The sequence below is a fragment of the Shewanella sp. SR44-4 genome, assembly GCF_014163715.1.
In the GTDB taxonomy this organism is placed as follows: domain Bacteria; phylum Pseudomonadota; class Gammaproteobacteria; order Enterobacterales; family Shewanellaceae; genus Shewanella.
The window spans coordinates 1-57,671 of record NZ_JACJDU010000023.1 but is presented as its reverse complement, the minus strand read 5'-3'; the positions used below and the strand labels follow the sequence as shown (position 1 = coordinate 57,671).

Sequence of the window (57,671 nt, the reverse complement as noted above, 5' to 3'; positions counted from 1 at the left end):
ACAGTAATCAGATCTTTGAATTCTTCAGCAGTGGTTTCGCCTTTAATCCCTTCATAATTTAAATATGTATTCGCTTGCATTATTAATGCTCCTTTTGCGTGGATGTCATCCATTAATGGACAGTTTTATAAGTTCAATAATCAAACTTAATATTTCAATTTATTAAAAATGCACTTACCAACAAATAATACTCAACTGCATTATCCATTTAAATATAGTGAGTCCTCATAATTAAGCCAACGGATTATATCAAAGGTTTTTCGATAATCAACTAATCGTTTATATAAATAAAAAAATACAACCAAGACTAATAATTTATACATTAATAATAACTACACAACATTACAAAGGGTATATACTTTATTATATACCCCTCAAATATGATGTTATAAATAATCAAACTAATACTTACTAATTAGTTATTAATGTCACGGTTTTTATATTCATTTAAATTTTATAAATAAACTCGTCGTTTACTACGTTTACTTTTACATTGGTTGTTTTCTTATTGTTAGCCATATTGTGTAATATTTTGATCGAAAGATCAGGCAACATCGTATTTTGTAAAATATTATGTACATTGCGAGCACCTGAACCAGCATCCTGACACATAGACACAATTTGGCTCACGACATCATCACTGTAAGTGAACTTAGCTTGATAATGCTCAGCTAAACGATTAGCAACTCGCTGTAATTGCAATTTAGTGATTTCATTGAGCATAGGTTGTGTCAGTGGAATATAAGGAATGACATTCAAACGGCCTAAAAATGCCGGTTTGAAATAACTCAATAAATCATCTTGAAGTGCTTTACGTAAACCTTTAATTGATGGGGCAATTTGTTCATCTTCAAATAAGCCCATCGTGGTTTCTGTACCAGCATTTGAGGTCATAATGATAATAGTATTTTTGAAATCTATATCGCGCCCCTCACCATCTTTAATGGTGCCTTTATCAAAAACTTGATAAAAAATATCTTGAACGCCTGGATGTGCCTTTTCCATTTCATCCAGCAAAATAACACTATAAGGTTTACGGCGAACGGCTTCAGTCAGCACTCCACCTTCACCATAGCCAACATAACCTGGAGGTGAACCTAAAAGTAATGACACTTTATGTTCTTCTTTAAATTCGGACATGTTGATGACTGTCACATTGTCTTCACTGCCATAAACTTGCTCAGCCAATGTTAATGCCGTTTCTGTTTTACCTACACCGCTAGGGCCCGTCAGTAAAAACACACCAATGGGACGTTTTTCATCACCCAGCTGTGCACGGGATGTTTGCACTGTTTTGGCGATTAAATCCAAGGCATGATCTTGGCCGATAACGCGCTTGGCCATGGTGTCATTTAAGTTCAAAATTGTTTTTATTTCATCATCCTGCATTTTACCTGCCGGAATGCCAGTCCAATCAGAAATGACTTCAGCAATCAATTGTTCATCAACTTGCCAATGCACCATAGGCTGTTTATTGGCTGACAATATTGCCTTAAACGCCGTTAACTCCGCTAACAAAGGTGCGGTATCTGTTTCTGATGCTTGAATCTGGCCAACTAATTCAGCAATTTTTTGAACGGTAACTAATTCGTCCTGCCATTGTGTTGTCAAAGGAGCGAGTTCTTTTGAAAGCAATTTATGTTTTTTTGTTAACTCTGTAATCGACTTTTTATGATCTGAACCGGTTTTTTGCTCACGAGTAAGAATGCTAATTTGTGTGTCTAGTTGCTGAATTTGTCGTTGTAAGGATTCAACCATTCCAGGGGTAGAAGCTTGACTCATAGCGACACGCGCGCATGCAGTATCTAATAAACTTACCGCTTTATCTGGCAGTTGTCGGCCAGTAATATATCGATGAGATAAGTTAACTGCAGCACATAAAGCTTGGTCGGAAACAAGAATTTTATGATGCCCTTCCATTACAGGTAACAAGCCCCGCATCATTGCAATGGCTTGTTCAGGAGAAGGCTCTTCAATTTTAACCACTTGAAAACGACGAGTTAATGCGGCATCTTTTTCAAAGAACTTTTTATATTCTGCCCATGTTGTTGCCGCAATGGTACGTAACTCACCACGCGCTAATGCAGGTTTTAATAAATTTGCCGCGTCATTTTGTCCAGCTTGTCCGCCGCTGCCAATCATGGTGTGAGCTTCATCTATAAATAAAATAATAGGTTTAACAGACTGTTTTACTTCTTTAATTAAAGCTTTTAACCGATTCTCAAATTCCCCTTTCACTCCGGCTCCAGCTTGTAGTAAGGCTAAATCCAGTACGTGAATACGAACATTTTGTAATGCAGTCGGAACTTCTTTCTGGGCAATTTTAAGCGCTAAACCTTCCACAACAGCGGTTTTACCAACACCGGCTTCACCCGTTAAAATAGGATTATTTTGACGGCGACGGGTTAAAATGTCGATCATCTGCCTAATTTCATTATCACGTCCAAGAATAGGATCTATTTTCCCCAGTTCAGCTTGCTCGGTTAAATTTTGGGTAAATTGGTCTAGATTTGGCGTTTTGCTCGGCGCTGATTGCATCGCCTGAGTTTCTTCAATATCGCTACTTGACACTTTATGCTCGGTAGATTGACGAGCAAGCTGAGGCCATGCATGTTTTAGCTGTGCTGGATCTATTTTAAGAAGCTGTTTTGCAGAGCGCGAAACCAAAGAGTTTAATGAATCGTCAGTCAGTAAGGTAAAAATCAGATAGGCAGTTCTTATCTCACTATCGTTGAATTCAATACTGGTATTTAACCAAGTTTGACGAAGCAAACTCACTATATGTGGAGACAAACTTGGCGCTGCACTGTTGCCTGTTTTAAACTTTTCTAATCCCTGACGGATATCACTAATCAGCTGATCTTTTTGTACTGAAAAACTGGCCATGATGATGTCTAAATCACCTGAACCATTTTCTAGCAACGCTAATAACCAATGCTCAATCTCAACGCTGAATTGGCTGCGGCTATGGCATACGCTGGCAGCGGTTTCTAAAGATTGTCGACATACTGGGTTAAGTTTTCCTACCAATTTACTTAAAGTCATCGCTGACATATTCATAGTCCTTTATTAATTAAATCATTAAGCTTTTTATTTGTTGTCCATTCTCTGCACGGCTCATTAGGCCACAACCTAACCCTAGTCCGATTGCGGACTTTGATAATTGAGCTGTAGGTGCATCTTGTTGTTTTATTTCTAGAAATATTTTGTATTTCACTGACTGGCCTAAATAGTTAGAAACCAGTTTTTTAAGTGATTGATAACTGGCTGTTCCAGGCATAAAAGCGTTAACCGATGCACCTTCCTTCGGCTTTATATGAATACTGACACTAGAATTAATATCCCATACCCGGCTGCCTATGCTGGCATCAACACCTAAACGGGCGTATTGCCCTTCTGGCATACTTCGACTCGCCATTCGGGTTTGCTCTGTTTTCGCTAAGGACTGCCAACGCCCTTGAAAAGATAAAATATGTACATTACAGCCAGTAAAATCATTTAACATTCTTCGTAATGACTCTGCACTCGGCGTTTTAGTGTGACAAAAACCTGCGTAATAACGGTTTAATGATTTGTTACCACTAAGCAAACTCAATACATGGGTAAAGCTGTCGGTAACGCCTGTTTCTGGTGATTGATAATTTGCCGAAAAACGATACTTTTCCCATGAACGATAGAATAGTGAGATAAGCCGATGGTTAAATAAATCATAAAAGTCACGCATCCCATTATCTTTAAGTCGCAAGCGCTCTAGTAGCAACTCGGTATAATGTGAAGGCAATACACCACTAGGTCCGGTTAATCCCATAAATGATATATGCATATCGGCGGCAACTTTATCAGTTTGACTTGTCGATGTAGACGCTACGTTGCTGATTGCTTGTCCTGGAAAACCAAGATGTTGATCAGACTTAAAACGTAACAACTCTTGGCTTGGAATGGCGTCATAACCCACCTTATAACCTTGCTCTCGCCCTTGAGATAATTGTTGTTGAAACTGATAAACGGCTTGATAAAAGTCATATTCAGATGGCGTATCGATTATCGCCTGCAACTGATTATTCATTACTTGCTGGGTCATAGCAGCGGCCTTTGTCCAGCTCGTGCTGGCCAGGTATAGGCTATCGAATTATGATCTTTAAAGCGCATACTCAAGCGGGTAAAACTATTGATTGCAGCAAATTGCGCAAAGAAGTGATCTAAAATAGTGCAAAAGAAAAACACGCCACTGCCAGAATAATGATCTTTAATGAAGGTAATTTCAATATGACTGCCGCTGCAAAAGCTAATCCGGCCATGCTGGTTAACCCTGGCTGTGTCTGGGCTCACTTCAACAGAATGAATATTCTCTATTAAATTCTTATTTTCTGGCGAACACTTAAAATCGTATAACTTAAGGGTTTCTTTTAAGTTAGACAGTGCATCTTTGCCACTAAAACTATCAATGGATAAATGGGTGACTAACTGCCATCGCGAAGCATCACTCAGCGATGCACGCACCGGTAGCGTAGGCGCAAGCAAACATTTCACGTGCTTAATAATGTCGGCACGCTCTGGTACGAACATTTTGGGCTCATTAGTACCAAACGGAAGATGCGCCGGTAAATTGCGGTTGCTGCATTGAGCGGTGATACTTAATATCCAAGCGCCGTAGTCTTCTTCTGACTTAAATCCTTTAAAATTATGGTCGACTAACGATAAAAACGATTCAGTGCCTAATTCAGCATAACCACCAGACCAACTAGCAGACTCACGCCTAACATGCCAAAATAAATTATTGTGACCTAAATATTGCGGATGTGATTCGCCATAAAATGGGGTGACTTCTACCTTATTGTCCTTCGGGTCATAAGCAATAACATCTTCAATACTGATGATTTCAGTCACTTCAGAGTCAGAATAACGGGCAGCCAATTTATATTCATACTGAGACGCATCAATGCTTACCGGTTCTAATTTTTGTTCAAACAAATTAATCACCGGCGTACAACCTAACAGAAAATGATTGGCACTAACTTGCTTCTCTAAATCCTGAGAGCCTTCCTTTAAATAAATATAAAGTGAAAACTTATTGTCGATCCCTTGCCAGCTGCCGTCTAAATCATCGATGTCAAAAAACAAGAATTTTTCTGGAAAAATAAAATTTTCCAATAATAATCGATAACCAGAACTGGTACGTTGACTGTAAGGTATCACTTGTTGTTCATCTTCAAAGCCAACCGCTTTTAAATGTCTTTTTGTTAAAAACTTACACACAGTTTGCTGCTCATTTACTAAAGCAAAACCTAGACTGTGTTCAAATAACAATTGATAAAGTTGAAACGTTTGATGATCTTGTCCATTCAAGAAAAAGCGTAATTTATCAACACCAAGACTTGGCATGCTAATTTCGTCAAATTCACAGGCGATATCAAGCTTAATAATAGCCTTAGCACGTTCTGGCCATTGTGGTTCTGGGGCATTAAACGGTGCATTTTGAAACTGGGCTTTCTGCACTTCAATTGGCCATAATTTCATGTCATATGACGTTTGAAAATGGCAGGTTTTCATCCCCTCCACCTGAGTGTCTACCTGAGTTGATCTGGGTAATAACACACCAGTCGTCGACAAGTTTTCAGTGGTGACTTTGATAACTGACATAGACGGTATTGGCGCTTGGTAATCGGGATATAACTGGCCTAATAACGCCTCGGTTAATTCAGGAAAACTATCATCAAGTTTTTGCCTAATTTGTGCTGTTAGCAAAGAGAATGCTTCAATTAATCGTGAAACATGAGGGTCTTCAACGTGTTCATCACTTAAGCGTAAACGCCCGGCAACTTTAGGATATTGCTCAGCAAATTCCGCTCCCATATGACGAATGAAAGCAAGCTCACGATTGTAATATTCCAATAATTCCTGATTCACAGAATTCCCTCATTAACTATCATCGCCAAGTGGACTGGCTCAACTTCAGAGTCAAACGAAATATATTCAGGCTCAGGTTCTGCATACAACAATGCATTGATTTTTAATCTTAAAACCCGGTCTAATGGTTGTTCATTATCGACTGTTTCAACCATCACTTCTAAAAATCTCGGTTCGAATCGTTTTATGGTATCGGCAACTTGTTTACATAAAAGCTGACGCCCGTCTAAGCTCGCGACTGGCATAGAAGAAAAGTCACGCAAACCATAATTCATCAAAGAATTATCAAGCTCAGTTAAATGTTCCGGCCACGTTTGCCACTGCAATTTAGCATTGAGTAGGTTTTCTAAATCGCGCCGAACATTAGACCTTAACTGACGTAGATTTAGACCACGATGGCTGTCTTTGACATCTTGCTCGTTTGGCGCATCATCAATCAATCTATCTAGAATTGACGCCATTATCGGTTGTTGGTTTTTGCTCAACACAGGGCCTACTGCAACACTGGAGTGGTAACTTTAGTAATTTGATTTAATGCAATAGCATTATCATCGACAAACCACATTTTTAAGCCCTTGCCAGCAACAACATTAGTTGCGATTTCATGCCAATCGGTTTCTCGTCCCAATTTTTGCGCATCAGTTTCACTGCCACCATAAATCATTGGAATATGCGCTTCTCCACTCGGTCCATTTTTAATGGCTAGATCAACCCGGCGCCAAACCATTTCCAGTAATGAGGTCACAGGTTTAAAGTTGATATAGTCAATTTCAGATAACTGCGCTAAATAGAAATTACCGTCAGTACCAAAAATTTCTATAAAACCACCTAAAGTGTCATCTAAATCACGAATTTCTTGATGAGTGATATCATTTAACACTAAGTTAACTTCGGGACGCAGAGTTTCAAGGCTGCTCGCACACTGAGTCACATCATCTTGAGCATCAACCATTGCTAAGCGTAATTTCATTAATGCTTCAACATGTGCATCGGACTCAGCAAAAAGTTGCGGCACTGCTTTGCCTGCCATAAAATCTTGTCGGGCTTGTTCAGCACGGATCAACTGACGTAAATTTGCTGCGCCAATTAAAAAGTCGGGATGCTTTTGCACTAAAAAGTTTAATTGTTTGTCTGCACGTTCAAGCTCACCATTAATACACAACAACTCAACATGTTGACCTTTTAAGTCAATATTCATCGGGTCGTCTTTTAACTGTGCCTCAACTAACTGAATTGCATCTTGTAGTTGGCCGCTCTGCAGCATTTGTTGAATTTGTTTCATTTGATACCTTTATCTTAATTTCTTGATGTCAGTTCAGTGACCAATTTAATACTGGACACCATCTGATCTAATTGAAAATGTGGTTGTAACTGAATAATCGAATAGAAATGCCCAGGCTTGCCGCGAATTTCTTTTACCTGTACTTGGGCACTTCGCAGTGGGTATTTACTTCTTACATCATCTGAAGACACATCTGAAGCGGTAGTGTATTTATGCAGCCACAGCTGTAGCTCTCGCTGGCAAGCCTCTGCAGAATGAAGTGAGCCTATTTTTTCACGACCTAATACTTTGATGTAATGAGCAAAACGTGAAACACACAAAATGTACTGCAACATCGATGATAACTTTGCATTAATACTGTCTTCCAACAGTTCATATTTAGGTGGTTTCTGAACAGAAGCATTACTGTAAAAAACTAAATGCTCACAACCTAATACCGGAGATAAAGGAATAAAACCTTGGTCAGAAATAGATTTTTCCGCCCTATCACTGATTAATAAGTCCACCGATGGCTTCATGCGTTTCCGATACAAATCAGGCTCATATTGACTCACAGCAAGATCGCAAACTAATCCTTTCTTACGAGCCCCAGGCTCTAGCCCACGGATATGACCAAACCAGCCAGATTCACTAAATGCACGAATTAATACCCCACCGAATGCATAAGCAGCATTGCCCCATAAATGATCTTTTTTAGGGTTTTTAATCGATTCTTTAAACTTAAATCCTTCGCTACGAGTACCATCAATGAGATAAGGAGAACGCATGAGAATATTAGGCATTGTTAACCCAATGAAGCGAGAATCGTCCATTTTACGTAACGAATTCCACTTAATGTACTCGTGTTGTTCAAAAATTTGGGCTATATTCATATGAGCAGATAAATCGGAAAAATCATCAGCACCGAACAATGAAGGACTGGCCGAGGTAATAAAGGGCGCAAAAGCGGCCGCGGCAGTGCGGGAGATTTCTTTTAAAATATCAATATCATTAGTAGATACACCTGGACGGCTTTTATGAGTGATTTGATAATCACCAATTAATGTGCCGAAGGGTTCGCCACCAGACATGTCGTATTCATTGTTATAAATCAGTTTAAAAAAATCGCTTTGATCAAACTCAATAGCCCGATTAATGTCTTTAGACAGGGTTGTCCAACAACAATCGAGCATTTTTACTTTCACTTTCTGGTCTTTATCATGTAAATCTTGCTGTTGAACAAGATAAAGTACTCCGCGCCAGCTGGCTTCTAACGCCTGAAATGCATCATGATGAATAATAGCGTTAAGCTGTTGTTCTAATTGTCTATCAATGCGATCAATGGCTTTAAGAAGGAAAGGTAAAACAGATGTTTTATCGAATTGCTCAAGCGAATGGCTTGAGTTTTCAAGCCACAGCAATAACGACCTAGTCGAGTCCGACTCTCGCAAGAACCGTTCGACTAGGTGTTTATTTTTTAGTGCCTGTGTCGTCGAAGATACTGGTTTGTTAACACCAGTATCTTCTTTGAAAATTTCACTTGTTACAAATGAAATGGTTTCATGCGGCATCGTTTGTTTCTATCCTTGAAAACAAATGAGGGTCACTGCATTAGCGCGTGATTATCCTACTTTAGGGATCTTCGCGACTAAACGTAAAGAGGCTGTAAGCTCTTCCATTTGTAACCAAGGACGTAACCATGCAACTGCATTGTATGAACCAGGTTGACCAGGGATCTCTTTAACTTCAACTTTTGCGTCTGCTAATGGGTACTTGGCGCGTATCTCTTGCCCACCACCTTCTGAAGCATTAACAAACGATAAAATCCAGCGATTTAACCAAGACTCGACATCTTCAGCTTCCATAAAGCTACCAATTTTGTCTCGAGCCATCACTTTAAGATAATGCGCAAAACGTGATGTTGCCATTAGGTAAGGTAAACGTGCAGAAATGGCCGCATTCGCGGTAGCATCATGGTTAGACATTATTTTAGGTTTTTGGCAAGATTGAGAACCAAAGAACACGGCATAATCAGTATGCTTATAATGACATAGTGGTAAGAAACCCAACTTACTTAATTCAGCTTCGCGGCGATCGGTAATGCCTATCTCTGTTGGACATTTTAAATCTGGATCACCGTCATCACTGGTAAATACATGAGCAGGTAATCCTTCAACCTTACCACCACCCTCGGCGCCACGGATTGCGGTACAGAAACCATATTTGCTAAATGCTTGTCCCATATTAGTTGCCATAACATACGCGGCATTCATCCAGCAATAGTCATCATGATCAGCGACTTTAGCACGGCCACTTTCTAAATCTAATTCGAATTCTTCATAGCAAAACTCTTCAACAGGTTTTGTTGCTTCACCATATGGAAGACGGGCAAGCACTCGTGGCATGGTTAATGTGACAAAACGAGAGTCATCACTGTCACGGAAAGAGCGCCATTGAGTGTATTCTAAAGATTCAAATACTTTTTCAAGATCGCGTGGTTTACTGAGTTCAGTCCACTCATCAAAACCAAATAAAGAAGAACCAGCAGCAGAAACAAATGGGCAGAAGCCAGCGGCTGCAACATTAGATATCAATGATAATGTTTCAACGTCTTCAGGATGATTACTAAACTCATAATCGCCGACTAAACAACCATAAGGCTCTCCGCCCGGGGTGCCAAATTCTGCTTCATAGATTTTTTTGAACATTTGACTCTGATCAAACTCAACTGCTTTACTCAAATCTTTGTGAAGTTCTTTTTTAGACAAACTCATGACACGAATTTTAAGCGTTTCATTTGTTTCAGAATTTTTCACTGTATGATGCAATCCACGCCAACTGCCTTCCAGTTTTTGCAGTTCTTCATTGTGCATGATGGCAGCTAATTGCTTAGAGATAATGTCGTCTAATCGAGTAATCGCCTTGTTAAAAGTCACTGTGAGGTTTTTATCCCACTGTACAGTGCCTTTCAAGGCTTCTTCCGTTAACGAACGAATAAGCTCTTCAGCACGCGAAGAATCGGTTTGCTTGGTTGCAAAAATTGCTTGCTCTAAAATAGAAACACTTTGTGCTTGTTCTTCAGATACAGCATCTAATGACGCGGCTTCCATGCTCATTATTCCGCTCCTTTGAGGTTAAGTTCACCAGCTAATTTATCTAGGCTAGTAGTGTTATTTAACACTTCTTCTAAGATATTTTCGAGATTCTCAGAACGATCAACTTTGGTCATCAAATCACGGAGTTTGTTACGAGTTTCCATTAATTTTTTTAATGGTTCAACCTGATTAACAATGGCAGCAGGCTCAAAGTCTTCGATGCTGCTAAATTGTAATGCAACCTTCATTTCAGTATCGTCACCGGCAAGCGTGTTAGGCACTGAAATGTTTAATTGGGGACTCATACGTTTTAATACATCATTGAAATTTTCACGATCGATTTGCACAAAACGGCGGTCTTTCAATGGTTTTAAATCTGCGGTGTTGTGTCCAGTAAAATCACCTGTAACACCGATAACAAAAGGCAGTTCTTTTTTTACAACTGTACCTTCAGTTTCGACATCATAGGTAATATGGACACGAGGTTTTCTTACTCGCTTTAATTTATCATGTACACTCATATGAACTCCTTTCAATAATATGTTGAGTAATCAACTACAGATTAATCTTCCGTTTTTATTCCAGATAACTTGAAGAAACCATTCCTTGCTTCACCATCTTGGATTAATTCTTGTAACAACTCAGGCAAACTGAGATCACTCCAACGTATAACTTGTTCAATGGCATAAGACATAGGCGAATGTGGTTCGGTACGTCTAAAAAAGTCCGCTATCGTTTCAAGATTATTAATGGCTTGTGCTCTCGAGTTAAGCTGCCCATCAACACCTGATGACGTTGTGCTGTGGTCATTAGGGTCGCTGTGTTGCTCTTTTTCGTTATGTTGTTCTTGTTCAAGGTTTGCTTTGTTTTTTGCAATAATGGGAGCCGTGATAGCGCTGATTTGTAGCGCACATGCTTCTAATGCCTTGCGAATGTAACTGGTAGGCTGTGGCTCACCGCTCATGGCAGCATCCATGGCAGCAGATAGTTTGCTAAAAGCAGCGATGGCATCTTGAACATCACGGTCTAATTCAATAAAGAAACTGTCAGAGGTTTCTCTTATGCTATGTTCGACATCTTCAAGTGACACTGAACCTGAATCAAAACGTTTTTCTTGTTTGTCTTTATCTAAACGACTGGTGTCTAAAGCTTGCTCATATTGCCAAGTAGAATAAATGACGCCACCATCAGTGATCGGAATCGTTCTGATTGGATGAATTAAAGAACCTTCGCTTTCGATACCGTTTAAACCAATAAGCGGCGCAATGCGCTCTGCCAAATCATTTGGTTCAGGTGTTGGGTAAATAGTGTCCCAATAGCGCTCAACGAGCTCTGTAGCTAGAGTGAAACCAAAACAAAGTCCTTTAAAACCATATAACCTGCAAGCTGCCTCTATAAACCAAGCTACATATTCAATATCTTTTGATTGTTGTTTTAAGATACCCGGAACTTGTTCGAAAATCGGTCGCCATTCAGCTGCAACGGACAATACATCTTCTTCGTCAGTTAGTGCTTTACGCTCTCTAGAACGTGCAATATTTCGCACATCTTTAAGTAGATAATAAGTTGATGTCGGACTTATATCTTCACGAGGATCAACTCCTGACTCCGCATCAATGGTAATGGGAAGAATTAATTCATCAATTGTTAAATTCTTTAGCTTACTCAATCTAATTCAATCCCTGAATAAAAACGATTAATTTATAATAATAAAAGTATAGAACTTCAAAAACAATACTTATTGCCCTTTAATAGAAGCAAAATACAATATAATGCCAATAACTAATTACAATGGATAATCACAAAAAAAACAAACACACCCCATGTGATTACACCCAATATAATTACATTTTAAATAATGTTACAGCACATCTAAATACAACATTTATAATTAATGGCTATCGACAATTAAACTCATCAAACAAAAACACTTATATGAGTTTAATTCATCAAAACATTAACCAAATATTGGAATTGTTTTATCACTATCATCAATGATATTTATTTTTTTAGGTGTATTTTTAACAAGAATGCAGGTGACATTATCTCGTGCATTCCTGACTAAAGAGGCATGGAGTAGTGCCATACCGGAATCAATGATGTTGCCAGACTTTATTGTTCGTTCAATTTCAACATCATTTAATTCTTTATTTAAACCATCGCTACAAAGTAAAAAGACATCACCCTCTTTCATAATATCGGTGCGATAATCTATGTCTAATTGTGAGTCAACACCGACAGCCCGAGTGATTACATTCGCTAATGGATGAGATTCAGCCTCTTCAGGTAGAAGTAACCCTTCATCAATCATGTCATTAACTTGACTGTGGTCTTTAGTGACTTGCTTCATTTGTTGATCTCGTAACAAGTAAATTCGACTATCGCCTACCCATAACAAGTGATAGTTATCTTGGTATAACCACAAAACAACGACAGTACTGCCAGCCACCTTCCCATCAAATTCATGCTCACTCATTTGTTGCAAAAAACGATTGCTCGCAATAAGCGACTGTTTTAAAACATCTAATGTAATAGTCTCTGGTTGTAAATGTTCAACGGCCTGCTGGATGCCATCAATCACTAATTGACTTGCGACATCTCCTGCTGCATGTCCACCCATACCATCTGCAACCACCCAAATACCTAAATGTGGTAATTCAAGATATGCATCCTCGTTGATTGCTCTTACGGTGCCTCGATGAGTTAATGCATGACTTAAGTGCATGATGTTTGTTCCTTAATGAGCTCTGCAGTATTCCAACCACGCTGTTGCCATTGGCCATTTAACATAGAAATAAATTGACTGATCTGTGGTAAACCTTCAGTAATAATCGTGCATGGTTCAACATCGTCAGAGCCCTCTGTCCACCAAATGCTGTAACGATCAAAGCGTTTTCTGTATTGCTGGTCCAGTAATAAAAGTACATCAGGAGAATTGTCGCCTTGAAATACCCACGCTTTCTTGTTGCGATCCAACGATTCGCTCTCGAGTAGCTTGTCGTTATTGGCGGCAACCGTTAAAGTCTCTTTTGTAATGGCATCGAACCATTTACTAAGAACAGTATCATCTTCAAGCACTTGTAATATATTCTGTTCAAAAACCTCAACCCACTGATTGTCTTTCCAACCTCTTAAAGCCGATTGATTATGTAATCCGGCTAATGTGAATGGATAATGGCGACCAACATGGTCAACACTTGGTATGACGGTCCCGACAACAGCTTGGTCGCAACACACACCGGCAGATAACGAAAAATGCCATATGGGACTCGTCAGATAATAATCCAACCAATTGTGTTCGGTTTGTTCTTTACTCACCGCAATAACAGCTTGTAACCAGTCATTCCAATTTTTAAGAAAATCAACATTTAAGTTCTGCTGAATAAAATCCCCTTTTGAGGGGACTTTGCCACAGTAACCTACTGATGTTAAAGATTCGCAGGACATCTAAACTTCTCCATATTTGCCATCCAAAATGGATTGTTAACACTGTTTGCGGTCAATTTCAGTACAGCATTGTAGCCTTTGAGATTGATGAGTAACTTGCCATCTTTTTTAGTTTGTGGACGCTTTTTACTTAATTCATCTAATAATTTGAAGAATGACCATTCACCTTCATATTTCTTATTGATAGAGCGCCCGCCGTTAGGAGGTGAAAATGCAATTCGTGTTTCGTTATTTGCCCCAGGGCCAGGCCAGGTAAATAACTCTTTGCGAGTAGGACCGTGTCGATACTTCAGCTGTTGGCTATCTATTTCGAATAAAAACATACTCACACTTCTATCTAATAATTCCGGTTCTAATGAAAAGTTAACAATAGGCTGCTTAGATCCCGGTTCGAAAAATGCTTCTTTAATAATTTCTGCGCGTTGATACATTTCTAAAATGTCATTACGAATGCCGATATTACGCTTAAAACGCCAAGGTTTTTTGCTGGTATCGACATGTGAAGCGAGGTATTGATCCCAAAATTTATCTAAGGTGCCGCCATAACCAAAAAACTTACTGAAGTCTTTTAGTCTGACATCTTCTGACGATTTTCGGTCAAATGGGTAACGCCCTGCGATCGCTCGATTGAATTCAGCCAACACTTGCGAACGCCAAATACCATTGAAACGCTGACTTTGATTGGATTTAGCAAACGAGCGAGTACGATAAGCCACTTCACTTAACCAATTTTTTACTGGATAAGGTAGATCCATCAATTGCTCAGATAAACTAGAACCTAGTTGAGCAAAGCTTTCTTCTGTGGCTTGATTAACAACGTTACCTTGTCCTTCTGACTGCATTGATAATTTATTGTAGTTTCGATTAAGAGCCCGCAACGTCGTTTGAATTTTATCAATGTCAGCAGGATTTATTTTGAGCAATTCTGCAAAAGCAAATTCCACATCTTTGCCCGGCAAATCAATATCTAACTCTATTGCTGTATCGGGTAACAGCCTATTTAATCGTGCTTTTTTAGACCGAAATGCAACATCAGAAATATTACCGGCCACTTCCGCCGCGGCCTTTAAATTATTTGAATCGGCAGGAAGCTTAGTTAAATTCACATTTTTCTGCACTGCGGTAATAATGGTTTTGATCGGTTGATCTGGGCTCGCAAGCGCTGCAGTAACACTCTCAGCTTCCTCACGTGTTGAATATGGTTTGATAGCAAGGTCGCTTAAGAAATCTTCCCAATAGAAAATATAATCACGAATGTATCTGTTTTCTAACTCTTGGGTAATCTGCGCTTTCGCTTGTTCGTCTAAATCAACTAACTCATCACCATAAACCCAACTGTCTGCGGTTAGGTTTTTTATTATCTTATTCTTTTCTATACTAAAAATGCCATGAAAACCATTAAAAGTATAAAGACCAGGAATACCTTGATTAAATTGGCGACCACTGATGAACACCAGACCATCTAAACTGTCTACACTCAGAATATCAACCAGTTTAAAATCTGGGATACTGCTGTTTGAAAAATCACTTTTTAAACGCTGATATGCGCGCTCAACCAGAGGTAACATGGTCAAATTAATCCGGGCACTATCCACTGTCATACTGTCATATTGATGACCTCTAATCCCTAAAGACAGTAATGTATCTATATGCTTATTTAACTCCTTTCTAACCTCACTATTGACATCACCAACCAGATTTCTATCGATATAAGCCGAGAACCAGACTTGCACATCACTTTTGTCAAAATGCTCGGGAAAATACAACATTAAGTATGTTTTCAATGTCTCGTAGAGGTAGTTAAGGTGCCCACCATTAGCGTCCATTTCTGCACTTAGCACACCTTGTAGGTAAGGCATTAAATGTGTTTCTAAAGCACGGTGATAAGCCGCTGTAGCAGGTTGTTTAAGCTTATCTCCTTGATACAAACCAAAGGTATATGCATCCTCAGGCTTGTCAGTACCAAAACCAACAGGGAGATCACGAATTAATGTTAAGCCTTTGGTTAATGTAATGACATCAGACTTAGCATTTAACCCACCACTGGTAACCGTTTTATATGCTGTGACACCTTGATAGGTATCATCAATCAATTGTCTATTCCAATCATAACTTTGCCACCAAACATAACTCGCAAACAAAGTGACACCTGCAGCAATGCCTACTGATATTTTTCGTAAAAGTTTATTATGGTTTGTATGCTTGCGATTGGTCGATGCTAAATTTTTCTCTGGAAAAATAACATCTTCTAATAGGCGTTTAATAAAGTAGCTGCGTTGCTTATTGGCGGCGAAGGTTTTAGTTTTACTCTTAATGCCACTGGATAAGTGACTAGAAAGATGATCAATTGGCGTACCTTCTTGAGTTGCGCTGGTTAAATAAACACCACGCAATAGCGGTGCTTCTTCGTATGCATTAGGCGCGAAGATCTCTTTCAGAAAATCATCGGCTGAGCTCTGTAATAATCGGAGTTGCTTTGGAAACTCATAAATGGCCGCACGACGCTCTAGGTCGCGTTCGTTTTTTAGGCGGCTATTTAATCTTGCATTTAAATTTAATAATAAATCATGAAATTCTTTATTAAATGAACTGACAATATCAGTGTCTTCTGTATCTGCATTGAGCGGGAAGGTAATACCCCAAATTTGTTCACAATCTTCTTTGGTTAAATCATCAAAAAATTCATTAAACCCGGCAACTAAATCTGATTTCGAAAATAAAACATATACCGGAAAAGTCATACCCAGTTGATTTTGCAGTTCTTGTAAACGCTGCTTAATTGCGCGTGCATGTAAATTTCTCTCTGTCTTGGTTTGGTTTAACAAATCAGACATGCCCATGCTGATTATCACCCCATTAATAGGACGAACTGGGCGGTATTTTTTCAATAAACCCAGAAAACCTTGCCATGCCCGAGAGTCTTGTTTTACATGACTATCTTGAGTGGTATAACGACCCGCCGTATCAATTAATACTGCCTTATTGGTAAACCACCAATCACAATGTCTTGTTCCTCCAACGCCTTCAATCATATCTACGCCCATTTTTTCTTTTAATGGGTATTCAAGACCAGAATGTTGAATCGCTGTGGTTTTTCCACTTCCAGGTGGACCAATCATGATGTACCAAGGTAATTCGTAAATACTTTTATTTTTAGTTAACTTGGTATTTTTAAGAATATCTAACGCTTGGGTCATTTTATTTTGTAAAACAGTGATTTCACTTTTTGCTAAGTCATCACTGGCCACAGAGCTACCCTCTTCACCGTTAATTAAGCTATCAACCATTTTCTCGCTTTGTTTTTTATTCTTGAGTTGTCGAGAAAAGTGAATGGCACCAAAAATAATAACAATAACCAGTAGTAAGATAATCCGTGTGGCTGCTGATGCTAACGGTTCATACCCCGCTATAGCCACTAAAGGGCCACCAAACCAAATAAGTAAAGCCAAACATAAAAAACCTATTATGGTAATTGTCCATTTAGACTTAAGTGTGTCGACAATTCCTTTGCCAATTGATTTTAAAGACATTGATGCGATTCCTTTGTGTCACACTAAAACAATAAGTCGATTTCGATTCGACGATTTAACGCGCGGTTCTGTTCACTGTCGTTCACCACACGGGGCTCAGACTCACCACGACCTTCGGGCCACAAGCGGCCACTTAGCGATGCGTTATTAGCGAGAACGTTCGCAATCGACGTTGCTCTTGCTAATGAAAGATGCCAATTTGATGGGTATTTAGACGTAAAGATTGGCTCATCATCGGTATGACCGGTGATCAATATTTTGCCATTTGTGCTCTCTAGCGTCAGAGCAATTTTAGCTAAAATAGCTTCAAAATCTGAACGAGGTTGAGTGTTACCAGAAGCAAACAGTTCAGTCGCCCCAATGCGGATCCTCACACGATCACTTAATTGTTCTACTTCAAGTAAATTTTTGCCAATTTCGGTTTGCAATAGTTGTTGCAGTAATAATGCTTCATCACGACTAATTTGTTGTTGCGCATCAATGGTTTTCTCCCAAGGCACAATCGAGGTCAATTCTTTATAAGCCTCTGATGAGTAATTGTTGATGCTATAACTAAAACCCATATAGATAAATAAAATAACCACCCCAAATAATGCCCCGATAACCCATAAAGGAAATGGCTGCTGGAAGGTTAGATTAGGGACAATATTCTGTCGCCATCCTGGTGATAATTCTCGATGAAAATCGCCTTTGCAAGATTGAATGGCTAAATACGTTTTTTCACGTAATGCTTCTAGTTTTTGATCGCCTTGAGGCTCAACTCTCATTTTGCCAACAAAACCAAGAGTTAAACATAAATACATCAACTCAAGTAAATTACACTTTTCAGAAGGATGACGAAGTGAGGCGTCAAGCAAGGTATAGAAATATTCGCCACCCAAGGTTTCATTGTGAAAAGTAGAAAGTAAACTGTCAGACGCCCAATAGCTTTGCTCTCCCCAAGGCGTATTGAGGACCACCTCATCTATAAAGCAACACAAGCAATATCGAGCAGACTTAATGTCATCTGACGCTAAATTTGCATTACGTAATTGTTGCTCATAATTCTTGATGAGTTCGACACAATGCACCCGTAGAGTATTGACATCATCATGCTCGGTACTATTTCGTAACTGAGTACAAATAGATAAAAGCGTACCCGCAAAATCAACGATTGGGTTTTGCGATAAGCTTAGTTGCGATCGGTTGTCGCGATTATCGGCACGATGATCTTGAATCAAGGTTTTCTGACTATCATCATCGACCTTTGTTTTATTGCCAGCCATACCCGACCCTTTCCCTGGGCGAGGTTTAACGATGGTTTTATCGTTCACAAAATTATCCTTAATGTTTTGGCGTTAAATACTCACGGCCCAAAGTTCAATTTGTAACTCTGGATATGCTCCAGAAATATGCATTGCAACACCGCCACTTGATTTAAGCTTTATCCAATGGCTATTATTTTTATCTAATTGAAAATAGTGATAACCCGCATGGTATGGCACCTGTCTTGGCGCGACTGGGAGGTTGGATATTCCAATACCGGGTAATTGGTTATTAACCAGTTCACGAATGGTTTCAACTGACCCTATTTTAATTTGTGAAGGTAGGCGTTGACGAAGCTCATCATGCGGAACATTTGCTTTAACAGCGAGAATGAATTCAGCATTATCAAGCATACTTTTGTCTGCAATCGTCGAGAAATACACACCAAATTTAGTCTTCTCTAGGATCAGCTCTGTGGCACTTTGTTCCAATACACTACTTAAGCCATGATTAACAATTACCATAGTGTTACTAAACACATAGGTTAAATTATCATGTTGATAGACAGGAAATTTTGGCGGTCGCTTGTTGGGACTACTGAACGTTGAAAGCTCACCAGAAAAACTAATGAGTGTGCGAAATAGCAATTCTGGATGAATATGACTAACAACCCCATAATGTTCAAAAATAGGTTGATACTTATTCAAAAGTTGTAACATTAAAAAGTCTGCTATCGAACTGGAAGTCCCTTGGGATTGACTTAAGCGACCCGCAATGGCTTCTGCACGCTGATTAATCATGCCAGTGACTTCAGTTGTCATATTCATTAAGGTTTTAATGTGTTCAATGCCAATACATGCCGGAATAAACTTTTTATCTAATCGAATCACGCCCTCTTCAGACACATCAATAACCCGAGCGATCGCAATTGAGACATAGCCTGAGCGATCTTCAGTTTGTAACTTTAACCGACAATCTAATTTGGCAACTTGCAGCACTTCCATAGCATCAGAGCCAACACTTGTGTCAACAATGTTGTGATCTTCATAGCTGTAGCGAGTAATTTGATTTTGTTCAGAAGATGAAATATTCATCCCATTGCTTTTCGCAACGGGAAGAACAAGATAAACAAGCTGATCCAATGTACCTGCTGGGACAGTAATAGCCGTTGGTAACGGACTCTGCTCAGGAAGACAAGCCAAGGTGTTATCAGGAAAAACACAATCGATGCGGTCTAATCCAAATTGCCCCAGTGGAAGTAGGCCATAATTGACTTCATAGCTCACAACCCCCCAAGCAAGTGGATTGTTATTCTTGGCAGTTCGCGCTTGTTGATGTTGCAAAAAACGTTCTTGCTGCTGCATATGTTGTGGACGAAGAAACATGCCCTCTGTCCATGCTATTGGGCTAAAATCGCTCATAATTTCCCTATTTATTCACAACAATTATTTTTCAGAGTTATACACAGCTATTTTTTCGATGTTGATAACGACATCATCATAACCAGTAGGATCGACAGTGACGACTGAACGCCAACGAGATGAATCAATATCTCTGTATGCGACAATAACACCAACAAATCGGGTGTTTTGTCCCAGTGTCATGGCATATTCACGCGTTTCTGATGGCTGTAATTCCAACTCATCTTTACGAATAAGATCTGGACCAAGTACACTTTCAGCTGACTCATCAAGGGTAAAAAAATCTTGAGTATCAAAGATAGTTCTTGATGATAATTCAAATATTTTCACCACCACTGGTGATGGCCGATCGTTAATGTCAGGATTGATGTCTGCGCTGGCATTAAAGGTAAGATCTGTCGATGGCGGGACGACAGCATTAATCGTTTTACAGCCAGAATTAAGTAATAAAAAGCTCACTAATACAATTTGATATAGACCTAACTTCAATTTCATTTATTAGCCCTTAATAATTTATAATGTTTTAATTTTATTGTCGTATGCTTTAACAAAATCATCTGATAATGCGGCAGCACTGTCTTGCATAAATTCTGTTTTTAAATTGGAATGTAAGCTTTTATATACTTTCCATTGGCGCATCTGTTTCTGTCCCGGCACTAACATGTCTGTAAGCGACTGGTTTTGGCTTTTGGCTTCAATAAATTCAGGATCTAATTGATTTAGCAATCCACGGATAGCGCCTAATGTGCCTGCAGTTAACGCAGTATCATGCTTTCGACCGTCATTAAAAGCTTCGGTAATCGCTTGTTGAGATGACAAGAAACTCGCACTTTTCCTTAAAAATAAATTTTGAAATACATCATCAATATTGGCCGAAAATTTCAATGGATTATTTTCACGCTGCTGGAATGTTGTTTGATTGATTCTAAACTCAGTTTTCAGCTTTGAACGTTGACGTAGTGATTCCATCAGGCCAGTCAACATAAACTGCATACTTTGGCCCAGTTCAAACATCAACTCTTCAGTTAGCACATTGACATAATCTTGTTCATTGACTCCCATACCCTGAAAAAACGCTTTGCTTAATGCAGATGAAGGGCTTACCTGTGTACTAACGGGTACTTTGGTATTTGGTGCCTCGGGGGCCACTTTTTTCACCTCCGCTTTTACCGTTTCAGGCACTTTTATAGGGTTAACTGAAGCTTTAGCAACCAGAAGCTCGGGCTCTTGTGGAACAACAGATCGGATATCAGTTTTTGCGTGAGCTTGAGAATGTTGTCCAAAAATATCTTTATCCCATTCTTCTGGAATGGCTACTGGTGGTTGAAAATGGTCTTGTAAATCAGCATTCATCTGCGAGAGACCTGCTGATTGTTGTCGAGATTGGTTCAGTAACATAGCAGAATCAAATCCTGCTAAATCAGATTCAAACCCAGTATCAAGCATTGATGAGGAAGAAGCTGGAATGAGTTTATTTTGCTGCAAAGTAGCAACATGTGGGGCGTCATGTATCTCTTGTTGAGGTTGACTATTAGAGGCCACATGTAACATTTGTAACTTCGCACTGATCTCATAATCACCAAAAGTAAACAGATCATCGTGTTCAATTTTATGCTCACGATTGGTGCCTAACGCTTCGACTGCGCGATTGACATATAATCCGTTGGTTGATAAATCCTCAATGAAAAAATCATCACTGCGCTTGGTGATCCGAGCATGAGTACCAGAAACCACTTTTTCTGGATCAGGCATATGCCAATCACATACATCAGAGCGCCCTAACGTTAAGGTTTCTGTGACATCTTTTGTTATGACCTGCTCAGGGGATAACCTGTGATAACTCACAATCTCTAGCAATAATTCCATTTCTATTACATCTTCCTTCATCAACTTGTTGACTAGCCATCATACCCATTGCGTTATAAGCGTTGAACACCATTTAGACGTTCATACATTTCATTCCCTCTGGCAAATAACTCTCTGGCTGTTTTCAGATATTGCTTATCAAGATACACATTTGCTTGGCGTAAAAAAGAGGCGGCTAAACGTTTATCAAGCGTTAGCAGGGGCTCAAAATCATCGGGTAAATTCGTGGCGAGCCCCCTAACTTCTTTATCAAACTCGTGTAGATCTTTTGGGTTATCAATTGCATCTAACCTCACGGTTAATTGATTAAATGTATCTCGATAATAAACTTCAGCAGCTTCGTATGGATAAACGACCGTTTTACCTTTTGCCGTTAAATCGTGATAGTCATTTAAGCCTTTAACAGCCACTTTCAATTCGGCGCCATATGTAATTAATGACTTAGCCTGCGGATAGTTTGAAAATATATTTTCGCCAGTTGTAATGAGTGCACTAATTTGATTAATATCATGTTTCTTTAAGGCGTTATCAAATGAGCTTGCATAGAGGGCATATTCTTCATTAGACGCGGTATAAACATATCCAGGCTCGACAAATGTTAACCCTTCAACAATGGCTTGAATATTATTACTTCCCTGTTCATTGTAACGGGCTTGAGATAATAACAGGCTCAATCGTTCAGACAGTGCATCTACAACTGATTGTTTACTTCTCTCTGCTTGGTTTTTTATTTGTAGCAAACGAACTGAATCAGGATAAAAACGTTCTATGTCATTAATAATTTGTGCTATTTTTTCATAATTTTGATACAGACCATTATCGCTTTTCGGTAAGGAAGCTATACGTTGCTCCACAATATCCAACACTTCAGATTGATGTGTCTTTAACAAACCATTCTTAATCAGCTTTTTATCTTCTGGAATATCTTCTATTTGGGTTAATAATGCTGAAGCAGGAATAAATTCAAATGCTTGAACTTCGCTTTTGGCCTTATTTGTCAGCGCGACTTTATTTTGTAAGTCGTATAATTGAATCTGGTAATATTGTTGAATTTGAAATCCACCGATAACAAGTACTGCACCCGCAGCAATAGCGGTGAGTAGTGGCCAACTTTTACTGTGGAACTTATTGATAATTAGCTCGATGGAAGGCGCACGTTGTACTTTTTTAAGCACGAGACCTTTTTTCAACATAGGCCATAATCGTGAACTAATATTTTTTGGTTTAATCAACTTATTGTTGGTGATATCAACTTCATTTGCAGCTACACGGTTATAAGGATGTTTACTTGTTAGTAGCTCATAGCTAATACACGAAAAAGCAAAAATATCGTCTGCCGCGCAGGCATCTTCTCCAGATAACTGCTCAAAACTAGCATAAGCTGGGGTATAACCTGTTAAAGGAGAGTCTTGGTCGACTTCGGCAAATGCGTATCGGTCCTCTCTTTGCTGTAAGTTTTTCGCAACGCCAAAATCAAAAACTTTAATGTTCCCTTGGCGAGTGAGGAAGATATTTGATGGCTTTAAGTCTGTATGGACAATACCTTGTTGATGAGCATACGATAATGCAGAAGCAATCTGATCAATGATTTTCATTGATCCTTTGAAGTTGATGCCTAACGGTTTTGAACGTTTGATCACTTGGTCTAATGATTCGCCATCTAACCACTCCATCACCATAAAGTGAAAGCCATCATCGGTATCTACATCATAAACTCTGATAATATTTGGATGAGATAGTTTTTGAGTTTGTACTGACTCTTTGATAAGGACTTGCTGAGCTTCGGGTATATCCGATATCTGAGATAATAATACTTTAATCGCAACAAAAGGTTCTGTTACGTTTAATGACTCCAAATAGAGATCTTTGGCACGGTATATATCACTCATACCGCCATGACCAATTTTCGACTCAATCAAATAGCGATTTTTGAAACACTTCCCAATCAAGTTAACTTTATTATTATTTCCAGAATGTTCAAATCCTGCCACAACTGTTTTATCTTCAGCAAAGTGATTTGGTGCTTTACTCTTATCCATAAGTACAGGTTAATCCCTTAATATTATCCTAAAGTATGTAAACTATCTTCCTAGTGAATCAAAATTACCCCAATATGTTGCAGCAAGAAAATGTAAAAAACAACATTTAAAAACTTGCTTAATAACTTTTAAATAAATTCATTAAAATAAACCACCCATTAGTATGTATTAAAATCTAAAAACATTAAAAAGTATGTTTTTAATATGAAAATAAACATCTAATTAACTAAAAAACAGTTTTTCTATTGACCCAATAAAACATTATCGGTAATTTACGATTTCTTTTTAATGGACCACATTTTTAAAGGATTAAACAAATATGAAACGCGTCAATCTTTCATTACCTGTTATTGCGTTATTAACACTTGCGGGTTGTCAATCAGCACCTGTCGTTGTATCTGAACCAATCAAAACATTTTCTATTTCTCCAGAGTGTATTGAATATACATTACAAACAGATAATGAAATGATTATTGGGTTCACACCTGTGTATTTCGAAGTTAATAGTGATAAGTCATACAGTAAGCTTGATACTCACATGTCTTGCGTTGCGACTTACCTCGCCAATAATTCTGATAAAGAACTAAATGTTCAGGGCTTTACAGATGACAAAGGCACAGTTAAATACAATAAAGCGTTGGCACAACGTCGTGCTGATGGTTTAGTGGAGTTTTTAATCTCTTTGGGCACATCTAACGACCAATTAATTTCGACTACTAAAGTCATTGAAGATAACGGTGTAAAATTAACCAGTTCTGAGCGTTCTAAGACTCGTCGGGTTAACTTTTCCATTACGAATAAATCTTCATAAAAAATGAATTAAAGTATTAATAAAATACTGTAATTCAAGTGTATTTATTATATTTATCATTGAATCTCAGCTTATTACAAAGCTGAGATTCAATAATTTATCAACAAACCCTCAGTTATATCGCACCTTATTCCATCTAAAAAACCTGCTTACTTATATTATTGTCAATATCTGGACTAAACATGGATTCTCTAAATTTATTTGGAAATTTTAGACACACGACAGAGCCCATACTGAAGATAATTGTGCTGCGTTAACGCGCATCACAGATAAAACGACTTCTAAAAAATGATAGTATAAAAATGATTAACCGAACAACGTGACTCATCGATTAATCACTGCTCATTGAAAATAGATACTTGAGCATAGTCAATTGAACATAGCCCACAGTAAGGTTAGCGTTCAACATCCTTACTGAGTCTTAATCGAATGAATAACATTATCAATAATAGTAAACCAAACTGAATATCAATAGTCCCGCCACTGTAATTATTGCTATGTTCCACCTTGGCAATTTTTTCCTCTTTAACTCTCACTTTAAAACGAGCTAACTCATCGTCTAAGTTTTTAGTCATATCAGTAACTGCCAGGTCAAAACCTTGCATCGATTTTTCAGCTAATGTTTCGTCAATACCAATAGCGGTTGTGCGCTTTTCGAGCTTACTGATCCCTGGTGCTCTAAAGAGCATTTTCCTACTTTTAATGTCAAACACTGCAGTATCGACAAAGGTTTGTACGGTATTTTCATTGCCCGGAATCACATACATACCCACGATGGTCCAATACAATAACGCGGCATTATTCTCTACAGACTGAGTCACTTGATCGTAAGACACCAACGCCATTACATCGACATCATATAAACGCCCAACTTGTTCTAATGTGTTAAAACCATCACCACCAGCAAGATAAGTACTCGGAATGACTTCAATGCGGTCAATATAATCATATTGAACAAAAGCCGCTTTCACTTTTTCAAGTAATTCGTATTGATCTTTACTATGCACAGCCTCTTTTTGAAAGCCTGTTGACGGTACAAAGGCAATACCGACTTTTACCGGTAATGTGAGCAATGGAACTTCGGCGCTATGTACTGCACGGGCTTCTTTATTAGGATACAAAAAGTCCATCAGACTGCTCGAAACAGACTGTTTCCCCGACTGCTGGCTCACCAACATACTGCATGAAGACAATAAAAAAACTGATGCCATCATGCCCAACCATGTTGTTGTTTTCATTTACGCTTCCTTTTAAATTATTTTCCATTTATTGATATCAATGAATCTGTTTATTTCTACAACACGAAAATACATAAATAACCAATCACACCAAATGTTAATTATTTTCACTACATTAACATTGTCAATTTCGCTAACCCTTAACTAAAAATACTATAAACCTTTGTTATTTATACACTATAAAAAGTGGCACAGTTAGTGCTTTGATGTATTTAATTAACATTAGTTACAAATGATAACGTGACGTTAACTCGCTTAAGAATAACAATAAGTACATTAGCGTCATTTAATTCAAAAAATATAACACTAGCAGGTACCCCATGGATAGGTTCATCAGCATGAAGAAAATGGCAATTCCTTTACTTTGTATTGCAGTATTGAGTGGTTGCAGCGGCGAAGAAGAGCAAGCAAAAAAAGATGATAAATTTGCTATTCCGGTTGAAACAGCACTGGTCACCACAGGCAATGTATCGTCTTTTTACAGCACCACCGCCACACTCGAAGCACCGGAAGAGTCTCATGTGATGAGCCGCATTGCTGGGATAATCGAAAAGATTAACGTTGAAGAAGGCGATCGGGTTACCAAAGGGCAAATACTTGCGGTAATTGATGCCAAGCGTCAACGTTATGATTTCAATCGTTCAGAAGCCGAAGTGCAGATTATTCAGCAAGAGTTAAATCGTTTAAATAAAATGAACAACAAAGAGTTTATTAGCCAAGACCAAATGGCCAAGCTCGAGTTCAACCTACAAGCTGCTAAAGCACAGCGCGACTTAGCAGAGCTACAAGTTAAAGAAAGCCAAATCACCTCACCCATTAATGGTGTCGTTGCTTCACGCTATGTTAAAACAGGCAATATGGCAAAAGAGTTCCAAGAGTTATTTTATGTTGTTAATCAAGACCAACTTCACGGCATATTACACTTACCAGAACAACAACTTGCTAGTTTACGGGTTGGTCAACAAGCCAGTATTATTCAACAACACCAAGGTACAGCGGCCAATATTATCGATGCAAAAGTGCTGCGTATTAGTCCGATAGTGGATGCTCAAAGCGGTACGTTTAAAGTGACGTTAGCCGTGCCAAATCAAGATGCAACATTAAAAGCGGGTATGTTTACTCGGGTTGAACTTAAATACGACACCCACCTTGATGTACTTACCGTGCCTTATAACGCATTAATCAACCAAGACAACACTCAAGCTTTGTATGTGATAAAAGACACCAAGGCACAACGACGTGAAGTCACCTTGGGATATCGTGAAAATAACACGGTTGAAATTTTATCGGGTGTTGAAGATGGCGAACAAATTGTCATCCGGGGCCAACAAAACCTCAAAGATCAATCATTAGTGGAAATTATTACCCCACTTAGCTTCGCAGCTATTCGATAACGGAGCGGGATAATGTCAATAATTAACACTTCGGTTAAACGCCCCGTCACTGTATGGATGTTCATGTTAGCTGTGATGCTTTTTGGCATGGTAGGGTTTTCTCGCCTCGCGGTAAAACTGTTACCCGATTTAAGCTATCCCAGCGTGACCATACGCACAGCCTATGACGGTGCTGCTCCGGTTGAAATTGAGCAGCTGGTATCAAAACCAATTGAAGAAGCTGTTGGGGTGGTAAAAGGACTGCGGAAAATAAGCTCAATTTCACGTTCTGGCATGTCTGATGTTGTGCTCGAGTTTGAATGGGGCACCAATATGGATATGGCAAGCCTTGAAGTGCGTGAAAAAATCGACACTATCGAGCTGCCCTTAGACATTAATAAGCCATTATTACTGCGTTTTAACCCCAATCTTGATCCCATCATGCGCTTAGCTTTTTCTGTACCCAATGCCGATGCGGAGCAGTTAAAGCAAATGCGAACTTTTGCTGATGAAGAGTTAAAACGACGTTTAGAAGCCTTATCCGGTGTTGCTGCTGTAAGGTTATCCGGTGGGTTGGAGCAAGAAGTTCATATTGAATTAAATCAACAAAAACTAAGTCAATTGAATCTTAATGCCGACCAGGTTAAACGTCGAATAAATGAAGAAAATATCAACCTTTCAGCAGGTAAAGTGATCCAAGGTGATAAAGAATACTTAGTCAGAACCTTAAATCAATTTAACTCTCTTGAAGAATTAGGCCAAGTCATCGTTTATCGCGATGGTCAAACCTTAGTCAGATTATCTGATGTTGCTGATATCAGTGATGCCTATAAAGAACGCAGCGACATTACCCGCATCGGCGAAGTTGAATCGATTGAATTGGCGATCTACAAAGAAGGTGACGCTAATACTGTTGCGGTAGCGCAAAAAATACGCACAGAACTCGATAAAATTAACCAAGCAAGTGAGCAGAATCAGTTAAAGATTATTTACGATCAATCTGAATTTATTGAAAGTGCCGTGAATGAAGTGACCTCAGCTGCATTATTTGGCAGTCTACTGGCTATGTTAGTTATCTACCTGTTTCTACGTGATATTATTGCCACACTTATCATCTCAATCTCAATTCCCTTTTCAGTTATTGCGACATTCAATATGATGTATTTTGCTGATATTAGCTTAAATATTATGTCGTTAGGTGGTATTGCATTAGCCATTGGTTTACTGGTCGACAATGCCATTGTGGTATTAGAAAACATAGACCGTTATAAATCTCAAGGCATGAGTAAAGTTGAAGCTGCCGTCACAGGATGTAAAGAAGTCTCAGGCGCCATTTTTGCATCAACACTCACCACTCTAGCTGTATTTGTCCCTTTAGTGTTTGTCGACGGCATTGCAGGAGCCTTATTTGCCGACCAAGCGCTCACGGTCACGTTCGCCCTACTCGCCTCATTATTTGTTGCCTTAACAGCCATTCCCATGTTGGCATCACGACAAGGCTTCACCAGCCTGCCGCAACCAGTTGAAGTAGCACAAAAACCGAAACCAACAAGCCGCAAAGGAAAAATCACCTACTACTTACTGGCAGTGTTGAGTTTTCCCTTTAAACTCTTGTTTAGCTATTTGCCTTCAGGATTATTAACCGCAATTATTGTCATTAGCCGTTTTGTAAGTAGTGTATTTGGGCTATTACTCAAACCCATCTGTGCCGGCTTTAACTACCTATATCGCATCGTCGAATCAATCTATTTCCGGGTGTTACATCACGCTCTACGCTATCAAGTGTTAACCATTGTGTTAGCACTTTTGGTAACCCTAGCGTCAAGCAGTTTACTGCCTAAGTTAGGTGTCGAGCTAATCCCGCCGATGAATCAAGGTGAGTTTTATGTCGAAGTATTATTACCGCCAGGCACCGAAGTCAGTGAAACTGATGCTGTATTACAACAACTAGCGCTGTCGATTAAAGACCGTGAAGATGTGAAACACGCCTATAGTCAGGCTGGTAGTGGTGGGTTAATGACATCGGATACTGCAAGAGGTGGTGAAAACTGGGGCCGATTACAAGTGGTACTCGCAGACCCTTTAGCCTTTAATGCAGTTAGCCAGGTATTGCGTAACACAGCAAAAAACATTCCTGAACTAGAGGCTCAAATTGAACACCCTGAATTATTCAGTTTTAAAACCCCGCTTGAAATTGAGCTATCGGGTTATGATTTAGCTCAACTCAAACAAAGTGCAGACCAACTGGTTAATGCCTTGTCTGATTCTGACCGCTTTAGTGACATCAATACTACCTTGCGCGATGGCCAACCAGAGATCAGTATTCGCTTTGACCATGCCCGTTTAGCCTCGCTAGGAATGGACGCTCCGACAGTCGCTAACCGCATAGCCCAACGTGTCGGTGGCACTATTGCCAGCCAGTTTACGGTACGCGATCGTAAAGTGGATATTTTGGTGCGCAGTGAATTAAGCGAACGCGATCAAATTAGCGACATTGAATCGTTAATTATTAATCCTAATAGCACCCAGCCGATCCCCTTAAGTGCTATTGCCACAATCGATTTGCAAATTGGCCCTTCAGCAATTAATCGTATCAGTCAACAACGAGTCGCTATTGTGTCGTCTAATTTGGCTTACGGTGACTTAAGCGAAGCGGTAATTGAAGCCCAGCAGATATTGGCTAAACAGCAGCTACCAAGTTCGATTCAGGCCAGATTTGGCGGCCAAAATGAAGAAATGGAGCACTCATTTGACTCATTGAAAATAGCCCTCGTTTTGGCTATCTTCCTAGTGTATTTAGTGATGGCCAGCCAATTTGAATCATTGTTGCATCCACTGCTAATCTTAATCGCTGTTCCAATGGCCGTTGCCGGCAGTATTGTGGGTTTATTCATTACCGGGACCCATTTGAGTGTAGTGGTATTTATTGGCTTAATTATGCTAGCAGGTATTGTGGTCAACAATGCGATTGTATTGGTTGACCGTATTAATCAATTGCGCCAAGAAGGTATTGATAAACTGACCGCGATTAATGATGCCGCGCAATCTCGTTTACGTCCTATCATGATGACAACCCTAACCACTACACTCGGTTTATTACCAATGGCAATAGGCATTGGCGATGGCAGTGAAGTTCGTGCGCCAATGGCTATTACAGTCATTTTCGGATTAAGCATGTCAACCTTGCTTACATTGTTAGTTATTCCCGCTTTATATGCGCTATTTGACCGTAAACAATATACCCAAAGCGACGTTGAGTTTAATACAGCGGAGACGCCAGCATGAACATCACTCAACTGGCGATAAAGCGCCCCGTCACCACCTGCATGTTTTTCTTGGCCATTATGTTGTTTGGCATGGCGGCCAGTAGAATGCTGCCATTAGAAATGTTTCCAGGAATTGATATTCCACAAATTGTGGTGCAAGTTCCGTACAAAGGCTCCAGCCCTGCAGAAGTTGAACGCGACATCACTAAAGTGCTGGAAGAGTCACTTGCTACCATGAGCGGCATAGAAGAGGTGCGATCAGATTCAACCCAAGACGGTGCGTTTATTCAGCTCAACATGAAATGGGGTGAAGATGTTGCCACCAAAAGCCTAGAAGCGCGCGAGAAAATAGACTCGGTAAGGCATTTATTACCAAAAGATGTTGAGCGCGTCATGATCCAACAGTTCTCAACCGCCGATATGCCGGTGTTAACCATTCGCATATCAAGCGAGCGCGAACTCTCTAATGCATTTGATTTGTTAGACAAACAGCTTCGTAAGCCACTTGAACGCGTTGATGGCGTATCAAAAGTCACCCTTTATGGTGTTGAACAAAAACAGATTGAAATCCGACTTGATGCCGATAAATTGGTCGCATCAAGCCTTAATAGCCTCGATTTACGATCGCGTTTACTGGCAGAAAACTTTGTCATCAGTGCAGGTACCCTAAGAGAAAATTCACGGGTGTATCAAGTCTCACCAAAAGGTGAATTTACCAGCCTTGATGATATCAATAATCTGGTGATTGTGCCGGGTATCCGCTTGCAAGATATTGCGATGGTGAGCTATGCCCTGCCCGAGAAAATTGAAGGCAGACATTTAGATCAAAAATATGCGGTGGGTATTGATGTATTTAAGGAATCTGGTGCCAATTTAGTAGAAGTGTCTGATCGTGTGCTAAGCGTTATCGAACAGGTTAAGCAAGATCAGCAATTTAATGGCATCAAACTGTTTATCATGGAAGACCAAGCCTATGGCGTTAAGTCCTCACTCAAAGACTTATTACTGTCTGGCTTAATGGGTGCGGTACTGTCATTTGGGGTGCTGTTTCTGTTTTTGCGCAATCTTAAAATGACCTTAGTAGTTATCTCATCAGTGCCGATTTCATTATGTATGACATTGGCTGGTATGTACTTTTTAGGCTACAGCTTAAATATTTTATCGATGATGGGATTGTTATTAGCCGTCGGCATGTTGATTGATAATGCGGTGGTGGTCACCGAAAGCGTGCTACAAGAGAAACAAGCTGGGCACATTGACGACACTTGTCAGATAAAAGCCAACCAACAAGCCGTGTTAACTGGCGTTGAAAAAGTCTCTTTGGCGGTTTTAGCAGGCACATTAACCACCGCCATTGTTTTTTTACCTAATATTTTCGGCGTAAAAGTGCAACTGACCATCTTTTTAGAACATGTTGCTGTGGCCATTTGTATCTCGCTAGCGGCTTCATTATTGGTAGCGAAAACATTAATCCCACTGATGCTCAACCACTTTCACTTTGAAGTGCAGGCCGCTAATGACAACAATCGCTTAGGGCGTTTTTATCAACGCAGCCTCACTTGGATATTAACCCGACCAAAACGTTCTGGTGTCATCGCAGTGGCATTGTTGGTATCAACAGCATTGCCATTAAGCATGGTGCAACAAGATCAAGGAGACGGCGAAGGTAATGACCGTTTATACATTAATTACCAGCTAGAAGGTCGCCATAATCTAGCGGTGACCGAAGCCATGATTAATAGCATGGAAACGTATTTATACAGCAATAAAGACACGTTTTATATTGATGCGGTTTACAGTTACTACGCCCCGCAAGATGCACAATCAACCATTTTATTACAAAAAGACATCCCAATAGACATTGGTGAGTTAAAGAAAATGATCCGCGAAGGATTTCCTAAATTTTCGATTGCCACGCCACAATTTGGTTGGGGCAATGAAAATAACGGCATTCGTGTAACCTTAACGGGACGCTCAACAACCGAACTAATCCGCATCAGTGAACAAGTGATGCCATTGCTCGACAATATAGAGGGCTTAGTCGATGTGCGCTCGGAAGTGAATGGCGCCCAACAAGAAGTGGTGGTGGTGATCAACCGAGAAATGGCTGCCCGTCTGGATTTAACCTTAAGCGATATAGCATCGAACATTGCCATTGCCTTAAGAGGGTCGCAGTTACGTTCGTTTCGCCATGATCCTAGCGGCGAACTACGTATCGAACTGGCCTATGACAAAAGCTGGCAGAACTCTTTAGAAAAACTTAAGCAACTGCCGATCATTCGCCAAGGTGACCGAGTTTATACCCTGGACAGTTTAGCTGAAGCAACCGTAGTTCCTCGATTTGATACTATTCGTCATTTTAATCGCCAAACGGCTTTATCCATTGGCGCAAATCTTGAAGATCTCACTACCGAAGAAGCGCAAACCAAAATTACTCAGGTGATGGACTCAGTGAACTTCCCCTACGGGTACGGCTACTCGTTACGCGGTGGTTTTGAACGCCAAGATGAAGACCAGTCCATCATGGCGGTAAATATGATCTTGGCTATCGCAATGATTTATATCGTCATGGCGGCGTTATTTGAATCACTGCTGCTACCGACAGCTATTATCACTTCGATTATGTTCTCAATTACCGGCGTGTTCTGGGCATTGTGGCTCACAGGTACACCAATGTCGGTAATGTCGATGATTGGCATACTTATTTTGATGGGCATTGTGGTTAATAACGGTATTGTACTGGTAGACCAAATTAATCAGATGACACCCGATATGGATAAGCTAAGTGATACCATCATTAACGTGTGTATTACTCGTTTACGTCCGGTATTAATGACGGTTGCAACCACAGTGCTGGGATTAGTGCCATTAGCAATGGGAGATACTCAGATAGGCGGTGGTGGACCGCCGTATTCGCCAATGGCCATTGCCATTATTGGTGGGTTAACCTTTTCAACCGTCACCAGTTTGTATTTGGTACCATTATGCTACCAAGCGCTATATCTAGTACGACATAAAGCTGCAATTAGACTAGGGCTAGCCAATACATTTGCTCAAAAACTGCTGCCTTGGACCAAATAGTCCTACACTTCAGTTCTGCTGGTGCATCGTTATTGTTTACAGTAGTCAATGTTTGCTATGGTCAATGCTTAATAAGCTACATTGGAGAAGCGTGATTTTATTTAATCAGATGCTAATTCACTGGATGTTATTGCACCATAAGTGATCAACTTGTTACGCTAGGCAGTATTAATAACAATAAAATAATTGCTATGACAGCAATGAGGGATCGTCATGAAACTAACATTTCAACGTCACATCATCGGATTCAGTGCAGTAGCGATGCTTGCATTAGCTCAAACGTCAGCCATTGCTGATGATAAGTTCAGTGATGTGGTCATTAAATCCAACAAACTAGACAATAATACTTACATGTTTATCGGGGCCGGAGGCAATATTGCGGTTTCTGCTGGAGATGACGGCATATTAATTGTTGATGATCAATTTGCACCTTTAGCCGATAAAATTACCGCCGCACTTAATGATATTCAACCTGGCTTGCCTAAATACATCGTTAATACTCATTACCATGGTGACCATACGGGTGGAAACGCCCACTTTGGTGAAACAGGCTCTATCTTAGCTCATCATAATGTTCTCGAACGTCTCAAAGCGGATAGCAGTACTCCTGCGTCAGCATTGCCCGTTATCACTTATGAAGACAATATCTCAATTCATTTTAATCAAGATACTTTAGAGGTTATTCACCTAGGTCCAGGCCATACCGATGGTGACAGTGTCGTCATGTGGCAAAAAGCCAATATTATTCACATGGGCGATTTATACTTTAAAGACCGCTTTCCGTACATTGATTTAGCGGCGGGAGGCTCTGTAACAGGCTATCGTGAAAACGTCAGCTTGATCCTCGATCGTTTAGACAATAAAACTAAGGTAATACCCGGTCATGGCGAGTTAGCCGATAAAAATGCACTGCTAAAATTCAAGCATATGCTTGATGACAGTATTAATTGGATGCGTGGTGAAATTGAAATGGGCCATGATTTAGCCACCATCAAAAAACAGGGCGTTCCAGCAAAATATGCTAATTGGGCTTGGGAATTTATCTCGGCAGATAAATGGATTGAAACTTTATATCAAGACCTAGCCGCAAAATCTTAACTAGATAATCCATTTCGGTATATCAATCAAGATCACTGCCGGTCTACATACAAAAGCTTGCTGTCTAGGCAAGCTTTTTGTATAAAATACCAACGTAGTTAAAGGTATTACAGCCACTATGCCAGTGTTAAAGGCGCTTGCCTGAAATGCCACAACACCCAATACACTGGCTTCAAATCTTTTCCACCAATATCTCGAAAAGGTCTCGCGAAATAATATAACCATTGCCAGGAAGCTAAAAATTGCTTGGCTTTTTGCCATATTGCTTCACCACCCGCTAAACGATAACAAGCAATAGCTTGATTAATCACATTATTATTGGGTCCAATATAGCGATATAAGCTATGGATAAACACCAACACATCTCGAATTTGTTGTGAGACAACTGATTTATGCTGTTGATTCGCCTCAAAATCGATAAATTTAACCTCACCGGCTTGCCAGCTAATGTCACGTAAGGCTGGACGACCATGAGCAAGCTGCATAGAGTGTAGTTTCGCTAATGCTACGCTGACATCATTTAAAATGGGTTGCCATAAGGTTTGGCTTGTACGCTCGAGCAGATGATTAATGGTACTTCCAGCGTCTTCGACAACCATGTAACCGTCACCAAAATCGACAACCGCAGGCACTGGTGCACCTAAATGACTTAGCGTATTTAATACACCAATTTCTTTATGCAATGCAGCTGTGGAGTTTTGCTTTAATAAACGCATCGCCCCTGCAAGATGCTCTACTTGCTTCAACCAATATCGCTTACCTTGGTATTCGAAAGGCACTACACGTTCGCCACGGTGTTCACGATAAACCTTAGCCACATGTTGTTGAAAACCATCATTCTCAGTCATAAAACAACCTAGTCATCGACTCACTATTACTGATGACTAAATTATCTTACTAACGTTTATAGAACTCAATTAAATCAATGATTTTTAGTGATTTTTGATAGAATATTAGCTTTATATAAAAACTTCATACATAGCTTGTATACAAACTAAAAACACAAACGATACATTTGGTTACCATTGATATTAATCAGTATAAATATCCGATCAATTCATCATTAAATAGAACACACGATAAATGACCATGATTAATGACTAAGGTAAAAATGATTAGATAAACGGAGCTAAGAGCAAACTGTTGATAGCTGAATAAGAAAAATGTTGCAGCTCAATATAATGGCTTTCCTCAAACAAAAAAAGCGCCCTTTTGGGCGCTTAATCATTCAATCATTTTTCACATCATCGAACCGTTATTCAGTCACTAACGCTGTAGCACGATTTTCTAACAATACCGGAATACCTTCGGTAATAGGGTACGCTAATTTATCAAACTTGCAGATCAGTTGTTGCGACTCTTTGTGGTAATCTAGCTTGCCTTTACATACTGGGCAGGCCACAATTTCGAGTAATTTTTTATCAAATGCCATGAGACAATCCTTTTTTAGTTTGAGCCACTTGCTGTAATTGGCTCAACAATGCGTGATCAAATTCTGAGTTAAGCTTCGCATTTACAGGTAAATACCACCAGTTTGATTGTGCAAAATCGCGACATTTAACCGCATCTTTTTCAGTCATTAATAATGAATGCTGTACGGATAAGTCACTTAATTGCTTTTGGTCAAAAGCTTGGTGATCTGCGAACTCAACTGTTTGTACTACTTTATAGCCTAACTGGCTAATACTATTAAAAAAACGTTGCGGGTTACCAATACCCGCCATCGCAACTACACTGTGTTGCTGATTAAACTTATCGTCTAGGTTATTGTCAACCTGACAAAGCGGCGCGGGCTCTAGTGCCATCAGCACTTCACCGGTTTGAGCTGGTCCGCCATTATTTATCACAAAATCAACTGAATTTAACCGCCACAAACCTTCACGTAAAGGGCCTGCGGGTAACAAGCAGTGATTGCCATAACGACGCTCACCATCCACTAAAGCAATTTCGATATCACGGCCTAAGGCATAATGCTGTAAGCCATCATCACTAATAATCACATCAACATCAAAATCTGATAATAATGTATGCGCTGCGCTCACTCTCTTGGCACCGACAACCATAGGTACTTGAGTACGAGCCACTATCATTGCAGGCTCATCCCCTACATCATTTGCTTTTGCATTAGGATTGACAGCAACAACACCATCGATATTAACTCCATAGCCTCGGCTTATCACACCTGGCTTGAAACCATGTTGGCGTAACAGTTCAATTAAATAAATTACTGTTGGAGTTTTACCACTGCCTCCCGCGGTGATATTACCCACCACGATTACGGGGACAGGTAATACTTGCGCTTGTTTTAGCCCACAACTAAACAGTAACCGCCTAATAGTGGATATTAACCAAAATACCCCAGATAACGGCAGTAATAACCATTTAGCTTGATGACCTTGATACCAAATGCGATGAATAAGCTGTTGCATCACAACCACCTAATCATTATTGACTGAACTGCATCTGGTAAAGATTAGCGTAAATACCGGCTTGGGCAATTAACTCACTGTGATTACCGCGTTCAACAATTTTCCCTTGATCGATAACCAAAATTTCATCAGCGCTTTCTATAGTTGATAAGCGATGGGCAATCACAATAGAGGTGCGATTATGACGAAGATTATCGAGGCCTTTTTGAATCGCTTTTTCCGACTCAGTATCCAATGCCGATGTTGCTTCATCTAAAATTAACACTGGCGCATCACGTAACATGGCGCGAGCAATGGCAATACGTTGGCGCTGGCCGCCTGAAAGCAACACACCATTTTCGCCGACTTGGGTATCAAGACCTTCAGGTAAAGTATCAATAAATTCCATGGCATAGGCTAATTCTGCTGCATGCACAATTTGTTCGCGAGTCACTTCACCTGGATAAGCATAAGCAATGTTATTGGCGATAGTGTCGTTAAACAAGGTAACTTGTTGCGACACTAAAGCGACTTGATTACGCAGTGATTTTAGTTGGTAATCATAAATACTGGTGTCATCAAGACGGATATCACCGGTTGATAAATTACCATAAAAGCGAGTAATCAAACTGGCAATGGTCGATTTACCAGAGCCTGAACGACCGACTAATGCAACCGTTTTACCCGGCTTAACTTCAAAATTAATCCCATTAAGTGCAGACTTTTCTTGGCCAGGATATGCAAATGTCACATTATCAAAGGTCAACTTACCTTCAACTCTATCGATACTAAATGCACCATTATCTGGTTCTGGTGGGGTGTCTAATAATTCAAATACTGTGGTACAAGCGGCAATACCACGCTGAAATTCCGCATTGACACGGGTTAAGTTTTTAATCGGTTGTAGCATGGCTAACATGGCGCCTAAAATAGCAGCAAAAGTACCAGCGGTTAAATCCGTTCTCATGCTATCCCAAGTAGCGGCATACAACACAAACGCCAATGCGAATGAACCAATCACCATAATGAGCGGCTGGCTGATTGACTGCGCAACCGCAAGTTTCATGTTTTGGTAGCGGTTACGATCGTTAACTTGGAAAAAGCGTTCAACCTCAGTTTTTTGTCCACCAAACACTAATACGTTTTTATGGCCCTTAATCATCTGCTCTGTGGTTGCGGTTACACCGCCCATTGCAGATTGAATTTGCTTAGAAACCTTGCGAAAGCGTTTGCTGACAACACTGATAACCACGCCCATGATGGGGCCTATCACCAAAATGCATAACGACAATTTCCACGAATAGTAGAACATAATGCCTAACATACCGATGGCCGTCATGCTGTCTCGGACGATTGAAATTAACGCACTGCCTGATGCTCGAGCAATTTGTTCGGTATCAAACGTAACGCGCGAAATCAAATTACCGCTATTTTCACGGTCAATATAACTCACAGGTAAACGTAGGTAATGCTCAAACACTTGTTGACGCATATCCATAATGAGCTGAGCACTCATGTATGACACACAATAGGTCGACACAAAGTTAGCCACACCACGTAAACTAAACATTAAAATAACCGCTATTGGGGCCATTAACATAATGTCTTTATTGGCGTTAAAGCCACCGTGCGTTGGTAAGTCGACACCGGCGACTATCGCTGGAGTTTGACTAAAACCTTCATCAATAAACGGCTTAATAAATGCGATAAACGCTGCATCGACAGCGCCATAAGTAATAAGACCTAGAACAGCCATAATAAACATGGCTTTCATCGGTACGACATAGGCCATCAAACGTTTGAAAACGACCCACATTTCATTTTTAGGTGATGCTGACATTGAATCCAATACTTAACTAGCAAACATGAATAACATTCTACTCTGCTTTAAGTGACTCACCAAATCTAAACAAACGGTTATACCAAAATGGGGCAATTTGCTGACGATAAGTGGTCACTTTGTATCCTTCATCAGTGAAGTTGATGCTTATTTGGCCGACATGGCCAGTTTGTAATATTTTACTGCCTTGTTGTTGATACCGCGCCACAATATCCGGTTTAGGAAAACCATATTGATTAGAGAAACCTGCGGTAAAAATAGCTAATTGGGGGTTAACACTATCAATAAATGCTTGGGTAGATGAGGTTCGACTACCGTGGTGCGGAACGAATAAAATATCGGCTTGAATATCTGCATTTACCGCCAAAAGTGCTTGCTCTCGTGGAGCTTCAATGTCTCCGGTTAACAACACCGTTGACTGACCGTCAAACAATTTGACCACGCAGGAACGGTTATTATCATTACTATTGGCGCTTAAAATATTTGGGATAAAACTCAATTGTACACCGCGCCACAATAATTCACCGTCACAAGTTTGCACGCTATGTGATGATTCAGTTAACGCTGACGCTGAAAAATCAGCAATTAATGTCGCCTGCGGAAATTGTTCGACTAATACGTTTAATCCACCAGCATGATCATTATCGTCATGACTCACGACAATATAATCAATATAACGAATCCCCTTACTGGCCAAAAAAGGCAATATCGCACGTTGAGCATAACTGAACTCGCCATATGCAGCGCCAGTGTCGTAAATAACCCCATGCTGCCCTTGCTGTAAAACCACAGCCATTCCTTGAGCCACATCGATGGCATGAAGCTGCCATGGTGTTGAAACTAACGAAGACGCTGGCGATAACAATATCTCATGAGTCACTAACTTGTTCATGATGACTGGCAGCATAAGCACTGACACTATAACGCGATAACCCCACTTGCGCTGACTCGGCACATAACCGCGTAACATCAACAATATCAGCGCCAAAACAAAAAAGACTCCCGCAGCTAACTCTTGTTCGGTTAACACCAGTTGTTTTAACGGCAAGCGATCACTCAACTGTAATAACCACGCAAAGGGCTCCAAACTAAAATTAGCCCACTGAAATATCATTACGCTTAGGCTTTGCAATGAAACAATATCAATCGCTAACAACCATAGGATGCACAACGCCAGTAACCAAATGCAAAAGCTCAGCATGGTTAATGGAATAACCACCAAACTAAACCAAGGTACCAGCAGCATATTCAACCAGATACTATGAGGTGCAATGCCACCAAATAATATCCCTTGCAAAACACCGAGTAACAGCGCTAAACGCCATTGAATAGACCACAATATAATAAGTCCATGTAAAATTTTATCCTTAAGCTGTATAGCTTTTTGAATACATTTGTCCCTCAAAGTGAACTTAGAAACTTCAATGTCTGGGTTAACAAGAGCAGTGCTTAAGCTAGAACGTTGATCTACCGAATCAGGTTTCACCGACAATAAAATAATCACCAATGCACCAAAAGATAACCACAACCCAGCACCTAGTGACGCAAAAGGATCGACCAACAATACAAAAAACAATGCATATACAAGTCGATCCCAATGATGACTAAATTGTTTAATAAAGCTGAATATCATCAATAAAAATAGCATCAGCAATGCGCGTTGAGTGGCAATAGCAAACCCAGATAAGTAGCCATAACCGAAGGTAAATGCTGCCGCAAATACCATTGCGAGTTGGATTTTAGCCAAATGCTGCCAAGAGAAAACATAACGACTTACCCCAATCAAAATGCCATAGAATAAACCGAAAACCACCGCCAGATGTAAACCTGAAATCGCGACTAAATGCCCTGCCCCTGTCTGCCGCAACTGCTGCCAACGTTCAGAGGTTAACGCGCTTTTATCACCAAAAATCAATGCTTGTAAAATATCGCCCTGAGAAAAGTGTGCCAATAAAGGCGATAATGTTTCCATGATCTGTTGACGCATCGATCCACTGTGACTAAGCAACTCAGCTTGCTTAACACGACCTTTGGCGACAATATGTTTACTAATAAAGTACTTTTGCTGGTTAAAACCACCTTGATTTTGGATACTCGAAATCCCTTTAACCTTTGCACTAAATTGCCATATTTGGCCCACAACAATTTTATCTGGCTTTTGCCATGTTAATCGGTAATATCGCTGCACATTATTAAGCGACAACGTCTCTAAAAAAGCGTCTTGATAAGGTTTTGCCATGACGCGCACATCAAAACTAATCCAGTCGCTGTTTTGGCTAACTAGTGATACTATCTGCGCCTTAAACTCGATTTGTTGCGACTTTTCAGCATATTGATGCATATATAGACAATGAAACAACAGGCTCAGCCAAATGACGGCGAATAAACAGCCAGCCATAAGCGGCCCTTTGCGAAGGCAAAGAAGCATAGCCAAGAATAGAATGGGCAAACACCATATTGGTGCCAGCGAAGGCCATAACATCGCTGATAAAGAACAGGCGCAAAAGCCATAGATAAATCGATTCATAATGAATTAGTTAAGACATTAATCGACAAATATGCCAAAAAAATTAATACAAAGATTTATGCCAAAACCAGAAACACTTCGTGAACATAAGTATTTACGGATGTTTGGCACACTATTGCACAAACCTAATTTATGGGTATTAAATCGGAAATCAGCGCCAGGAGCCTTTGCTGTTGGGCTATTTGTGGCTTGGATCCCCATGCCATTTCAAATGGTCGTTGCTGCTGGATTTGCCATTATATTTAACGTCAACCTTCCGGTTGCTGTGGCGCTGGTATGGATAACAAATCCACTGACGATGCCTATAATGTTTTATGGTGCCTACTTGTTAGGCGCTAAAATCCTAGGCCATAAAGCACAAGCATTTCAGTTTGAAGCCAGCTGGGCATGGATTGAAGCATCAGTATCAACCATCGGCCCACCCTTTCTCGTTGGTTGCTTAGCTCTTGGCATTATCAGTGCGCTAGTTGGGTTTATTGTCATTAAAAGTATGTGGCGCTATTCAGTTTTGTTTAAATGGCAAAAGCGTAAAGGTTAGTAAGCCATCAATAGATTGATCAACTTAATACCATTAAGGCCGCTTCTGCGGCCTTAATTATTGATAAGCTAAGGATATTAATTTATATTTGTGCCATTGGGCTTGGCCATCCGTGAATATAAACGATGGGGTGGCTCAACATATGCCTATGACGATAATCTATTAATAATACGGCAAAGGGAAGTTGGTTATTGTTGCTTTGTAGCCGCTCGATAAGCCCACACCATCAAGTGCAGAATCAGTAAGCCGGTAAAGCTAGTAGCAAAGAAAAGTAGCGCGATAGACTCGACCGTCTTGGGCGTATCGGCGTAGTAATACCACCACAGTGGCCAGGTGAATAAGCTAAGAGCCGTTAACTGCCACATACAGCGTTTACAACGGCCAATTTTCTGTTTAAAAACCGAATCAGTGCATTGATTACAAGACATAACACATCCTTATAAGCCATACACAGGCTGCAAATTAACTCGCTAACTAGTAAACATGACGTATAAATACTCATACACCACCATGGCTCAACTCAGGTTGTTTACGCTATCACTCATTGGCTCGATAATTCAATAAGCGACGATGTTACAACCCAATTAAGCCCTAAAACCGAATGAAGCGCTACAACCAAGTGTTCATCTGCACCTAAACTATCGGCCCGCTAATGCTGTCGCTGGTGCTATTTTAGTGGCTTTCCATGCGGGGTAAATAGTCGCAAGTAAGCTCATGACCAATCCCATAACAATAACGACTATCACATCTTGACCATGAAGTTGTGACGGTAAAAAGTCGATAAAATAAATATCTGACGCCAATAGTTGAATACCCAAAAATTGCTCAAAGCCATTTGCTATCGCGCTCAAGTTATAGGCAAAAGCGACGCCAAACACACCGCCAATAGTGCACCCCATAAGCCCATTTAATGCACCCTGTAACATAAATATGGTCATTATAGCGCCACGACTGATGCCCATTGTCATTAAAATAGCAATTTCAGAGGCTTTATCACGTACTGCCATCACTAATGTCGACACAATGTTAAAGCACGCCACAGCAATCACCAGCGCTAATACCAAGTACATCACTAAACGCACTAACTGAATATCTTGATAGACATGCCCTTGTGAGCGAGTCCAATCATTAATGTATAAATATTGTTCTTGGGCGAACCCCAAATCACGAGTAATGCTCGCTGCATTAAGTACATTATCGACTTGAATGCGTACTCCGCTAACCGAAGTCCCTAGCGTTAACATATCAGCCAGATACTCCATCGATGTATAAGCCTGGATTGATTCAATTTCCCCGCCGACATCATATACACCAGAGACCACAAACCGATGACTTTTAGCCGAGGTTAATTGACTGTTATTGGCATCTGGGGTGAACATAGCTAACGTGTCGCCGACATTAAGCTCTAATTTAGTCAATAAACTACGGCCTAAAACAATATTATTTTGATCGCCCTGTAGCGACTGCCATGCCTCTGTAGACATGTATTGGTTAATGCTCGACACATCGGCTTCATGGTTAATATCAATACCTGTTACCACCAGTCCTTGAAAACCACTCGGCTTTTGCACTAACCCTTGCAAGCGAATAAACGGTGCTACACCGGTAATTTGTGGTAAGTTTTGTGCGCTTTTAGCAATTACCTGCCAGTCGGCGATGGGTTCATTCACACCAACAAGTTCACCATGAGATGCCACGCCCAATAAACGTTGTTGCAATTCTTTTTCAAAGCCATTCATGGCCGACAACAACACAATCAGTACACCGACGCCTAACGCAATGCCCGCAGTTGAAGCAAATGAAATAAAACCGATAAAACGATTTGATTGCCTGGCACGAAAAAAACGCCAACCAATTGTTAATGGTAACCACTGACTCATTCGGCCTGCCCTGCACTATTAGGAACCACTTGTAACACACCATCTTTCATGGTCAATTGACGGTCCATTTTAGCGGCTAATTTATGATCATGAGTCACTACAACAAACGCAGTATCAAATTGCTGAGCCAGCTCGCGGATCATCGCATAAACATTATCTGCACTACTGGCATCTAAATTACCCGTTGGCTCATCGGCTAACACTAACTTGGGCTTGTTTATTAATGCCCGTGCTATCGCAACACGTTGACGTTCGCCACCAGACAATTGCGCTGGGATATGATGTAATCGATGCCCCAAACCAACACGATCTAGTAAGCTTTTAGCATCAACCAAAGCTTGTTTTTTATCTCTACCTTGGATAAACGCAGGCATAGCAACGTTTTCAATCGCAGTAAATTCGGGTAATAAATGATGGAACTGATAAATAAAGCCTAAATCGTTATTACGCACTTGTGCTTGGCGTACCGCAGACAATTTATATAAGTCTTCGCCATCAAGTAATACCGAACCCGACGTTGGCGAATCTAAGGTGCCCATAATGTGTAGTAAGGTACTTTTACCTGAACCTGAACTCCCCACTATGGCCAATTGTTCGCCTTTATAAACCGTTAAATCGACTCCAGACAATACATGAGTAGTCACTTCACCATCATGATATTGCTTGCTGACATGATTAACTTGTAATAACGCGGTTTGTATTTGACTCATTATTCGTATCTCAAAGCAGTAGCGGGTTGAACCCTTGCAGCCGATAGCGCAGGGTAAAGAGTGGCAAGTAAGGTAATTAATAGCGAGCCAACAATAATATAACTCATTTGATTTATCGACAATTGCACTGGTAATGTTTGCCCAACACCTAAAATAGAAACACCAAGACCAGATAGAATTTCATTTAAATTCAAGGTGACAGCAATACCAACAACCGTCCCGAGAATTAAACCTAACAAAGCATTTAATAATCCCTGCACAATAAATATGCCCATCACAGACGAGGTTGTGACACCTTGTGTTTTGAGTACAGCAACATCAGTGGTTTTATCGACCACCATCATGACCAATGCCGACACCATATTAAACGCGGCAACAGCAACGATTAAACTTAACATCAACGACATCATGTTTTTTTCCATCTTAACGGCCGAGAATAAGTGGCCAAAGTCTTGCCGCCAGTCGCTGGTTTGGATTTCAATATTTTGCTTAGCAAAGCCAGCAACCACTTTGGGTGCTAACGCTGGCGCGGAAAATGGATCGTTCAAATACACCCGTAATTCATTAATGGTATTACTGTCTTGGCGCATCAATTTACGCGCATCTTTATAATGCACATAGGCAACACTGGAATCGACTTGCGAGCCCATTTCAAATACACCAGCAACGGTAAATTTACGCTGACTCGGCACCGGGCCCATGGGTGAATAGACCACCCCGTCACCGCTTAACACTCTAACCTTATCGCCCGCTTTAACGTCTAATTTGCGAGCTAGATCAGTGCCGAGCACAATTGAATACTTGCCAGCTTGTAACGTTGAAAAAGCATCTGAATAAGTATGAGCCGCAATGCTCGACAATGATTGCTCAAGCTCTGGGTAAACTCCATACATTTGTATAGCTTGAATGTTACTGCTCGATTGGATCATGGCTTGAGTGGTCGCACTAGGCACAATGCCACGAATATTTTGTAGTAAATATTTATCCGCCAACAGGCTTTGGCTACTTTGTTGCCAATCCCTAAATCCCATATCACTGATAAGGGTCATTTGTGGCACAGCCCCTAAAATGCGATTTTTCAGTTGGCCTTCGAGTCCATTCATCACTGAACTGACCACAATCAATGCTGCAACACCTAAAAAAATACCCGATACCGCAAAGAAGGTAATAAAAGAGGCAAAAGCATTCGCTTTTCGGGCTCGCCAGTAACGGTAGCCAATAAAAAAAGAAAATCCTAAATTCATAAAAAAATACTAATCCTGTGCGCCTATTGGGGCGTATAAGTCAGACAATCAGGCAAAATGTGAATATGAAAACAACAAGCCAGCGTGTATGACTTGCTAAATCATTAAGTTGGGCACGATAATAGGGCTATTAGTGTGATAAATAAAGAGGCAAACCTTGATACCTGACAGCAATTCTTATTTTAGTGTGCCTCACCACTTTAATGTGTACTTAACTTCGTGGGATGCAAACCAAGCTTTACCCACAGATGATGAACTCCGCGACATGCAATCTGTTGGGTTAAAACTACTGACCGAAGTGAAAAGTCTTGAAGCAAATTGTTTACTGCAACTGCGCAATTTAGACAATGATGCTAAAGCCGTAGTGGATTTTTTAAAGCTACAATCGCGTAAAGTCGATTTAGTATTGCAACACGTGTTGGAAAAAGAAGTTCAAGATGGTGAGTTATTTAAAGGTGATCAATTTGGTGGCAGTGGAATTAGTATCCTTTCTTCACGTCCATTAGTTGTAAATGAATACGTTAAGACCCACATCTATTTGCATACAGAATTAGTGGCATTGCTGTGTCTGTGCCAAATACAAAGCTGCACCCCAGTATCAACAGATGACGCCATCGAAACCGCATATTGGCGCTGTGAACTTGAATTTAGCCAAATACTTGAAGATGATATTGAGCAATTAGTTAAAGCAAGCTTGAATGTACAACAAAAAATGCTCAAAAAACGTAAACAGAATATCGATAAACAGCGTAGCTGAAGCCTCGCCTCATTCAATACGACTTGATCGCAAACGGAACTGACAAAGATTTCAATGAACCTATTTAGTGTACTCACGCCGCCGAGTGTAAAAAAAGGCCAACAAACGCAAACTTTGGCAACATTGGGTGGCGTGTCGCAAGCCATCACCCTCGCCAACTTAATCAATAACCATCCTGGCACCAGTATTATTGTCACTCACGATACGCCTAGTGCGTTATCGCTTGAGGTCGAACTGAGTTATTTATTAAACCACATCAATGTGAATGTATGTTTGTTCCCCGATCGTGAAACCTTGCCTTACGATAGTTTTTCGCCGCACCAAGACTTAGTATCGCAGCGACTTGAAACCTTAGCCAATATTGGTCAAAGCCAGCACAATGTGGTCATCGTACCGGTAAATACCTTAATGGTTCGCCTACCTCCTAAATCATTTATGACTGCCAATGTCATGGTGCTTAATAAAGGCGACACATACAGTTTACAGCAAGCCAGACAACACCTTACTGATACCGGTTATCATATTGTCGATCAAGTATATGAACATGGTGAGTTTGCTATTCGTGGCTCTATTATCGATATTTTTCCTACCGGCTCAAAACAACCATTACGCATAGAGTTGTTTGATGATGAAGTTGAATCGATACGTTTTTTTGATGTTGATACTCAGCGTTCAGGCATGGCTCGCGATGCGATTCGCATGCTGCCAGCCAAAGAATTTCCCACCGACAGCAATGCTATTGAAGGTTTTAGACAACGTTATCGTCGTCGCTTTGAAGTCATTTCAAAAGAGGCCGAATCAGTTTATCAACTCGTCAGCCGTAATTTAATGCCCGCAGGCATTGAAAACTACTTACCGTTATTTTTCGATGACACGGCCACATTGTTTGATTATTTGCCGCAAAACAGTCAACTCATCACCTTAGGCAATATTGAAAAAGCCAGTTTAGCGCACTTACATGAAGTCAATGTTCGCTACGAAGACCGACGTGTTGATCCACTAAGGCCGTTATTGGCGCCCAAAGAACTTTACTTGCTTAATGATGAATTATTCGCGGCATTTAAATCTTTTACTCGTACCCAATTATTACAGCAATATATTGCCACCGACACCAATAATGCCGGCGAGCCGCTAGCTGAAGTTGCACTTCCAACGCATACCCTCATCGCTAACGTTGAAACACTGCCCGACATCAATGCTAACCATAAACTCAAACAGCCACTCATTGCGTTACAAGAGTATTGTCAGCAGCATCCAAAATTAGTGTTTAGTGCCGAATCGGAAGGCCGCCGAGAAGCCCTGTTAGACTTGTTTGCCAAAATTGACATTAAACCCAAGCAGTTTGCTCATCTTAACGACTACCTCGCAGCCAAAGACAATATAGGCTTAATCGTGTCGCCTTTAGCGCGAGGTTGTGTGCTAACCGACACCGCAAAAGGTGCAGTAAGTATCATTTGTGAAACCGAACTGTTTGGTCAGCGTATTTCGCAGCAACGTCGCCGCGAAAAACAAAAACAAGTTAGCACCGATGTTTTAGTCAAAAACCTAGCTGAACTTAAAGTCGGTCAACCTATTGTCCACCTAGAGCACGGTGTTGCGTTATACCAAGGATTAGAAACGCTTGATACTGGCGGTTTGGTTGCAGAATATTTAAAACTGGAATATTCAGGTGGCGACAAGTTGTATGTGCCAGTGTCGTCACTGCACCTTATCAGTCGCTATAATGCCAGCGGCGATGGTAATACCCACCTCAATAAGTTAGGTAACGAAACCTGGGCTAAGGCCAAGAAAAAAGCCATAGAACGTATTCGTGATGTGGCCGCTGAGTTGTTGGATGTATATGCTCGTCGTCAAGCTCGTCCTGGCGATGCAATGAGTATTGATGAAGAAGAATACGCCCAATTCAGTCAAGGTTTCCCATTTGAAGAGACCGTCGACCAAGAAAGTGCCATTCACGCAGTACTTGAAGACATGCAAGCACCACGCGCAATGGATCGCTTAGTCTGTGGTGACGTAGGTTTTGGCAAAACAGAAGTGGCCATGCGAGCAGCATTTGTCGCCGTGAATGCCGGTAAACAAGTGGTGGTGTTAGTGCCGACTACCCTGCTTGCCCAGCAACACTACGAAAACTTTAAAGACCGTTTCGCTGATTGGCCTATCGTTATTGAAGTGATGTCACGCTTTAGAACCGCTAAAGAACAAAGCAGTGTTGTTGAACAACTGTCTGAAGGTAAAGTCGATATCGTTATCGGCACTCATAAATTACTGTCATCAGAAGCTAACTTCGACAACCTCGGATTATTAGTCATCGACGAAGAACACCGCTTTGGTGTGCGTCAAAAAGAAAAAATTAAAGCATTACGTGCCAATGTCGACATTTTAACCCTCACCGCCACACCGATTCCGCGGACATTGAACATGGCCATGTCGGGTATGCGAGATTTATCGATTATCGCCACCCCACCAGCTAAACGTTTGGCAGTAAAAACCTTTGTGCGTGAATATGACAAAGCCACGGCACGAGAAGCCATCTTGCGTGAAATTTTGCGTGGTGGCCAAGTGTATTATCTACATAACAATGTTGAGACCATTGAAAAAACCGCGCAAAACATTCGCGATTTACTTCCTGAAGCCCGCGTCATAACCGCCCATGGGCAAATGCGAGAACGCGATCTTGAAAAAGTCATGACCGACTTTTATCACCAACGTTTTAACGTGTTGGTATGTACTACCATTATCGAAACCGGTATCGATGTGCCTAGTGCCAATACCATCATTATCGACCGAGCCGACATGTTTGGTTTAGCACAATTGCACCAGCTTCGCGGCCGTGTTGGGCGATCGCATCACCAAGCTTATGCTTATATGATGACGCCTCATCCTAAACGTATGACCCCAGATGCCCGCAAACGTCTTGCAGCCATTGAAGCCCTAGAAGATCTTGGCGCAGGATTTTTACTCGCCACCCAAGATTTAGAAATTCGCGGTGCGGGTGAATTGCTCGGCGATGAACAAAGCGGCCATATCTCAAAAATTGGTTTTAGCTTATACATGGAAATGCTGGAATCTGCCGTAAAAGCCCTCAAAGAAGGGAAAGAGCCTTCTTTAGCCTATATGATGAGTGCCAAAGCAGAAATCGATTTACGCATTCCGGCGTTATTACCAGAAGATTACGTCAGTGATGTTAATATGCGCTTATCATTGTATAAACGTATCGCTAACTGCGAAACCGACACCATGCTCGATGAACTTAAAGTCGAATTTATTGACCGATTTGGTATGTTACCTGTGCCAACCCGAAATTTAATGGCAATTACTCTGTATAAACATCAAGCAACCGCGTTAGGTATTGTCAAAATAGAAATGCACGCCAAAGGTGGCAGTGTCGAATTTGGTCAAGAAAATCACGTCGATCCGATGTTTATTATTGGTTTGTTGCAAAACCAACCACAAATCTATCGAATGGACGGGCCAAATAAGTTAAAGTTCAACATTCCTGCTGAGACAAGCAAAGAGCGTCTTGAGTTAATCAACACCCTGCTTGAACAGTTCGCTAAACATCAAATTTTGGAGACAAATAGTGCTTCGTAAACTTGCGATTTCTATCGCCGCTATCACAGCGCTATCCCACAGCTTTTCAGCCCATGCAGAATCATGGTTTGAAGTTGAAGTGTTTGTATTTGAACGCCAACAGCCGTCTGTTGAAAAATGGCTCAATGCCACACCACCAAAGCTCAGTAAAGACACTGTGGATATCATTACGCCAGTGATCAGTACCGACATAACCGGGGTTGCCGTTGGCTTAAATGGTTGTACTTCAACCGACTGGACCAATGGCGCCAGTAACTGTAATGACCCAAAAGTCAGTAACAGTATCGCGGCCCATCCAAGCGAAGTTCCGTTTAATATCGGAGCCAGCAAGCCGCAATCCGCATATTTAGGTCAAGGCCCATTACTGCTGGCTCAAAGCCAAGGTAAGTTTAATGACTTAATTCGAACGATCAGTCGCGAACCTTATGTTAAAAGCCTAGTGCATTTAACCTGGCAACAAAATATGCAGTCGCGTAGACGCGCTAAACCAGTGCGTATATTTGGTGGTAAGGATTTTTCAAAGAATTTTGAATATCATGGCTTAGCGGTCAAAAAAGCAACTCAAACAGAAGCCATGCCAAGCACAGAATTTGGTGCCTTAGGTAACGCTTATGAAGCGCCAAAAATAGGTCCTGTATGGGAATTAGATGGCTCGATAAACATTTATCTCAGTCATTATCTGTATATTGAAAATAATCTGGCTTTGCGTAAACCGACTCAAAAAATGCTTGAATCAAGTCCTTTAGAGTTTAATGAATATGCCGCTCTAGAAATAGAAGGTAAAAAGCAACTAGCACCTTATTTAGAAAGCATCCCGCTTATCCAGAATCGTCGTGTGCGCAGTGGCGAGATCCACTACTTTGATCACCCGCAATTGGGTGTTGTGATGCAAATTCGAAAAATGTCTCAACCGACTAATGTTAAACCCATTGATTTAACCGAGCGTGCTACCACTAGCCAACCAGCACCTTATACTGGTTAACAGCTCGATAGCTTAAGACTAAAAAACCGGATCAATTGATCCGGTTTTTTTGCTTAATGGCCTGCTCATTTACTCGACAACCTCTGCCCGGGAGAATAAATACGCCCCCTTAACTCGAGCTGTGGTTATTGAGACAATCTACAATGATTGTGCAATGCGAGTAATGTCCATCGTCAATTGCTGCGCAGCTTGCCAACGCGATTGTTGCTCAAGCGCCTGCAAGGATTGTGCAGTATTACCCTTTAGCGATAATGCGGTATGTGTAGGCTCTGCAGCAGGCCAATCAAACTCGGTTAATAAAGCATTAACACCAACAGGATCATTACAGACCAAGATCATATCACAACCAGCATCTAATGCCGCTTTAGCACGGCCAAGGTAATTACCAGCAAAACTGGCGCCCTTCATGCCTAAGTCGTCAGAAAAAATCACCCCATCAAAACCTAATTGTTGACGTAAAATAGTTTGTAGCCAGTAAGATGAAAAGCCAGCGGGATTAGGATCAATATTTGAATAAACCACATGTGCTGGCATCACACCTTGTAGCTGCTGAGAACCTATCAAGAGCTTAAATGGCTGCATATCAAAAGCTTCCACCTGCTCTTTAGTCCTTGGATCAACTGGCATGGCAATATGTGAATCGGCAGCAACACTGCCATGACCAGGAAAATGTTTTCCTACCGCAGCCATACCGGCCTCATTCATGCCAATGATAAACTGCTGAGCTAATGCACTGACTTCATCAGGATTTGCACTAAAACTGCGCTTTCCAATCACTTCACTTATACCATTTACGTCTAAAACAGGCGCAAAACTTAAATCAATATCACACGCTAACAGCTCAACAGCCATTAAAAATCCGCACTCTTTCGCCCATTGTTTAGCTAATGTTAAATCGCCTTTAGCGGCAGGTAAAATATCACCCATGGCAGGAATTAAACTAAAACCTTCACGAAAACGTTGAACTCGGCCACCTTCATGATCGACCGCAATTAATAATTCAGGGCGAATACTGCGAACACTTTTAACCAATTCAATTAATTGACTTTTATTTTCACAGTTGCGACTAAACAATATAATACCACCCACTTGCGGATGCTGTAATTGCTCAGTTTCTGTTGCAGATACAGTTAAACCTGCAAGATCCATCATTAAATAGCTCAAATCTTTCCCTTATCTATATAGCTGACAATCATGCCAGGTTGATCCAGTCACATTATGCATCAAGTATAAGGCTGGCTAATGTGAGAATAATGCATCAAAAAATCTAATGAACTGTCATTGATTAATGTGTGGGATACTCTACCAAGAATAAGAGATAAACCGCCAACATTACTTTTGACGATTATACTCACTTATAACGAAAACAATAAACGACTCAGCAAGGGTTAAACAACATGATTAGCGTATTTGACATGTTCAAAATTGGTATCGGTCCTTCTAGCTCACATACAGTGGGTCCTATGAAGGCAGGTAAAATTTTTATACAGCATGTCGCTGATAATAATTTATTAGCGAATACCGATGAGTTACAAGCAGAATTATTTGGATCTTTAGGCCAAACAGGTAAAGGTCACGGCACAGGAAAAGCGGTCATTTTAGGCCTGATGGGTGAAGATCCAGAAACCGTAGATACCGATGGGATTGATGCCATTTTAGACATTGTGTCTACGACTCAAAAACTTACCTTAGCAGACGGACGTCAGGTGAAATTTACTCGCGAAGAAGGGGTAACCTACCACAGACGTAAAACCTTACCTGCACATGCTAATGCCATGACCTTATATGCATTGTCTAAAGGCGAATGCATATATCAGCGTACCTATTATTCAGTTGGCGGCGGGTTTATTCTTGATGAAGATGAAATCACTCAACGTAATGCGTCTCCAGCAACGCCAATAGAACAAGCACCTTACGACTTTAATAGTGCATTGCAATTGCTGCAATTGTGCTGCGACAACGGCTTAAGTATTTCATCATTAATGATGGCCAATGAACTTAGCATTGCCAGTGAAGATGATATCAAGCAAGGTTTGTGGAAAATTTGGCAAACCATGAAAAACTGCGTTGAACGTGGTTATCACAAAGAAGGCATATTGCCAGGCGGTTTAAAATTACGCCGACGTGCGCCAGCACTCTACCGTCGTCTAAAAGCGGAAGGGCGAAATAACACTGACCCATTGACCGCTATGGACTGGGTCGATTTATTTGCTTTATCGGTTAACGAGCAAAATGCCGCAGGCGACCGCGTTGTTACAGCGCCAACAAACGGCGCAGCAGGGATTATCCCATCAGTATTGTGTTACTACGATATGTTTGTGCAAGAAGTCGATATCGATGTGTGCAGCCGCTATCTGTTAACCGCTGCTGCCATTGGTATTTTGTACAAGAAAAATGCCTCGATTTCTGGCGCTGAAGTGGGTTGCCAAGGTGAAGTGGGCGTAGCCTGTTCAATGGCAGCCGGTGCGTTAACTGAAATAATGGGCGGAACCGTAGAACAGGTTGAGAACGCCGCTGAAATTGGCATGGAACATAACTTAGGTTTAACCTGCGATCCAGTTGGCGGCCTAGTCCAAGTACCTTGTATTGAACGTAATGCTATGGGTGCTGTAAAAGCGATTAATGCTTCACGCATGGCACTTCGCGGTGACGGTAATCACAAAGTGTCACTGGATAAAGTCATTAAAACGATGATGGAAACCGGTAAAGACATGCGCAGTAAATACAAAGAAACAGCAAAAGGCGGTCTTGCGGTGAATATCGTCGAGTGTTAATTCACGTATTCATTTAATCTGCTCAATTCGACATGCCTGTTAGCGAACCTAACAGGCATTTTTGTATGCCTTAAATGGCGAGTTAACCTGTTAATGATTCATCGTGAAATCAATTAACCGAACAACCTATTTTCCCTTGTACCAAAACCAGATAACAAGATGGTAGAAAATGCATACTAAATATGCCCGAAGCAAGACAGACCGTTGCCCTTAGTGAGCTGGTGCGAGGTCAACATAAGCTTTGGTTCCCCAAAGTGGAACGGTCGAAAGGCTGTGTTTGAAGCTTCCCGATGTTTCTTTGGTAGAGTAAGAGACATACATTAACGTTTGATTTTCAGCATCAAATATTCTTCTGATTTTCATGGTTTTGAAAAATATACTTTTTGATTTTTTAAACACAACTTCACCAGATTTACTTTTATCTATTTGTGCAATCATATCGGTGGTGATTTCCCCTGTTTGTCTGCAAGAGATAGAGCTATCACTTGGATCTGAAAAACTAAGATTTTCTTCTATTGAGGCGATGTGACAAGTGACACCTGTTACGATGTCATCCTTTAAAATGTTTAATTTTATGTCTTGTGTCGTAAACATCCCAAGTGATACATCACCGACTTCATTGTCAGAACAAGCCGTAAGAAGTGCCGTTAACCCTAGCACTATTAGCATTTTTTTCATCGGTAACACCTTTTAATATTATGAGTTTATATCATCAAAATAGGTTGTTATAAAAAATTGAGATGTTCTGTCATTAAAGGTAAACCATTATGGCTATGCCTTTAATGACAAATAAGTCCACACTGACGCGCGGCCACCGCAGGCCATAATAATAACTAACATTGTCATCATTTTGGTGAGCACGATAATCATATTAATTGACCATATTGATGGCAGACAAAGCATGCTTGTTGATCATTCTACTATTAGCACAATGATCAACCTTTAGCATAACCATCAGCCTTTAACATAACCATCAGCCTTCGCGAGCTAAGTGCAATGAATTTTAGTTAAATGCACTTTGAGCACAACGGGTTAAACCTGCGGTTACCGAACCGAAATGGTCACCCACCACCACTTTGGCATTGGGGTACACACTAGCAATTTTATTGTATATAGCTGGGCTTCGGGCCGTACCGCCTGTTACATATACAATATCAGGACTGGTTGGCATATCGCAATCTTGTTGCTCCGCTTTGGCGATAGCCGTTTGCATCGCTTGTTTCATTAATGCTTCAACTTTCGCTAAGGGATCATTAATGGCTTGCTCAAACTGTGCTGCTGTTAATGGGACTAACAGCCCCTTTTCAATAAAATCTAACGAACATAGAATGGTGTCATTGTCTGACAAACTGATTTTCGCTGCTTCAGCTTGGCGTACCACTTGATAACTCATTTGATTCTTTTGTACTTTTTGTAAACGAACTAATAGTTCAGGCTGCTGTGCTTCTTTGATTAGCTGCTCAACTAACTTACGAGAAGGTAAACTAACAAAGTCACGTTGGGCACTAATATCATTGACGGCCACCGCGTTCCAAAAAGGTGTTCTTGGCATAGGTTTACCGTTAATCATTAACGTGTCTGCACCAAAGCTTGGCATCAGTCCAGTCATCGCTAACGCGATATCTAAATCGTTACCACCAATCCGTTGACCTGAATGGCCAAAGCAGTCTGGGCTGCGGTCTTGTTGCTTAATGTACGACGGCCCCATCTTTACCACTGAACAATCTGTCGTACCACCGCCAACATCGACCACTAACACGGTATTGTCATCGCTAAGGTTTGATTCAAAATCCATACCTGCAGCTAAGGGTTCAAATAAAAACCTCACATCAGTAAAGCCTGAACGAGTTGCCGCCAGGCGTAAAATGGTTTCAGCTTGTTGATTACTGTCTTGGCCACCTATGCCTTGAAAATTAACCGGCCGACCTATCACCGCATGGCTCGCTGCGCTAAGCGATTTTGCGTTTAACGCTTTATCGGCTAGTGTTTTAACATGCTGCATCATCAAGGTGACAATGTCTTCAAATAAGGCTATTTGTTCAACACGTAATCCGTTGGCACCTAAAAAAGACTTTGGAGAACGGACATAGAAACCTTCTTCAGGCATGTCTAAATAAGCATCTATCGCAGCTTGGCCAACAAATACGGCTTGTTCATTCGGCGACAGATCAAGCTCATGACGCATTTGTTTTGCACGCATTAACTGAGAACTGCGCAGATGAGAATACTCTGCTTTTAAGTGTTCTGGTAATCCTTGGTATACCGCCTCGGCAATAAGCTCGCGATCCATTGCGTACAACGTTGAAGGCATAAAATCCGAATGAGTTGATAATGGTAATAACGATACCGCATCATCAATCATTACCCCAATCGCACAGTTGGCACTGCCGTAATCAAATCCAACAAACATTGACTTACCTTCTGTCATCTAATCGAAAAAAGCGCTCAAAATAACACACTTATGACACTTGCTAAACCCTTTATCACTGTTTTATCTCCCGCTTGGGTAAAGCGAGTCCCTTATCTTAAAAGGCAACGCTGTATATGGCGTTTAAAATGATAAAAATCTAACTAACCTGAAATAGGGTAACTGTTAATACTGTGCCCATAACAAAAAAGCCCAATCTTATGTAGATTGGGCTTTCGTTTTAGCAAAGGTATTCATTAGCCTTTGTTATTCATTTTTTCTTGTGCTTTACGCTGAGCTTCTTTTTGTTGGCGACGAGCATCAATCACTTGCTTTACATCGCTACCAATATGCGCTTCACCGCGTTGCTTGGCTAATTGTACTTGACGCTCACGCTCAATAAACCGCTGACGTTGTTCTTCAGGCACCTTATCAATGCAATGTGGACAGCTGACTCCTTGAACATAGGCTTCAGTTTGTTTTTCTGCTTCAGTAATTGGCATACGACAAGCATTACACTGATCGTATTGACCTTTTTCTAAGCTGTGATTTACCGCTACGCGGTTATCAAACACAAAGCATTCACCTTCCCATAAGCTTTGCTCTTGCTCGACTTCTTCAAGATATTTTAATATGCCGCCTTCAAGATGATATACCTCATCAAAGCCCTGCTCTTTCAAATATGCAGTAGATTTTTCACAGCGAATACCACCGGTACAAAACATCGCCACTTTTTTGTGTTTAGCCGGATCTAAATTTTGCTTCACATATTCAGGAAACTCACGGAAAGTCTCGGTTACTGGATTAACAGCATTTTTAAAAGTACCAATCTTCACTTCGTAATCATTACGGGTATCAACCAACACCACATCTGGATCTGAAATAAGTGCATTCCAGTCTTTAGGTTTCACATAGGTCCCGACGACTTTACGAGGATCAATACCTTCAATACCCATAGTCACAATTTCTTTTTTCAGCTTCACTTTGGTGCGATAAAACGGCATTTCAGCGTCAAAAGATAGCTTAGTCACGATATTATCTAAACCAGGTTGAGTGCCCAACCAGGCCAATAAAATATCAATCGCTGATGAGGTTCCTGCAACAGTGCCATTAATGCCTTCTTGAGCAAGCAACAAAGTGCCTTTGATTTCGTTTTGTTCCATGACACTCAGCAATGGCTGACGAACGGCCTCAAAATGCGGTAATGCCACGAATTTATATAACGCGCACACAGCGACTTGGGCTTGAGATGCAGCTGTTATAGCTTTTTGAATAGGTTCTTGTTTAGGTTCTTGTTTAGGCTCTTGTTTAGGCTCTTGTTTAGACGCTTGTTTA

42 protein-coding genes (1 of these 42 running past the window's edge) are annotated in these 57,671 nt (G+C 40.6%); 10 read left to right on the top strand and 32 right to left on the bottom strand.

Translation table 11 applies throughout. From position 1 onward, the window contains the following. The 18 genes from H5125_RS12310 to H5125_RS12225 all read right to left on the bottom strand — a co-directional run. On the bottom strand, positions 1–80 hold the 5' end (the start) of the coding sequence (locus H5125_RS12310; protein ID WP_101086880.1) for a type VI secretion system tube protein Hcp. 400 nt of this gene lie to the left of the window's left edge; 80 of the gene's 480 nt are visible here — the first part of the coding sequence; it begins with the start codon at positions 78–80; its stop codon lies beyond the left edge, outside the window. Positions 81–447: 367 nt separating this feature from the next. Next, entirely contained in the window at positions 448–3,054 is a 2,607-nt protein-coding gene (gene tssH, locus H5125_RS12305; protein WP_182744356.1) for a type VI secretion system ATPase TssH, read from the bottom strand. Positions 3,055–3,073: 19 nt separating this feature from the next. Further along, entirely contained in the window at positions 3,074–4,081 is a 1,008-nt protein-coding gene (gene tssG / locus H5125_RS12300; RefSeq protein ID WP_102036674.1) for a type VI secretion system baseplate subunit TssG, read from the bottom strand. Continuing rightward, positions 4,078–5,907 carry a type VI secretion system baseplate subunit TssF gene (tssF, locus tag H5125_RS12295; protein WP_101086877.1) on the bottom strand — a complete coding sequence of 610 codons (1,830 nt, stop codon included), beginning with the start codon at positions 5,905–5,907 and terminating at the stop codon, positions 4,078–4,080. Before tssF ends, tssG begins: the two co-directional genes overlap by 4 nt. Then, entirely contained in the window at positions 5,904–6,392 is a 489-nt protein-coding gene (gene tssE / locus H5125_RS12290) for a type VI secretion system baseplate subunit TssE (RefSeq protein ID WP_242445137.1), read from the bottom strand. The genes tssF and tssE overlap by 4 nt, the downstream gene beginning before the upstream one ends. Positions 6,393–6,400: 8 nt before the next feature. Beyond that, entirely contained in the window at positions 6,401–7,189 is a 789-nt protein-coding gene (locus H5125_RS12285; protein WP_101086876.1) for a type VI secretion system accessory protein TagJ, read from the bottom strand. Positions 7,190–7,203: 14 nt separating this feature from the next. After that, on the bottom strand, positions 7,204–8,739 hold the full coding sequence (tssC, locus tag H5125_RS12280; protein ID WP_101086875.1) for a type VI secretion system contractile sheath large subunit: 1,536 nt from the start codon (positions 8,737–8,739) through the stop codon (positions 7,204–7,206). Between the two features lie 51 nt (positions 8,740–8,790). Beyond that, positions 8,791–10,284 (bottom strand): type VI secretion system contractile sheath large subunit, encoded by a 1,494-nt coding sequence (gene tssC / locus H5125_RS12275; protein ID WP_011637822.1) that lies wholly within the window; start codon positions 10,282–10,284, stop codon positions 8,791–8,793. Then, the gene (tssB, locus tag H5125_RS12270; RefSeq protein WP_101086874.1) at positions 10,284–10,784 is read right to left on the bottom strand and encodes a type VI secretion system contractile sheath small subunit; all 501 of its coding nucleotides are present in this window, start codon (positions 10,782–10,784) and stop codon (positions 10,284–10,286) included. The genes tssC (H5125_RS12275) and tssB overlap by 1 nt, the downstream gene beginning before the upstream one ends. A 41-nt stretch (positions 10,785–10,825) precedes the next feature. Further along, the gene (gene tssA, locus H5125_RS12265) at positions 10,826–11,932 is read right to left on the bottom strand and encodes a type VI secretion system protein TssA (RefSeq protein ID WP_101086873.1); all 1,107 of its coding nucleotides are present in this window, start codon (positions 11,930–11,932) and stop codon (positions 10,826–10,828) included. A gap of 288 nt (positions 11,933–12,220) precedes the next feature. Further along, positions 12,221–12,988: a PP2C family serine/threonine-protein phosphatase gene (locus H5125_RS12260; protein WP_182744355.1), complete on the bottom strand. Its 768-nt coding sequence runs from the start codon at positions 12,986–12,988 to the stop codon at positions 12,221–12,223. Further along, on the bottom strand, positions 12,979–13,710 hold the full coding sequence (gene tagF, locus H5125_RS12255) for a type VI secretion system-associated protein TagF (protein ID WP_182744354.1): 732 nt from the start codon (positions 13,708–13,710) through the stop codon (positions 12,979–12,981). Before tagF ends, H5125_RS12260 begins: the two co-directional genes overlap by 10 nt. After that, positions 13,692–17,240: a type VI secretion system membrane subunit TssM gene (gene tssM, locus H5125_RS12250; RefSeq protein WP_182744353.1), complete on the bottom strand. Its 3,549-nt coding sequence runs from the start codon at positions 17,238–17,240 to the stop codon at positions 13,692–13,694. Before tssM ends, tagF begins: the two co-directional genes overlap by 19 nt. Before the next feature lie 23 nt (positions 17,241–17,263). After that, positions 17,264–18,553 (bottom strand): type VI secretion system protein TssL, long form, encoded by a 1,290-nt coding sequence (gene tssL, locus H5125_RS12245; RefSeq protein WP_101086869.1) that lies wholly within the window; start codon positions 18,551–18,553, stop codon positions 17,264–17,266. A 24-nt stretch (positions 18,554–18,577) separates the two neighbouring features. Continuing rightward, entirely contained in the window at positions 18,578–19,906 is a 1,329-nt protein-coding gene (gene tssK / locus H5125_RS12240; RefSeq protein WP_101086868.1) for a type VI secretion system baseplate subunit TssK, read from the bottom strand. A gap of 24 nt (positions 19,907–19,930) precedes the next feature. Then, positions 19,931–20,401, bottom strand: coding sequence for a type VI secretion system lipoprotein TssJ (gene tssJ / locus H5125_RS12235; RefSeq protein ID WP_182744352.1), 471 nt, complete (start codon positions 20,399–20,401; stop codon positions 19,931–19,933). Positions 20,402–20,419: 18 nt separating this feature from the next. Beyond that, positions 20,420–21,772, bottom strand: a complete 1,353-nt coding sequence (tagH, locus tag H5125_RS12230) for a type VI secretion system-associated FHA domain protein TagH (protein WP_182744351.1) — start codon at positions 21,770–21,772, stop codon at positions 20,420–20,422. Positions 21,773–21,825: 53 nt separating this feature from the next. After that, complete coding sequence (locus tag H5125_RS12225) at positions 21,826–23,811, bottom strand: serine/threonine-protein kinase (protein WP_182744350.1); 1,986 nt, start codon at positions 23,809–23,811, stop codon at positions 21,826–21,828. A 319-nt stretch (positions 23,812–24,130) separates the two neighbouring features. On the opposite strand from H5125_RS12225, the gene H5125_RS12220 reads away from it, so the two are divergent. Continuing rightward, positions 24,131–24,622, top strand: a complete 492-nt coding sequence (locus H5125_RS12220; protein WP_011637833.1) for an OmpA family protein — start codon at positions 24,131–24,133, stop codon at positions 24,620–24,622. A gap of 395 nt (positions 24,623–25,017) precedes the next feature. Here H5125_RS12220 and rhlP read toward each other — a convergent pair whose 3' ends face one another. Then, positions 25,018–25,860, bottom strand: a complete 843-nt coding sequence (gene rhlP, locus H5125_RS12215; RefSeq protein ID WP_182744349.1) for a rhombotarget lipoprotein — start codon at positions 25,858–25,860, stop codon at positions 25,018–25,020. A 320-nt stretch (positions 25,861–26,180) separates the two neighbouring features. Between rhlP and H5125_RS12210 the strand changes: the two genes are divergently transcribed. The 4 genes from H5125_RS12210 to H5125_RS12195 all read left to right on the top strand — a co-directional run bounded on the left by H5125_RS12210 (position 26,181) and on the right by H5125_RS12195 (position 34,678). Further along, complete coding sequence (locus tag H5125_RS12210; protein ID WP_182744348.1) at positions 26,181–27,254, top strand: efflux RND transporter periplasmic adaptor subunit; 1,074 nt, start codon at positions 26,181–26,183, stop codon at positions 27,252–27,254. Positions 27,255–27,266: 12 nt separating this feature from the next. Next, on the top strand, positions 27,267–30,518 hold the full coding sequence (locus tag H5125_RS12205) for an efflux RND transporter permease subunit (RefSeq protein ID WP_182744347.1): 3,252 nt from the start codon (positions 27,267–27,269) through the stop codon (positions 30,516–30,518). After that, entirely contained in the window at positions 30,515–33,580 is a 3,066-nt protein-coding gene (locus tag H5125_RS12200) for an efflux RND transporter permease subunit (RefSeq protein ID WP_182744346.1), read from the top strand. The genes H5125_RS12205 and H5125_RS12200 overlap by 4 nt, the downstream gene beginning before the upstream one ends. Positions 33,581–33,793: 213 nt before the next feature. Continuing rightward, entirely contained in the window at positions 33,794–34,678 is an 885-nt protein-coding gene (locus H5125_RS12195) for an MBL fold metallo-hydrolase (RefSeq protein WP_182744345.1), read from the top strand. Positions 34,679–34,794: 116 nt separating this feature from the next. Here the strand turns inward: H5125_RS12195 and H5125_RS12190 are convergent, their stop codons facing one another. The 5 genes from H5125_RS12190 to H5125_RS12170 form a co-directional block, all read right to left on the bottom strand. Beyond that, positions 34,795–35,526 carry a serine/threonine protein phosphatase gene (locus tag H5125_RS12190; protein ID WP_123884430.1) on the bottom strand — a complete coding sequence of 244 codons (732 nt, stop codon included), beginning with the start codon at positions 35,524–35,526 and terminating at the stop codon, positions 34,795–34,797. Positions 35,527–35,933: 407 nt separating this feature from the next. Further along, the gene (locus tag H5125_RS12185; RefSeq protein WP_182744344.1) at positions 35,934–36,110 is read right to left on the bottom strand and encodes a Trm112 family protein; all 177 of its coding nucleotides are present in this window, start codon (positions 36,108–36,110) and stop codon (positions 35,934–35,936) included. Next, a complete protein-coding gene (lpxK, locus tag H5125_RS12180; RefSeq protein WP_182744343.1) occupies positions 36,100–37,107 on the bottom strand; it encodes a tetraacyldisaccharide 4'-kinase in 1,008 nt (335 codons plus the stop codon). Before lpxK ends, H5125_RS12185 begins: the two co-directional genes overlap by 11 nt. A 16-nt stretch (positions 37,108–37,123) precedes the next feature. Continuing rightward, the gene (gene msbA / locus H5125_RS12175; protein ID WP_101086856.1) at positions 37,124–38,926 is read right to left on the bottom strand and encodes a lipid A export permease/ATP-binding protein MsbA; all 1,803 of its coding nucleotides are present in this window, start codon (positions 38,924–38,926) and stop codon (positions 37,124–37,126) included. 37 nt (positions 38,927–38,963) lie between these two features. Beyond that, positions 38,964–41,408: a DNA internalization-related competence protein ComEC/Rec2 gene (locus H5125_RS12170; protein WP_259395452.1), complete on the bottom strand. Its 2,445-nt coding sequence runs from the start codon at positions 41,406–41,408 to the stop codon at positions 38,964–38,966. A 76-nt stretch (positions 41,409–41,484) separates the two neighbouring features. Here H5125_RS12170 and H5125_RS12165 point away from each other — a divergent pair, with 76 nt between their 5' ends. Beyond that, positions 41,485–41,991 carry a DUF2062 domain-containing protein gene (locus tag H5125_RS12165; protein ID WP_101086854.1) on the top strand — a complete coding sequence of 169 codons (507 nt, stop codon included), beginning with the start codon at positions 41,485–41,487 and terminating at the stop codon, positions 41,989–41,991. Positions 41,992–42,179: 188 nt separating this feature from the next. On the opposite strand, the gene H5125_RS12160 is transcribed toward H5125_RS12165, so the two are convergent. The 4 genes from H5125_RS12160 to H5125_RS12145 form a co-directional block, all read right to left on the bottom strand. Next, positions 42,180–42,419 carry a DUF3624 domain-containing protein gene (locus H5125_RS12160; protein ID WP_162023356.1) on the bottom strand — a complete coding sequence of 80 codons (240 nt, stop codon included), beginning with the start codon at positions 42,417–42,419 and terminating at the stop codon, positions 42,180–42,182. A gap of 210 nt (positions 42,420–42,629) precedes the next feature. Next, positions 42,630–43,871 (bottom strand): lipoprotein-releasing ABC transporter permease subunit LolE, encoded by a 1,242-nt coding sequence (lolE, locus tag H5125_RS12155; protein WP_182744341.1) that lies wholly within the window; start codon positions 43,869–43,871, stop codon positions 42,630–42,632. Continuing rightward, positions 43,868–44,572, bottom strand: a complete 705-nt coding sequence (gene lolD / locus H5125_RS12150) for a lipoprotein-releasing ABC transporter ATP-binding protein LolD (protein WP_162024358.1) — start codon at positions 44,570–44,572, stop codon at positions 43,868–43,870. The genes lolE and lolD overlap by 4 nt, the downstream gene beginning before the upstream one ends. A gap of 8 nt (positions 44,573–44,580) precedes the next feature. Then, positions 44,581–45,825, bottom strand: a complete 1,245-nt coding sequence (locus H5125_RS12145) for a lipoprotein-releasing ABC transporter permease subunit (protein WP_101086848.1) — start codon at positions 45,823–45,825, stop codon at positions 44,581–44,583. 157 nt (positions 45,826–45,982) lie between these two features. Between H5125_RS12145 and H5125_RS12140 the strand changes: the two genes are divergently transcribed. The 3 genes from H5125_RS12140 to H5125_RS12130 are packed head-to-tail and all read left to right on the top strand — an operon-like array spanning position 45,983 to position 51,155. Further along, complete coding sequence (locus H5125_RS12140; protein ID WP_162023358.1) at positions 45,983–46,582, top strand: hypothetical protein; 600 nt, start codon at positions 45,983–45,985, stop codon at positions 46,580–46,582. 54 nt (positions 46,583–46,636) lie between these two features. Beyond that, on the top strand, positions 46,637–50,173 hold the full coding sequence (gene mfd, locus H5125_RS12135) for a transcription-repair coupling factor (protein WP_182744340.1): 3,537 nt from the start codon (positions 46,637–46,639) through the stop codon (positions 50,171–50,173). Continuing rightward, on the top strand, positions 50,163–51,155 hold the full coding sequence (locus H5125_RS12130; RefSeq protein WP_162023360.1) for a peptidoglycan binding protein CsiV: 993 nt from the start codon (positions 50,163–50,165) through the stop codon (positions 51,153–51,155). Before mfd ends, H5125_RS12130 begins: the two co-directional genes overlap by 11 nt. 138 nt (positions 51,156–51,293) lie before the next feature. Here H5125_RS12130 and nagZ read toward each other — a convergent pair whose 3' ends face one another. Further along, entirely contained in the window at positions 51,294–52,319 is a 1,026-nt protein-coding gene (nagZ, locus tag H5125_RS12125; RefSeq protein ID WP_162023361.1) for a beta-N-acetylhexosaminidase, read from the bottom strand. A 233-nt stretch (positions 52,320–52,552) separates the two neighbouring features. On the opposite strand from nagZ, the gene H5125_RS12120 reads away from it, so the two are divergent. Beyond that, positions 52,553–53,929, top strand: a complete 1,377-nt coding sequence (locus H5125_RS12120) for an L-serine ammonia-lyase (protein WP_101086843.1) — start codon at positions 52,553–52,555, stop codon at positions 53,927–53,929. A gap of 210 nt (positions 53,930–54,139) precedes the next feature. Here H5125_RS12120 and H5125_RS12115 read toward each other — a convergent pair whose 3' ends face one another. The 3 genes from H5125_RS12115 to H5125_RS12105 form a co-directional block, all read right to left on the bottom strand. Continuing rightward, positions 54,140–54,607, bottom strand: a complete 468-nt coding sequence (locus H5125_RS12115; protein ID WP_101086842.1) for a CreA family protein — start codon at positions 54,605–54,607, stop codon at positions 54,140–54,142. A gap of 325 nt (positions 54,608–54,932) precedes the next feature. Beyond that, positions 54,933–56,339 (bottom strand): molecular chaperone, encoded by a 1,407-nt coding sequence (yegD, locus tag H5125_RS12110; RefSeq protein WP_101086841.1) that lies wholly within the window; start codon positions 56,337–56,339, stop codon positions 54,933–54,935. A 254-nt stretch (positions 56,340–56,593) separates the two neighbouring features. Next, the gene (locus H5125_RS12105; protein ID WP_182744365.1) at positions 56,594–57,598 is read right to left on the bottom strand and encodes a rhodanese-related sulfurtransferase; all 1,005 of its coding nucleotides are present in this window, start codon (positions 57,596–57,598) and stop codon (positions 56,594–56,596) included. Between the last annotated feature and the right edge of the window lie 73 nt (positions 57,599–57,671).

Bases quoted from the DNA above. Each gene is read 5' to 3' on its own strand.
- H5125_RS12200 (WP_182744346.1), top strand. From the start codon at position 30,515: ATGAACATCACTCAACTGGCGATAAAGCGCCCCGTCACCACCTGCATG.
- H5125_RS12115 (WP_101086842.1), bottom strand. From the start codon at position 54,607: ATGAAAAAAATGCTAATAGTGCTAGGGTTAACGGCACTTCTTACGGCT.
- H5125_RS12195 (WP_182744345.1), top strand. From the start codon at position 33,794: ATGAAACTAACATTTCAACGTCACATCATCGGATTCAGTGCAGTAGCG.
- rhlP (WP_182744349.1), bottom strand. From the start codon at position 25,860: ATGAAAACAACAACATGGTTGGGCATGATGGCATCAGTTTTTTTATTG.
- H5125_RS12225 (WP_182744350.1), bottom strand. From the start codon at position 23,811: ATGGATAAGAGTAAAGCACCAAATCACTTTGCTGAAGATAAAACAGTT.
- H5125_RS12205 (WP_182744347.1), top strand. From the start codon at position 27,267: ATGTCAATAATTAACACTTCGGTTAAACGCCCCGTCACTGTATGGATG.
- tssC (WP_101086875.1), bottom strand. From the start codon at position 8,739: ATGCCGCATGAAACCATTTCATTTGTAACAAGTGAAATTTTCAAAGAA.
- tssK (WP_101086868.1), bottom strand. From the start codon at position 19,906: ATGAGCGATTTTAGCCCAATAGCATGGACAGAGGGCATGTTTCTTCGT.
- tssB (WP_101086874.1), bottom strand. From the start codon at position 10,784: ATGAGTGTACATGATAAATTAAAGCGAGTAAGAAAACCTCGTGTCCAT.
- tssJ (WP_182744352.1), bottom strand. From the start codon at position 20,401: ATGAAATTGAAGTTAGGTCTATATCAAATTGTATTAGTGAGCTTTTTA.
- tagF (WP_182744354.1), bottom strand. From the start codon at position 13,710: ATGTCCTGCGAATCTTTAACATCAGTAGGTTACTGTGGCAAAGTCCCC.
- lpxK (WP_182744343.1), bottom strand. From the start codon at position 37,107: ATGCAACAGCTTATTCATCGCATTTGGTATCAAGGTCATCAAGCTAAA.
- H5125_RS12285 (WP_101086876.1), bottom strand. From the start codon at position 7,189: ATGAAACAAATTCAACAAATGCTGCAGAGCGGCCAACTACAAGATGCA.
- H5125_RS12170 (WP_259395452.1), bottom strand. From the start codon at position 41,408: ATGTTATGGCCTTCGCTGGCACCAATATGGTGTTTGCCCATTCTATTC.
- H5125_RS12220 (WP_011637833.1), top strand. From the start codon at position 24,131: ATGAAACGCGTCAATCTTTCATTACCTGTTATTGCGTTATTAACACTT.
- lolE (WP_182744341.1), bottom strand. From the start codon at position 43,871: ATGAGTCAGTGGTTACCATTAACAATTGGTTGGCGTTTTTTTCGTGCC.
- msbA (WP_101086856.1), bottom strand. From the start codon at position 38,926: ATGTCAGCATCACCTAAAAATGAAATGTGGGTCGTTTTCAAACGTTTG.
- tagH (WP_182744351.1), bottom strand. From the start codon at position 21,772: ATGGAATTATTGCTAGAGATTGTGAGTTATCACAGGTTATCCCCTGAG.
- H5125_RS12165 (WP_101086854.1), top strand. From the start codon at position 41,485: ATGCCAAAAAAATTAATACAAAGATTTATGCCAAAACCAGAAACACTT.
- H5125_RS12210 (WP_182744348.1), top strand. From the start codon at position 26,181: ATGGATAGGTTCATCAGCATGAAGAAAATGGCAATTCCTTTACTTTGT.
- tssG (WP_102036674.1), bottom strand. From the start codon at position 4,081: ATGACCCAGCAAGTAATGAATAATCAGTTGCAGGCGATAATCGATACG.
- H5125_RS12120 (WP_101086843.1), top strand. From the start codon at position 52,553: ATGATTAGCGTATTTGACATGTTCAAAATTGGTATCGGTCCTTCTAGC.
- H5125_RS12260 (WP_182744355.1), bottom strand. From the start codon at position 12,988: ATGCACTTAAGTCATGCATTAACTCATCGAGGCACCGTAAGAGCAATC.
- tssC (WP_011637822.1), bottom strand. From the start codon at position 10,284: ATGAGCATGGAAGCCGCGTCATTAGATGCTGTATCTGAAGAACAAGCA.
- H5125_RS12145 (WP_101086848.1), bottom strand. From the start codon at position 45,825: ATGAATTTAGGATTTTCTTTTTTTATTGGCTACCGTTACTGGCGAGCC.
- tssH (WP_182744356.1), bottom strand. From the start codon at position 3,054: ATGTCAGCGATGACTTTAAGTAAATTGGTAGGAAAACTTAACCCAGTA.
- H5125_RS12185 (WP_182744344.1), bottom strand. From the start codon at position 36,110: ATGGCATTTGATAAAAAATTACTCGAAATTGTGGCCTGCCCAGTATGT.
- H5125_RS12190 (WP_123884430.1), bottom strand. From the start codon at position 35,526: ATGACTGAGAATGATGGTTTTCAACAACATGTGGCTAAGGTTTATCGT.
- tssM (WP_182744353.1), bottom strand. From the start codon at position 17,240: ATGTCTTTAAAATCAATTGGCAAAGGAATTGTCGACACACTTAAGTCT.
- mfd (WP_182744340.1), top strand. From the start codon at position 46,637: ATGAACCTATTTAGTGTACTCACGCCGCCGAGTGTAAAAAAAGGCCAA.
- H5125_RS12160 (WP_162023356.1), bottom strand. From the start codon at position 42,419: ATGTCTTGTAATCAATGCACTGATTCGGTTTTTAAACAGAAAATTGGC.
- yegD (WP_101086841.1), bottom strand. From the start codon at position 56,339: ATGTTTGTTGGATTTGATTACGGCAGTGCCAACTGTGCGATTGGGGTA.